This window comes from Vibrio salilacus (assembly GCF_002811245.1).
Taxonomy (GTDB): domain Bacteria; phylum Pseudomonadota; class Gammaproteobacteria; order Enterobacterales; family Vibrionaceae; genus Vibrio; species Vibrio salilacus.
Genome location: NZ_NIVQ01000013.1, coordinates 1 through 57,671 on the forward strand (window position 1 = coordinate 1; position 57,671 = coordinate 57,671).

56 protein-coding genes and 1 pseudogene (1 of these 57 running past the window's edge) are annotated in these 57,671 nt (G+C 46.6%); 31 read left to right on the plus strand and 26 right to left on the minus strand.

All coding sequences use genetic code 11. From position 1 onward, the window contains the following. On the minus strand, positions 1-1,878 hold a 1,878-nt coding region (locus CDZ87_RS10400; RefSeq protein WP_100753484.1), incomplete at its 3' end, for a putative ATP-dependent zinc protease. A gap of 247 nt (positions 1,879-2,125) precedes the next feature. Between CDZ87_RS10400 and CDZ87_RS10405 the strand changes: the two genes are divergently transcribed. Further along, entirely contained in the window at positions 2,126-4,444 is a 2,319-nt protein-coding gene (locus CDZ87_RS10405; protein ID WP_100753485.1) for a Tex family protein, read from the plus strand. Positions 4,445-4,550: 106 nt separating this feature from the next. On the opposite strand, the gene CDZ87_RS10410 is transcribed toward CDZ87_RS10405, so the two are convergent. Further along, positions 4,551-5,021, minus strand: a complete 471-nt coding sequence (locus CDZ87_RS10410) for an ATP-dependent Lon protease (protein ID WP_100753486.1) — start codon at positions 5,019-5,021, stop codon at positions 4,551-4,553. 106 nt (positions 5,022-5,127) lie between these two features. Then, positions 5,128-5,946: a pimeloyl-ACP methyl ester esterase BioH gene (bioH, locus tag CDZ87_RS10415; RefSeq protein ID WP_100753487.1), complete on the minus strand. Its 819-nt coding sequence runs from the start codon at positions 5,944-5,946 to the stop codon at positions 5,128-5,130. 57 nt (positions 5,947-6,003) lie between these two features. Here bioH and CDZ87_RS10420 point away from each other — a divergent pair, with 57 nt between their 5' ends. The 4 genes from CDZ87_RS10420 (at position 6,004) to cysQ (ending at position 8,928) form a co-directional block, all read left to right on the plus strand. Continuing rightward, positions 6,004-6,705, plus strand: a complete 702-nt coding sequence (locus tag CDZ87_RS10420; protein WP_100753488.1) for a ComF family protein — start codon at positions 6,004-6,006, stop codon at positions 6,703-6,705. 87 nt (positions 6,706-6,792) lie between these two features. Beyond that, entirely contained in the window at positions 6,793-7,386 is a 594-nt protein-coding gene (gene nfuA / locus CDZ87_RS10425; RefSeq protein WP_100753489.1) for a Fe-S biogenesis protein NfuA, read from the plus strand. 121 nt (positions 7,387-7,507) lie between these two features. After that, positions 7,508-8,056, plus strand: a complete 549-nt coding sequence (nudE, locus tag CDZ87_RS10430) for an ADP compounds hydrolase NudE (protein ID WP_100753490.1) — start codon at positions 7,508-7,510, stop codon at positions 8,054-8,056. Between the two features lie 44 nt (positions 8,057-8,100). Beyond that, entirely contained in the window at positions 8,101-8,928 is an 828-nt protein-coding gene (gene cysQ, locus CDZ87_RS10435; RefSeq protein WP_100753491.1) for a 3'(2'),5'-bisphosphate nucleotidase CysQ, read from the plus strand. A 116-nt stretch (positions 8,929-9,044) separates the two neighbouring features. Here the strand turns inward: cysQ and recG are convergent, their stop codons facing one another. From recG to gmk, 5 genes are all read right to left on the minus strand, one after another. Continuing rightward, on the minus strand, positions 9,045-11,123 hold the full coding sequence (recG, locus tag CDZ87_RS10440; protein ID WP_100753492.1) for an ATP-dependent DNA helicase RecG: 2,079 nt from the start codon (positions 11,121-11,123) through the stop codon (positions 9,045-9,047). 76 nt (positions 11,124-11,199) lie between these two features. Next, positions 11,200-11,883: a tRNA (guanosine(18)-2'-O)-methyltransferase TrmH gene (gene trmH, locus CDZ87_RS10445; RefSeq protein ID WP_100753493.1), complete on the minus strand. Its 684-nt coding sequence runs from the start codon at positions 11,881-11,883 to the stop codon at positions 11,200-11,202. Between the two features lie 115 nt (positions 11,884-11,998). Continuing rightward, entirely contained in the window at positions 11,999-14,125 is a 2,127-nt protein-coding gene (spoT, locus tag CDZ87_RS10450) for a bifunctional GTP diphosphokinase/guanosine-3',5'-bis pyrophosphate 3'-pyrophosphohydrolase (RefSeq protein WP_100753494.1), read from the minus strand. Between the two features lie 40 nt (positions 14,126-14,165). Further along, complete coding sequence (rpoZ, locus tag CDZ87_RS10455) at positions 14,166-14,438, minus strand: DNA-directed RNA polymerase subunit omega (protein WP_038175418.1); 273 nt, start codon at positions 14,436-14,438, stop codon at positions 14,166-14,168. Between the two features lie 95 nt (positions 14,439-14,533). Beyond that, positions 14,534-15,157 carry a guanylate kinase gene (gene gmk, locus CDZ87_RS10460; protein ID WP_100753495.1) on the minus strand — a complete coding sequence of 208 codons (624 nt, stop codon included), beginning with the start codon at positions 15,155-15,157 and terminating at the stop codon, positions 14,534-14,536. 461 nt (positions 15,158-15,618) lie between these two features. Here gmk and CDZ87_RS10465 point away from each other — a divergent pair, with 461 nt between their 5' ends. The 14 genes and pseudogenes from CDZ87_RS10465 to CDZ87_RS17350 all read left to right on the plus strand — a co-directional run bounded on the left by CDZ87_RS10465 (position 15,619) and on the right by CDZ87_RS17350 (position 31,445). Further along, positions 15,619-16,137, plus strand: a complete 519-nt coding sequence (locus CDZ87_RS10465) for a sigma-70 family RNA polymerase sigma factor (protein WP_100753496.1) — start codon at positions 15,619-15,621, stop codon at positions 16,135-16,137. A 2-nt stretch (positions 16,138-16,139) separates the two neighbouring features. Then, on the plus strand, positions 16,140-17,081 hold the full coding sequence (locus CDZ87_RS10470; RefSeq protein WP_100753497.1) for a FecR domain-containing protein: 942 nt from the start codon (positions 16,140-16,142) through the stop codon (positions 17,079-17,081). A 110-nt stretch (positions 17,082-17,191) separates the two neighbouring features. Further along, the gene (locus CDZ87_RS10475) at positions 17,192-20,290 is read left to right on the plus strand and encodes a TonB-dependent receptor (RefSeq protein ID WP_100753498.1); all 3,099 of its coding nucleotides are present in this window, start codon (positions 17,192-17,194) and stop codon (positions 20,288-20,290) included. 154 nt (positions 20,291-20,444) lie between these two features. Then, positions 20,445-21,146, plus strand: a complete 702-nt coding sequence (locus CDZ87_RS10480; RefSeq protein WP_100753499.1) for a Slam-dependent surface lipoprotein — start codon at positions 20,445-20,447, stop codon at positions 21,144-21,146. Positions 21,147-21,218: 72 nt separating this feature from the next. Next, positions 21,219-22,697, plus strand: coding sequence for a surface lipoprotein assembly modifier (locus tag CDZ87_RS10485; RefSeq protein ID WP_100753500.1), 1,479 nt, complete (start codon positions 21,219-21,221; stop codon positions 22,695-22,697). A 302-nt stretch (positions 22,698-22,999) separates the two neighbouring features. Next, on the plus strand, positions 23,000-23,725 hold the full coding sequence (gene exbB, locus CDZ87_RS10490; RefSeq protein ID WP_100753561.1) for a tonB-system energizer ExbB: 726 nt from the start codon (positions 23,000-23,002) through the stop codon (positions 23,723-23,725). 13 nt (positions 23,726-23,738) lie between these two features. Continuing rightward, positions 23,739-24,170: a biopolymer transporter ExbD gene (locus CDZ87_RS10495; RefSeq protein WP_100753501.1), complete on the plus strand. Its 432-nt coding sequence runs from the start codon at positions 23,739-23,741 to the stop codon at positions 24,168-24,170. Next, positions 24,167-25,084, plus strand: coding sequence for an energy transducer TonB (locus CDZ87_RS10500; RefSeq protein ID WP_100753502.1), 918 nt, complete (start codon positions 24,167-24,169; stop codon positions 25,082-25,084). The genes CDZ87_RS10495 and CDZ87_RS10500 overlap by 4 nt, the downstream gene beginning before the upstream one ends. 125 nt (positions 25,085-25,209) lie before the next feature. Then, positions 25,210-25,353, plus strand: a pseudogene (locus CDZ87_RS10505) (type II toxin-antitoxin system HipA family toxin); the annotation flags it as partial. A gap of 18 nt (positions 25,354-25,371) precedes the next feature. Further along, positions 25,372-26,376: a YecA family protein gene (locus CDZ87_RS10510; protein ID WP_100753503.1), complete on the plus strand. Its 1,005-nt coding sequence runs from the start codon at positions 25,372-25,374 to the stop codon at positions 26,374-26,376. 10 nt (positions 26,377-26,386) lie between these two features. Beyond that, on the plus strand, positions 26,387-27,508 hold the full coding sequence (locus tag CDZ87_RS10515) for a hypothetical protein (RefSeq protein ID WP_100753504.1): 1,122 nt from the start codon (positions 26,387-26,389) through the stop codon (positions 27,506-27,508). Between the two features lie 51 nt (positions 27,509-27,559). After that, complete coding sequence (locus CDZ87_RS10520) at positions 27,560-27,751, plus strand: HVO_A0114 family putative DNA-binding protein (protein WP_245834691.1); 192 nt, start codon at positions 27,560-27,562, stop codon at positions 27,749-27,751. A gap of 10 nt (positions 27,752-27,761) precedes the next feature. Continuing rightward, positions 27,762-30,902 carry a DEAD/DEAH box helicase gene (locus CDZ87_RS10525; RefSeq protein WP_100753506.1) on the plus strand — a complete coding sequence of 1,047 codons (3,141 nt, stop codon included), beginning with the start codon at positions 27,762-27,764 and terminating at the stop codon, positions 30,900-30,902. 381 nt (positions 30,903-31,283) lie between these two features. Continuing rightward, positions 31,284-31,445 carry a helix-turn-helix domain-containing protein gene (locus CDZ87_RS17350; RefSeq protein WP_245834692.1) on the plus strand — a complete coding sequence of 54 codons (162 nt, stop codon included), beginning with the start codon at positions 31,284-31,286 and terminating at the stop codon, positions 31,443-31,445. Between the two features lie 97 nt (positions 31,446-31,542). Here the strand turns inward: CDZ87_RS17350 and CDZ87_RS10535 are convergent, their stop codons facing one another. Beyond that, entirely contained in the window at positions 31,543-32,409 is an 867-nt protein-coding gene (locus CDZ87_RS10535) for a YicC/YloC family endoribonuclease (RefSeq protein ID WP_100753507.1), read from the minus strand. Between the two features lie 141 nt (positions 32,410-32,550). Between CDZ87_RS10535 and rph the strand changes: the two genes are divergently transcribed. Next, a complete protein-coding gene (gene rph / locus CDZ87_RS10540) occupies positions 32,551-33,267 on the plus strand; it encodes a ribonuclease PH (RefSeq protein WP_100753508.1) in 717 nt (238 codons plus the stop codon). 107 nt (positions 33,268-33,374) lie between these two features. After that, on the plus strand, positions 33,375-34,016 hold the full coding sequence (gene pyrE, locus CDZ87_RS10545; RefSeq protein ID WP_100753509.1) for an orotate phosphoribosyltransferase: 642 nt from the start codon (positions 33,375-33,377) through the stop codon (positions 34,014-34,016). A 144-nt stretch (positions 34,017-34,160) separates the two neighbouring features. Here pyrE and lpxL read toward each other — a convergent pair whose 3' ends face one another. From lpxL to coaBC, 3 genes are all read right to left on the minus strand, one after another. After that, on the minus strand, positions 34,161-35,114 hold the full coding sequence (gene lpxL, locus CDZ87_RS10550) for an LpxL/LpxP family Kdo(2)-lipid IV(A) lauroyl/palmitoleoyl acyltransferase (protein ID WP_100753510.1): 954 nt from the start codon (positions 35,112-35,114) through the stop codon (positions 34,161-34,163). Between the two features lie 5 nt (positions 35,115-35,119). After that, positions 35,120-35,710: a nucleoid occlusion factor SlmA gene (gene slmA, locus CDZ87_RS10555; protein WP_038175409.1), complete on the minus strand. Its 591-nt coding sequence runs from the start codon at positions 35,708-35,710 to the stop codon at positions 35,120-35,122. Positions 35,711-35,880: 170 nt separating this feature from the next. Further along, entirely contained in the window at positions 35,881-37,086 is a 1,206-nt protein-coding gene (gene coaBC / locus CDZ87_RS10560) for a bifunctional phosphopantothenoylcysteine decarboxylase/phosphopantothenate--cysteine ligase CoaBC (protein WP_100753511.1), read from the minus strand. Positions 37,087-37,297: 211 nt separating this feature from the next. Between coaBC and radC the strand changes: the two genes are divergently transcribed. The 6 genes from radC (at position 37,298) to CDZ87_RS10590 (ending at position 41,197) form a co-directional block, all read left to right on the plus strand. Further along, entirely contained in the window at positions 37,298-37,963 is a 666-nt protein-coding gene (gene radC, locus CDZ87_RS10565; protein ID WP_100753512.1) for a RadC family protein, read from the plus strand. 276 nt (positions 37,964-38,239) lie between these two features. Further along, complete coding sequence (gene rpmB, locus CDZ87_RS10570; RefSeq protein ID WP_004743834.1) at positions 38,240-38,476, plus strand: 50S ribosomal protein L28; 237 nt, start codon at positions 38,240-38,242, stop codon at positions 38,474-38,476. Positions 38,477-38,489: 13 nt separating this feature from the next. Beyond that, on the plus strand, positions 38,490-38,660 hold the full coding sequence (rpmG, locus tag CDZ87_RS10575; RefSeq protein WP_004410866.1) for a 50S ribosomal protein L33: 171 nt from the start codon (positions 38,490-38,492) through the stop codon (positions 38,658-38,660). A gap of 120 nt (positions 38,661-38,780) precedes the next feature. After that, positions 38,781-39,266, plus strand: coding sequence for a hypothetical protein (locus CDZ87_RS10580; RefSeq protein ID WP_100753513.1), 486 nt, complete (start codon positions 38,781-38,783; stop codon positions 39,264-39,266). Positions 39,267-39,294: 28 nt separating this feature from the next. Further along, positions 39,295-40,101 carry a bifunctional DNA-formamidopyrimidine glycosylase/DNA-(apurinic or apyrimidinic site) lyase gene (mutM, locus tag CDZ87_RS10585; RefSeq protein ID WP_100753514.1) on the plus strand — a complete coding sequence of 269 codons (807 nt, stop codon included), beginning with the start codon at positions 39,295-39,297 and terminating at the stop codon, positions 40,099-40,101. A 91-nt stretch (positions 40,102-40,192) separates the two neighbouring features. Further along, positions 40,193-41,197 carry an NAD-dependent epimerase gene (locus CDZ87_RS10590; protein WP_100753515.1) on the plus strand — a complete coding sequence of 335 codons (1,005 nt, stop codon included), beginning with the start codon at positions 40,193-40,195 and terminating at the stop codon, positions 41,195-41,197. Between the two features lie 150 nt (positions 41,198-41,347). Here CDZ87_RS10590 and coaD read toward each other — a convergent pair whose 3' ends face one another. From coaD to CDZ87_RS10610, 4 genes are read right to left on the minus strand one after another with little or no spacing between them, the layout of a single operon-like run. Further along, positions 41,348-41,830 carry a pantetheine-phosphate adenylyltransferase gene (gene coaD, locus CDZ87_RS10595; protein WP_100753516.1) on the minus strand — a complete coding sequence of 161 codons (483 nt, stop codon included), beginning with the start codon at positions 41,828-41,830 and terminating at the stop codon, positions 41,348-41,350. 14 nt (positions 41,831-41,844) lie between these two features. Then, the gene (locus tag CDZ87_RS10600) at positions 41,845-42,888 is read right to left on the minus strand and encodes a glycosyltransferase family 4 protein (RefSeq protein WP_100753517.1); all 1,044 of its coding nucleotides are present in this window, start codon (positions 42,886-42,888) and stop codon (positions 41,845-41,847) included. Positions 42,889-42,897: 9 nt separating this feature from the next. Further along, positions 42,898-43,680: a glycosyltransferase family 2 protein gene (locus tag CDZ87_RS10605; protein WP_100753518.1), complete on the minus strand. Its 783-nt coding sequence runs from the start codon at positions 43,678-43,680 to the stop codon at positions 42,898-42,900. Beyond that, entirely contained in the window at positions 43,677-44,723 is a 1,047-nt protein-coding gene (locus CDZ87_RS10610) for a glycosyltransferase family 9 protein (protein ID WP_100753519.1), read from the minus strand. Before CDZ87_RS10610 ends, CDZ87_RS10605 begins: the two co-directional genes overlap by 4 nt. Positions 44,724-44,828: 105 nt before the next feature. Between CDZ87_RS10610 and CDZ87_RS10615 the strand changes: the two genes are divergently transcribed. Next, a complete protein-coding gene (locus tag CDZ87_RS10615) occupies positions 44,829-45,539 on the plus strand; it encodes a 3-deoxy-D-manno-octulosonic acid kinase (RefSeq protein WP_100753520.1) in 711 nt (236 codons plus the stop codon). A 40-nt stretch (positions 45,540-45,579) separates the two neighbouring features. Beyond that, positions 45,580-46,068 (plus strand): serine O-acetyltransferase, encoded by a 489-nt coding sequence (locus tag CDZ87_RS10620; protein WP_157806460.1) that lies wholly within the window; start codon positions 45,580-45,582, stop codon positions 46,066-46,068. A 44-nt stretch (positions 46,069-46,112) separates the two neighbouring features. Here CDZ87_RS10620 and CDZ87_RS10625 read toward each other — a convergent pair whose 3' ends face one another. From CDZ87_RS10625 to CDZ87_RS10650, 6 genes are all read right to left on the minus strand, one after another. Continuing rightward, on the minus strand, positions 46,113-46,859 hold the full coding sequence (locus tag CDZ87_RS10625; protein ID WP_100753522.1) for a glycosyltransferase family 25 protein: 747 nt from the start codon (positions 46,857-46,859) through the stop codon (positions 46,113-46,115). Between the two features lie 181 nt (positions 46,860-47,040). Then, on the minus strand, positions 47,041-48,300 hold the full coding sequence (waaA, locus tag CDZ87_RS10630) for a lipid IV(A) 3-deoxy-D-manno-octulosonic acid transferase (RefSeq protein WP_100753523.1): 1,260 nt from the start codon (positions 48,298-48,300) through the stop codon (positions 47,041-47,043). A gap of 1 nt (position 48,301) precedes the next feature. Beyond that, positions 48,302-49,336 carry a lipopolysaccharide heptosyltransferase II gene (gene waaF, locus CDZ87_RS10635; protein ID WP_100753524.1) on the minus strand — a complete coding sequence of 345 codons (1,035 nt, stop codon included), beginning with the start codon at positions 49,334-49,336 and terminating at the stop codon, positions 48,302-48,304. Positions 49,337-49,342: 6 nt separating this feature from the next. After that, positions 49,343-50,080 (minus strand): glycosyltransferase family 2 protein, encoded by a 738-nt coding sequence (locus CDZ87_RS10640; protein WP_100753525.1) that lies wholly within the window; start codon positions 50,078-50,080, stop codon positions 49,343-49,345. Continuing rightward, positions 50,077-51,654 carry a phosphotransferase gene (locus CDZ87_RS10645; RefSeq protein ID WP_172953578.1) on the minus strand — a complete coding sequence of 526 codons (1,578 nt, stop codon included), beginning with the start codon at positions 51,652-51,654 and terminating at the stop codon, positions 50,077-50,079. Before CDZ87_RS10645 ends, CDZ87_RS10640 begins: the two co-directional genes overlap by 4 nt. Positions 51,655-51,656: 2 nt before the next feature. Continuing rightward, positions 51,657-52,028 (minus strand): HAD hydrolase family protein, encoded by a 372-nt coding sequence (locus tag CDZ87_RS10650; RefSeq protein ID WP_100753526.1) that lies wholly within the window; start codon positions 52,026-52,028, stop codon positions 51,657-51,659. A gap of 77 nt (positions 52,029-52,105) precedes the next feature. Between CDZ87_RS10650 and CDZ87_RS10655 the strand changes: the two genes are divergently transcribed. Beyond that, positions 52,106-53,236: a glycosyltransferase gene (locus CDZ87_RS10655; RefSeq protein ID WP_100753527.1), complete on the plus strand. Its 1,131-nt coding sequence runs from the start codon at positions 52,106-52,108 to the stop codon at positions 53,234-53,236. After that, on the plus strand, positions 53,229-54,224 hold the full coding sequence (locus CDZ87_RS10660) for a WavE lipopolysaccharide synthesis family protein (RefSeq protein ID WP_245834689.1): 996 nt from the start codon (positions 53,229-53,231) through the stop codon (positions 54,222-54,224). Before CDZ87_RS10655 ends, CDZ87_RS10660 begins: the two co-directional genes overlap by 8 nt. Before the next feature lie 17 nt (positions 54,225-54,241). Here CDZ87_RS10660 and CDZ87_RS10665 read toward each other — a convergent pair whose 3' ends face one another. The 4 genes in view from CDZ87_RS10665 to CDZ87_RS10680 are tightly spaced (at most 48 nt apart) and all read right to left on the minus strand, a layout consistent with a single transcriptional unit that may run on beyond the window. Further along, positions 54,242-55,333 (minus strand): glycosyltransferase family 4 protein, encoded by a 1,092-nt coding sequence (locus CDZ87_RS10665; RefSeq protein WP_100753528.1) that lies wholly within the window; start codon positions 55,331-55,333, stop codon positions 54,242-54,244. Next, positions 55,330-56,511, minus strand: a complete 1,182-nt coding sequence (locus CDZ87_RS10670; RefSeq protein ID WP_100753529.1) for an O-antigen ligase family protein — start codon at positions 56,509-56,511, stop codon at positions 55,330-55,332. Before CDZ87_RS10670 ends, CDZ87_RS10665 begins: the two co-directional genes overlap by 4 nt. Positions 56,512-56,518: 7 nt before the next feature. Further along, entirely contained in the window at positions 56,519-57,478 is a 960-nt protein-coding gene (gene lpxM, locus CDZ87_RS10675; RefSeq protein WP_100753530.1) for a lauroyl-Kdo(2)-lipid IV(A) myristoyltransferase, read from the minus strand. Between the two features lie 48 nt (positions 57,479-57,526). Then, positions 57,527-57,671, minus strand: partial view of a nucleotide sugar dehydrogenase gene (locus tag CDZ87_RS10680; RefSeq protein ID WP_100753531.1) — the end only. The gene runs 1,022 nt beyond the window's last position; 145 of the gene's 1,167 nt are visible here — the last part of the coding sequence; the start codon falls outside the window, past its right edge; it ends in the stop codon at positions 57,527-57,529.

Consider the following 57,671-nt stretch of genomic DNA (forward strand, 5'->3'; position numbering starts at 1 on the left):
TTGGGTCAGAATATAGTCTTCATCACTGGATACCACCGCGCCATATTTCAAGAAGTTCTTACCTAAAATCATGCTGTAATGGAATCGGCTGCGATCTTGTAAGTTGACCCGAACCTTTTTCTCTAGTGTGCCGAGTTTAACGAACATTTCCACTACGGGTCTTACGGTGGCTTTCTCACCAGCTTTGGCGGTCACTGTCATGGTATCCACCACAGGTAAAGTGAAGCTCTGATCCATACCCAAGTCATTTTGATAATCAAAGCTGACCATTTGCTGGCCCGCTTGTTTGAAGCGTCGAATATTTTGCGCATTGATAGAGCTAATGTCAGCGCCGGTATCGAGTTTGACTGGGAAGCTAAGCTGATCGATTTGCGCCACTTCAATATGACCGGTTTTAAATAGAGGATAGCCCTCGAGTAAGTTGTCGCTGCGAGTGTTAATCAATACCCTTTGATTCGACATCTTCCGACCAATGATGAAGTATTCATTGTCCTCATCCTCATCAAGCACATCAATCGCGTAGGCAAGTTCGACCTCTTGACCGTGAAGAATAAAGGTGCCAAAAACCACAGGGCGGATAGAGTCACCCACTTTGAGCTTTTTGTTGATCGGCTTGGAGAACTTTTTGGCATCGCCATTAGTGGTAGATAGGTAGTAGGTGACCCAGTCTTTACCGCGATCTTGGTAGATTTCAAAACTCGGTACTTTTAATAGCGGTGTTTTCACCACTAGTGATGGTTCGGCGTTGAGCGTGATGCCATCTAAGCGAAGAGTTTCTTGCCCTGAGACTTGCAGTGCTTTTGATTTTGAGTCAAAGGTTTCCTCTGAGGTAGAGAGTAAATTCGTGGCGCTAGGATCGATCATAAAGTGTTGGTTGAGCGTCTCTTGGCCAAGGCGAATTTGGCTATGAAACTGACTACGATCGCTCAAATATACTAGCCAGTAGTGGTGTTTTTGGTTGTACATGGTGATCGGGACATACACCATTGGGCGCTGCTGATCAGCGACTTTAATCATTCTTTCTAGTGGCCGAGTCAATGCAGTAGTATTGCCGTTAGAGTCGCTGATCTCAAAACTGACTTGCTGTGTTTTGCTATCGACCTTGATATTGGTTGCGTGCAGCGACGTGTAGTTATTGCTCATAGAATAGGAGATATTTTGGTTGATGCCGCCAATGTTGACCTGCTCTTTTCTGCCGATTAATTGGGCTTGTTTTTGTTGTTGTAGATAGTCGTAGCCAGCAAAAACCCAAGCCTTGTTTTTTAAGAAGGTTTTGCCAATTAACACCGGGGCAGAAAACTGACTACGATCGGTTAAGTTCACCTCTGTCATCACCGTGGTGTCGGCAATGGTCATTGGCAACGTCACTGTTGGGCGTACGATGGGCTTTTTACTGGTGCGGTTGCGGATCACCCCGACGCGCGTTAAAGGTAAACTAACGCTAACCAGCTCATTATTGTAGGGATGTTCCAGATCAAAACTGACGGTGACTTGATAAGGAGCAAACAGCTCAGCATCACGGTCATGATAGGCGACATCATCAATCTCTGGGGTATTGATCAAGGCTTGCATTAATGCATTATCTTGCAAGTCCTTAAATTTTGGATGGCGACTGGTGACATGAATATTGCTGGCATGAATTGACGTTGTGTCGGCACCCGTATCAATTTTTCCTGCAAAGGGAATGTGCTGCAGTGGTTCGATGCTATTGAGGTAAACATTTTCCACTCGGCCCAGAACGGGTTTGTCGTCGAGTGTGTAAATGGGCGCATATGTTGTTGCATTAATAGTCGTGTTTTGTAAATTGCTGTCGGCGAATGCCAAGCTAGAGAGGACAGAACAAGACAACAAAGAGAGAGCCAGTAACAGTTTTTTCATAGCGGTTCCATAGACGCATCAGCGAGTGAAGTAGTTATACTACATTAGTGACTTGCTTCGATTTTAGGTTCTTGTCTCTCTCTAGTTTTGACACAATAATCACACAATTGCCAATCTATGGGCCAAACAGTGGTGCAAGTGGAGCAAGTTGGCTAGTGAGGGCGAAAAATGTTGGCTTTTTGTCTCAAGACCCCAATATAACCAATAGCCGCAATTAAATGTTTAATTCAAAAAAGAGATTCAACGGATGAGCCAAGCTATCTGTAAATTGATTGCTCAGGAACTCAATGTTCGCCCTGAGCAAGTCACCGCCGCAGTCAACCTGATTGATGATGGTAATACCGTTCCGTTTATCGCCCGTTACCGTAAAGAAGTGACAGGAGGCCTAGACGATACACAACTGCGTAATTTAGATAGCCGCTTATCTTACTTGCGAGAGCTTGATGATCGCCGCCAAACCATCCTTAAATCGATTCGAGACCAAGGTAAATTTAGCTCGGAGCTTGAAGCTGAAATCCATCAAGCTGACAGTAAAACCCGACTTGAAGATCTGTATTTACCCTACAAACCTAAGCGCCGAACGAAAGGCCAGATCGCCATTGAAGCTGGTCTGGAGCCTTTGGCGGATACCTTGTGGAATCACCCTCAGACTGACCCAGAAAGCGAAGCGAAGCAGTATATTAATAGCGACAAGGGCATTGCAGACAGTAAGGCCGCCTTAGATGGTGCGCGAGCCATTCTCATGGAGCGCATTGCTGAAGATGCTAACTTGCTAGAAAAGATTCGCTCCTTTCTCAATCGTCACGCTGAGCTTGTATCGCGAGTGGTGGCAGGGAAGGAACAACAAGGTGAGAAATTCAAAGATTATTTCGAGCATAACGAAGCACTAAGCAAAGTACCATCGCACCGTGCTTTAGCCATGCTGCGAGGCCGCAATGAAGGTTACTTAACCTTAGCCATGAATGCGGACCCAAGCCAAGAAGAAGGTGTACGTCAGTCACATTGCGAAAGTATCATTAGCGATCACTACGGCGTCTCTTTGAGCAGTGCCCCCGCTGATGGTTGGCGCAAGCAAGTGATCAGTTGGGCGTGGCGCATCAAGGTGTCGATGCACATGGAAACCGAACTGATGGCGGCGATGAAAGAGCGCGCTGAAATTGAAGCGATCGACGTGTTTGCCACTAACCTAAAAGATTTGCTGATGGCCGCGCCTGCTGGTCCGCGTGCAACGCTGGGTCTTGATCCTGGGTTGCGTACCGGTTCAAAAATTGCGGTGGTTGACTCAACGGGTAAGGTGCTGGCGACCGAAACGATTTATCCTCACCCACCGCAAAAGCAGTACGATAAATCAGCGCAAGTGGTCGATGCACTAGTGCGTCAGCACAATGTTGACTTGATTGCGATTGGTAATGGTACCGCTTCACGCGAAACCGATAGTTTTGTCGCGGATGTTATTCAGCGTGGCAACCTAAAAGTGCAAAAAATCATGGTGAGCGAGGCTGGGGCGTCGGTCTATTCAGCGTCTGAACTGGCGGCCAACGAGTTTCCGAATCTTGATGTCTCTTTACGCGGTGCCGTGTCGATTGCACGCCGACTGCAAGACCCTTTGGCTGAGCTGGTGAAAATCGACCCTAAGTCGATTGGTGTCGGCCAATATCAGCACGATGTGAGCCAGTCAATGCTCGCCAAACGTCTCGATGCGGTGGTTGAAGATTGTGTTAACGCGGTCGGTGTCGATGTCAACACCGCCTCACCCGCCTTGCTGATGCGTGTGGCTGGCTTATCGGGCACGATTGCGCAGAATGTCGTTGACTATCGTGATGCCCATGGCCGTTTTGAAAGCCGTACCACATTGAAGAAAGTCGCGCGGCTTGGGCCAAAAGCGTTTGAACAGTGTGCTGGATTCTTGCGCATTATGGACGGTAAAAACCCGCTTGATGCCTCTTCCGTGCACCCAGAAGCCTACCCAGTGGTAAAGGCGATCGCTGCCAAGAATCAAAAACCGATTCAAGCCTTGATTGGTGATACCACTTTCCTGCGTGGTTTGCATGCTAGCGATTACACCGATGAGAACTTCGGTGTGCCGACGGTGAGCGATATTATTAAAGAGTTGGATAAACCAGGCCGTGACCCACGTCCTGAGTTTAAGACCGCCACGTTCGCAGATGGTATCAACTCGGTCTCAGATCTAGAGCCAGGGATGATTCTTGAAGGTGTGGTGTCGAATGTGGCGAACTTTGGCGCCTTTGTTGACATTGGCGTGCACCAAGATGGCTTAGTGCATATCTCTGCGCTCACTGATCGTTATGTCTCTGATCCACGCGAAGTGGTCAAGGCGGGTGATATTGTTACAGTCAAAGTGATGGAAATTGATGTCCAACGTAAGCGCATTGGTTTGTCGATGCGTCTGAATGATGAACCCGGACAAGATAACCGAGCTCAGCGTTCGAGTGCGCCGCGCAGTCAGCCGCGTCAAACACAAGGCGGACAACGCCGCCGCGAAGAGCCGCAAGACAGTGCGATGGGCGGTGCCTTCGCACAAGCGTTTGCAAAGGCCAAGCGTTAAGGCAGATAAGCGTTAAACAGATCAAAGCAAAAGTAAATCCCCGTGAGTAGTGATACTAACGGGGATTTTTTGGGCATTACCTCATCAGTGATAAGCTCGATGAGGACTACAACACCGCAATGACATCAGAAGGAGTGTTGGGTGCAACGGCATCACCGTAATGAAATTTAATCACAGTGCGTCTTTTCTCCATGGTTCCTTCTGTTATCGCCGCATCGATTATGCGTCTCGGCAAGCGAAAGCGCATGGCGTAGCCTTTACCTTGATGTTCGCTATAACTATCGAGTGCCAACAATTGAAATAACCTATCGAGTGTCTCTTGAGGCTCTTCCTGAGAAACGGAGATCGCTTCACCACTTTGATCGGTCTCATAGCTTGGATGCTCTGAGGGATCCCATGATGATTGTTTACGCCGTTTTTCATCTGCAGTCACTTTCCGTTCTGCGTTACTCTTGGTCAATGCAAGCGTTGGGGCAATTGGCTCACGGACTTTATTGTCCCTGGCGGCTTGCTCCGTTTGCACATTAACCGATGGGGCGATGAGTGGAACACTTACGTTCGTAGGTGATACGAGCATCGTTTAGTCTCCTCACGCCCAACCGGCAGAGTGGTCACTCTTTCGGTTAGTTTATTTATCGACCAACCATCTGAAACATTTAGCACATTTTACAGTTTGTTACTCATTACCGTTGATTGCACAATGGCAACGAGTTATCGATAAATCGCTTCACTTGTTCACAGAACGAATCAAATTCGGTCATGAAGGGGGCGTGAGATGACGCCGAAAACACAACACTTTCACTATCTGGAGTTAGAGAATCAACATCACTGGCGACTTTGACGGGTACTAAGCCATCAAGGCGACCGTATAAACGCAGCATCGGCATGGTTAACTGTATAAGCTGGTGGCGATAATCGCTCTCTGCTAACAGATTCAATCCGGCCAGCAGCGACGTTGGATTGGGCGCTGGTCTGGAAAGCACCGCCTGTTTGAGCTGCTTTACATCTTTACGCGCCGAAGGGCTGCCCATGGCTTGCAGCGCCATAAAGCGCTCGATGGTTAATTGGAAATCATCGACTAGCTGCTCGGTAAAAGCACTCAAGATTTGCGGCTGGATGCCTCGCCATGGTTTTTGCGCGGCAAACTTCGGCGAGCTAGCCACGGTGACAAGCTTGCTGACTCGCAGTGGATGGTGAAGGGCAATGTGAGTGGCGAGCAGTCCCCCAAGTGACCAACCGAGCCAAATGGCGCACTCTGGCGCATGCTTAAGCACTTGCTCGGCGAGATCGTCCATACGTTCAAAGCTGGCCTGGTGGCTGTGACCAAAACCAGGCAAATCGACCACGTGAACACAGTAGTGTTGGCTGAGCGCTTCTACCGTGTTACGCCATACCGCGCCATTCATTCCCCAACCGTGAACCAGCACCAAGTGTTGGCCGCGACCGCAGGTTTGCCAATAAAGTGGTGGTGAGTTGCTCTCAATTTGCTGCACTTTTTTCATCCTTCATCATGCTATTTTGACACCATAATTGTTGTTCCAACTGACCAAAGTGAAACTATGTTAGCGCAAACAATCAACAAATACATCGCGGACCTGCTGCCGATGCAGTGTGAGGTGTGTCAATTACTCTTGGCGGCCGACGAACAGCAACTCGGGGTTTGCGCTACGTGCCAACACTATTTCTCACCAATGCCTCGTTGCCAGCGTTGTGGTTTAATGACGGTGGCTGAGCAAGTCGAGTGTGGGCAGTGTTTAAAGCAGCCACCATACTGGCATAAGTTATATTGTGTTGGTGACTACCAAGCGCCACTCTCTTCTTACGTGCATTTACTCAAGTACGAGCGGCAATTCTGGCATGCCCGAAAGCTTGCGATGTTATTAGCACCACGAATCGACCAACCTGCTGATTTGATCACCTTTGTGCCCTTGCATTGGCGGCGTTACTTACAGCGTGGATTTAATCAAAGTGAGTTACTTGCGCAGTCATTAGCCAAACAGCTTGCGGTGCCCCAGCAAGGCGTGTTTCGTCGCATTCGTGCAACCGCTCAGCAGCAAGGGTTAGACAAACACCAGCGGATGAACAACATCCACAATGCCTTCGCATTGACATCATTGCCAAAGGTGCAGCGGGTCGCGATTGTTGATGATGTTTTAACCACAGGAAGTACCGTGCAATATTTGTGCAAATTACTGCTTGATGCCGGCGTAAAAAGCGTTGATATTTATTGCATTTGTCGTACTCCTGAACCTGCGAGTTAGCCGAATTTGATCAATAGGGCTAGATCTCTCAATTTTCAGGAGTAGAATGGACAACTAATAGCCTACAAAATTACTCAGGTATTCGTCGTGTCAAATACAAATACAATTATTATTACTGAAACTGCCCAAAAACATTTTGCTAACCTACTGAGTCAGCAGCCAGAAGGCACTAATATTCGTGTGTTCGTTGTAAATCCAGGCACTCAAAACGCAGAGTGTGGTGTGTCTTACTGCCCACCTGAAGCCGTTGAAGCTACGGATACCGAGCTTAGTTTCGATCACCTTACTGCTTATGTTGATGAACTCAGCTTACCTTTCTTAGAAGACGCTGAAATTGACTTTGTCACTGACAAAATGGGCTCTCAGCTCACACTGAAAGCCCCCAATGCCAAAATGCGTAAAGTGTCTGACGATGCGTCACTGGTTGAACGTGTTGAATACGCGATTCAAACTCAAGTAAACCCTCAGCTTGCTGGTCACGGTGGTCACGTGAGTTTGGTTGAGATCACCGATGATGGCATCGCGATCGTCGCATTTGGTGGTGGTTGTAATGGTTGTTCAATGGTTGATGTCACACTCAAAGAAGGCATCGAAAAAGAGCTACTGCAGCAATTTGAAGGTGAGTTGTCGGCGGTACGTGATGCGACCGAGCATGATCGCGGTGAGCATTCATACTACTAAATTCGTATTAACCGAATGAAATACATAGGGTTGGCCATAAGGCGAACCCTTTTTTTTGATTTCAAACCCGGCTATTTTCTCCTATATTAATAGCATTCTCTTCGTGTAAAGGATCAAGCTTGTGGCCAAAAGGACTCCACCAGAGATTATGGCGAAACAAACCGTCGCCCAATCTCGATTATTCGCAATTGAAGCGCTCGATTTACGCTTTAGTAATGGTGAGCGGCGTACTTATGAGCGAATGAAACCGAGTGGTCGTAATGCGGTCATGATGGTGCCAATCACAGCGCAAGGCGATCTCTTGCTAGTGAGGGAATACGCGGCGGGTACGGAGCGTTATGAGCTGGGCTTTCCCAAGGGGTTGATTGACCCTGGCGAAAATGCTGAGCAAGCCGCAGTACGCGAGCTGAAAGAAGAAATAGGCTATGGCGCGAATAAGCTGACACCATTAAAGCAAGTGGTACTGGCACCGTCATATTTCTCAAGCCAAATGACCCTATTTATTGCACAAGATCTATACTCAGAGCAATTAGAAGGGGATGAACCTGAGCCTTTGGATGTGGTGCGCTGGCCATTGGCTCAGGCAGAAGAGTTACTGACGCACCTCGATTTTTGTGAAGCGCGGTCGATTACGGCGCTGCTACTTGCCTTACGCACCTTACAAGCCTAATTATGACGACAGGGGTCATCGCCGCAGAGCATTAAGGATTATCTATGCCAATAACAAAAGATCTCTCTCATCACTTACCTGCCGTGATTGAAATTGCCCGCTCGGCAGGGCAGTTAATTCTCGAAATTTACGAGAAAAAAGAGTACCAAGCGTACACCAAAAGTGATGAAACACCCGTGACGAGCGCCGATATTGCCGCGCATAAATTGATTGTTGAAAAACTCTCAGAATTAACGCCAGACATTCCAGTGTTATCTGAAGAAGCGGCGGATATCAGCCTGACTCAGCGAGCGCGCTGGGATCGCTACTGGTTAGTTGACCCACTGGATGGCACCCAGGAATTTATTGCTCGTAGTGGTGATTTTGCCACGGTTATTGCACTGATCGAAAACAACCAGCCAGTCATGGGCGTTGTCTATGGCCCCATTTCAGGCGTAACGTATTACGCTTATCATGGTAAAGGTGCATGGAAGATTCCAGACCTAGACCAAAACGTGCGGATTAAAACTCATCAACATACAGGGCAATCAAGCCCCATCGCGATCGCCATCAGTCGTCGCCAAGACATTAACCGTATCACTCGCCGTATGAGCAGTGAATGGAACTACGATTTAGTGCCGCTCGGTTCTGCCGCATTAAAAGCGTGTTTGGTCGCCGAAGGTGCTGTCGACTGCTACCTTCGCCTAGGTCCAACGGGCGAGTGGGATACCGCTGCGACACAATGCATTGTCGAAGAGGCAGGAGGACGCATCCTAAGTACTCATCTTGATCCTTTGTCCTATAACGAACGCGATACGCTAGAAAATCCTAATTTTATTGTTTTGGGTGACGAAAACTTACCTTGGGATGAGATTCTAAAAGTGAAGGATTAATGTTTATCCACTTTAGATTCCGGATATTTCGTTGCTCGATTCCGGAATAACAGTGCCGCCACTGTCGTCATTATGAACCGCGAACAACGAGCGTGATTCAGAATCTGATTGACGACTTACGCTTTCGAATAAACATCCCTATCGCCAAGCCATCTATCAATAATCGCGACAGCATTATCTGGATAGTTGTCATGAATATGACGAGCGATACGCTGAACTTCCGGGATTAAACGTTGATCGCGAACTAAGTCAGCAATCTTAAAGTCCGCCATGCCGGTTTGTTTCGTCCCGAGTAGTTCACCCGGGCCGCGAATCTCTAGGTCGCGCTGAGCAATCACGAAACCATCATTACTTTCACGGAGCACGCCAAGCCGTTTTTGCGCTGTCTTTGACAAAGGAGAGTGGTACAGCAGCACACAATGACTGGCCACACTGCCTCGCCCGACTCGGCCCCGTAATTGGTGCAATTGAGCCAACCCCAAGCGTTCAGGGTTTTCGATGATCATTAGGCTCGAGTTAGGCACATCGACGCCCACTTCAATCACCGTAGTGGCAACCAGCAAGTGCAGTTTGTTGTCTTTGAAGTCTTGCATCACGGCTTGTTTTTCTGCGGGCTTCATCCGACCGTGGACGAGGCCGATGTTAACATCCGGTAGCGTGCGTTGTAGCGCTTCGGCGGTATCCGCAGCCGCTTGTGCTTCAAGGACTTCAGACTCATCAATCAAAGTGCACACCCAGTAAGCTTGCTTGCCTTCGGTTAAACACGCATGGCGCACCCTTTCGACAATATCATCGCGCTTGGTATCGGGAATGGCGACCGTTTGAATCGGTGTCCGGCCCGGAGGTAGTTCATCAATGACTGACGTTTCAAGATCGGCATAAGCCGTCATCGCCAGCGTGCGTGGGATCGGCGTGGCCGTCATGATTAATTGGTGTGGATATGCGCCTTGCTTTTGGCCTTTCTCACGTAGCTCAAGACGTTGATGAACACCAAAGCGGTGTTGCTCATCAATGATGACTAAGGCGAGGTGATGGAACGCAACGTGATCTTGGAACAATGCATGGGTGCCGACCACCATTTTCGCTTCACCACTCGCGATGTCTGCTAACTGCGCCTCTTTGGCCTTACCTTTTAGTTTTCCGGCAAGCCAGCCTACCTTGATGCCCATCGGTTCAAGCCAGGCCGAAAAATTCACGGCATGCTGCTCTGCAAGCAGTTCGGTCGGAGCCATTAGGGCGACTTGATAGCCGTGCTCAAGCGCGCGCAGAGCGGCGAGCGCCGCGACTAAGGTTTTACCCGAGCCAACATCGCCTTGCACTAAACGCATCATCGGGTGCGGTTTGGCCAAGTCTTGTTCGATCTCTTGTACCACACGTGTCTGAGCATTGGTTGGCGAAAACGGCAAGCTGGCCAGCAGCTGCTGTTTTAGGGTATTACGCCCTGCCAGAGGTAATGCGGCATCGAGCTGGCCTTTACTGCGCACCGAGAGCATCGATAAGTTTTGCGCCAACAACTCTTCCATGATCAAGCGAATCTGCGCTGGGTGTTGGCCGTTGTCAAATTGATCTAAATCAAGACTTGGCGGTGGCCGATGAATGGTATACAGCGCGTTGGCGAGGGTGATTTGACTATCGTAAAGGCCACTGGGTAACAGCTCTTGTACGGCGGCTTTATCGAGTAACTCTAATGCTTGGTCGGTGAGGTTACGCAAGGTAATTTGACGCAAGCCCTCAGTGGTTGGATAGACAGGCGTCAAGGTTTGCTCGACATCCGGTTGTTGATGGGCAGTGTGGAACTTGTAGTCGGGATGGACAATTTCGAGTCCGTAGCCACCGCGTTTAATTTCGCCATAAGCATGGACGGTTTTACCCTCGACAAAGTTATTTTTTATCGCGGCAGTAAAATTGAAAAAACGTAAAGTAATGGTGCCGTTACCATCGCTGATTTTGACTGCGAGCATTTTGCGTTTGCCAAATACAGTATCGACGCTCATCACTTTGCCTTGCACCGCAGCCCATAAACCCGCATGTAATTTGACGATCGGATAGAGGCGAGTTCGGTCTTCGTAGCGCAGTGGCAGATGAAAAAGCAGGTCTTGAACCGAGTTTAAGCCGACTTTTGCAAGTTTCTCGGCGACTTTCGCACCTACCCCCGTAAGGGACGTGAGAGGAATTGCAGATAGCAGTTGCGACATAACAGGGCTCGGTAAGTCATTCAATCATTGACAATAGTTAACCACCGAGCTGTGTTTTTGTACAGGAAAAATGTCGTTACTTCTTCTGCATCTCGGCCCACCATTGATCGTCAGCGACAATTTGGCCCTGCTCATCTAACGTTGGGTACGGCAAACCTTTGCGCTTTGCCACTTTGGCCAATACCGGATGACCACGTTCAAACAGCAGGCGGTGAATAGTCTGTGGTGGCACCGAGCTAATGTCATTGTCGTACATACCCGCCGCTTCACGTTGACGCTGCGCTTCGTACAAAATAACGGCGCTGGCGACGGAGACATTGAGTGACTGAACCATGCCGAGCATAGGAATCATGATGTCTTGATCGGCAAGTTGTTTGGCTTTGGCTGACGCGCCCGCTTTTTCGTTACCGAGAATGATCGCTGTCGGTTTGGTGTAATCGACTTGGCGAAAATCGACCGCGCTATCAGACAGATTGGTTACCAGCACTTGCATGCCTTGCGCTTTAAGCTCGGCAATCGCGGTGTCGATATCGTCATGCGTTTCCACATCAACCCAGTTACGCGCCCCCGCAGAAGTATGGCTGAGGGTGCGCATTTCATTGGGCCACACAGCGTGAATCTTATGGATACCTGTGGCATCGGCAGAACGAATCACAGCAGAGACATTGTTGGGTTTATGCACGTCTTCAAGACACAGAGTGAGATCGGCTTGACGCGCCTTTAAGACTTGTTGGATTCGTTGGTAGCGTTCTAAGTTCATAGTGGTAGTGGTAGTGGTAGTGTGAGGTTCGTAGCGCCAGTGATTGAGGCATTAAGTCAAAAATGTCCTTGCAGCAGTGGCGGCAAGGACATTTTCTTACGGTTTGAACAACGAGTTAGTTCTTGCGGCGACGAACTTTTAACGTCTGTGGCATGGCTTTGATTTTACGCATGATGCCTGCAAGATGAACACGATTTTTGGTTGTCAGTAGCACAGTGACGGTATACAAACGGCCATCGCGCTCTTCGGTTGAAAGACCATGGATGTTAGAGCCTGTGTTGGAGATAACATTGGTCAGTTCAGCAAGCGCACCTTGACGGTTTTGCACATCAATAGTGACTTCAGTAATAAACTCTTTGTCGTAATCGTCTGACCATTCAACGGCCATGTATTTATCGGGTTCTTTTTGGTAACCGCGTACGTTTGGACACGTTTCGCGGTGAACCACCAGACCACGGCCTGGTGAAACGTGAGCGATAATGTGATCGTCAGGAATCGGATGGCAGCAGTTAGCAAAGGTAAGCAAAATGCCTTCTGCACCACGAATAGGCAGTTTTTTCTTCGGCGAACCGTCGGCATTGACACTGATCGATTCCGTGAGCTCATCAGCATTGCCCAGTAAGCGACGGGCGATGACGATACTCATTAATTCACCTAAGCCTATTGCCGCCAGCAAATCATCGACACTAGCGACTTTAAGATCGGCTAAGACATGGTTGACGTTCTCTTCACCGATATCTGACAGTGATAATTCGCCGAGTGCATGGTTGAGAAGACGGCGGCCAAGCGTAATTGACTCTTCGCGGCGCATCGTCTTAAGCACTTGGCGTATCTTAGTGCGCGCGCGTGAGGTTACCACGTAGTTGAGCCATGCCGCGTTTGGCCTTGCGCCTGGCGCACTGATTATCTCAATGGTTTGGCCATTCTTAAGGGACTTGCTCAACGGGTAGGGATTACGATCAACGCGAGCACCAACACACGTGTTGCCAACATCGGTATGCACCGCATAAGCAAAATCAACCGCGGTCGCGCCGACAGGGAGTTCAACAATGCGACCTTTGGGCGTGAAGACGTAAATCTCATCTGGGAACAGATCCGATTTTACGTTTTCAATAAATTCAAATGAGTTACCTGCGCTTTGTTGTAGCTCAAGCAGGCTTTGCATCCAACGCTGCGCTTTCACTTGCGCTGTCGTGCCTGTGCGATCCCCGTTACCTTTGTAAGACCAGTGAGCGGCGACCCCTTTGTCGGCCATCTGATCCATATCTTCAGTACGGATTTGCACTTCAACGGGTACGCCATGAGGGCCTATCATCGAAGTATGCAGCGATTGATAGCCATTGGCTTTCGGCACGGCGATGTAGTCTTTCATCCGTCCTGGGCGTGGTTTATACAAGCTGTGTACTTGGCCAAGAACGCGATAGCAGGTATCGGCATCTTGCACGATAACTCGGAACGCGTAGATATCCATTATGGTGTGGAACCGCTGCTCTTTGGTTTTCATCTTGTTGTAGATGGAGAACAGGTTTTTCTCACGACCGACCACACGCACCTTCAAACCGACCTCTTCGAGTCGACCTTCAATTTCAGCGTGGATACGCTGGATCATCTCTTTGCGATTGCCACGAGCGGATCGCACGACTTCTTTAAGTACTCGATAGCGATTCGGATAGAGCGCTTCAAAACCAAGCTCTTCCAGTTCGGTCTTGATGTTGTGGATACCGAGGCGGTGGGCAAGTGGCGAGTAAATCTCTAACGTTTCACGGGCAATGCGGCGTTTCTTATCTGGACGCAGTGCGCCAAGAGTGCGCATGTTGTGGGTGCGGTCAGCGAGTTTGATCAAGATAACGCGGATGTCTTGCACCATAGCAAGAACCATTTTGCGGAAGTTTTCTGCCTGAGCTTCTTTGCGATCGCGAAACTTAAGTTTATCAAGCTTAGACACGCCATCGACCAATTCAGCAACGGTATTGCCAAATTGCGCTTCTAACTCTTCCTTTGTGACGTCACAATCTTCGATAACATCGTGGAGTAGAGCCGCTTGCAAGGTCTCAATGTCTAGGCGCATTTCCGCCAAGATACGAGCGACAGCCACAGGGTGGATGATATAAGGTTCACCGCTAGAACGGGTCTGCCCTTCATGAGCATCTTTCGCTACCACATAAGATTGACGCAGAGCCTCAACTTGAGGCTCTGTTAGGTATTCTTGGGCAACGTCTTTGAGGCTATCGAATAGATACAAACTTTAGATCCGAAAGATAGTTGTGGACGTGAAGATCTGATTAACGGCTGTGAGCGATACTGCTTACGGCGGCTAATTCAGCGGCTTCTTGCTCTTGTTGCTCTTGACGCGCTCGTGCGTCAAGAATGTCTTTAGTGATAAGGCCTTCTTCGATCTCGCGTAGAGCGATGACCGTTTGCTTATCATTTTCTTCTGGCACTAGTGAATCTTTACCGCCGGTTTGCATTTGACGAGCGCGGCGTGCCGCAATGAGAACTAGGTCGAAACGGTTGCCAACTTTTTCAACAGCGTCTTGAACAGTTACGCGTGCCATAAGAACTCCAAATTAGTTTACTAAAATCTTGAATGACGAGAAATTATACAGGGTGTGAGTTCCTAGTGTCTAGGAACTCTTTCTCTTTAAGGGGATTATTCCGCTAAAAGCGCGTCTAGCATGCCTTTATATTTATCAGCTTGTTTGTCTTGCTTTAATCTTTCAGCGCGGATGATGGCTTTAAAGTCCATCAGTGCATTGTCGAAGTCATCATTAATGATGACGTAGTCGTACTCGTGATAATGTGAGATTTCGGCTTTTGCTTCGGCCATGCGCTTGGCAATAACGGCTTCACTGTCTTGGCCACGAGCGTTAAGACGGCGTTCTAACTCACCGTTTGATGGTGGCAGAATAAATAAGCTTTTGGCTTGCGGCATTTGCTGACGAATTTGACGAGCACCTTGCCAGTCAATATCCAGAAAGACATCAATGCCTTTTTCTAAGTTGCTTTCAATCCAAACGCGTGACGTGCCGTAGTAGTTGCCGAACACTTCGGCGTACTCAAGGAATTCGCCTTTTTCAATCAGCGCTTCAAAGCAATCTTTTTGTACAAAGTGGTAGTGAATGCCATCTTGCTCACCAGGACGCATGCCACGAGTGGTATGCGAAACCGATACTTTCATTGCATAGGTAGGGTTGGTTTCTAGCATGGCTGAAATCAGACTCGATTTTCCCGCACCGCTTGGTGCCGATACGATATACAGAGTGCCTTTACCCATAGGGACATTCTCACATTTGGTTTGGTGATGGCTAACAGAGATCTGCTGACCATTATAAAGATAGCACTGACCGAGATTTTTCACCGAGTTGGTCAAATTTAGGTCAGAAAAATGGACGCGAAGAGTAGCACGATCCTAACGATCTTCACAAGAGGTTGAGTCTTTGAATCTGGCTAATCATGATCGCTAGTTCAACCATTTTAACTCACATACTCGACTATGTGATTACCAGCTCGGTTAAGAGTTTCTTTCTCTCAAACATGCTTTTATGAGGTGTCGCTTGTGGCAACAATTAATTTTTTATAAAGATAGACATCAACTCACTGATTTAATTTAACTTTCTTTATAAAAGTCGATTTCCTTAACACATTTCTTATTAATAACCGTTGATTATGAATAAATTTTAATGATAATTATTTTCATTTATGGGGTTATGCAACAGAAATAAGGAGTGGCTAATTATGACGGCCATGAGTCCCGTTGATCTCAATGAAGTCGACAGCATGTATCGAGAACATCACGGCTGGCTTTCACTGTTTATTCAACGGAGATTGGGCTGCCCTCAAGTAAGTGCCGATTTGGTTCAAGATACTTACTTACGATTACTTGTGAGTGGCAAGCTACCAGAACGAAAGGACTCGCGACGTTATCTGACACATATTGCTAAAGGCTTAGTGATTGATCTCTACAGGCGTCGTCGTATTGAAGCTGCGTATCTCGACATCATCGAACACCAACCCGCAGAGATCGCGGCCTCCCCTGAAGCGCAAAGCATGATGGTTGAAGTCTTAGTTGAAATTGACGCTATGTTGCATAAGTTACCCTTCAAAGCTCGTCAGGCATTGATCCTAAGACAGATGGAAGGGCTAAGTTACAAAGAAATTGCTCAGCGCTTGGAGGTTTCTCTTTCTTCCGTTGAGAAATATGTTGCTAAAGCATTACAAGGCTGCATGTTGGTAGCAATGGAAGGGTACTACTAAATATGGAGCGTATATCACGTGAATCGATCGAACAGGCTTCTTTATGGATGGCAAGAATGTGGTCTGATGATGTTTCAGAGCAGGATAAACGCGCTTTTCATCTTTGGCGGACTCGACATCCTGATAATGATTACGCTTGGAAAAAAATGGAGGCTCTGCAGAGAAAATTTACCTCTATGCCAGATCCTCAATCAGGTAGCAAAATACTCGGGACTTATTGTCAGCCTGTATCACGCAGGCAGGTATTGATTTGGGGAGGGGTTTCATTAGCGACGATGAGCATGGTGCTCTCTAGCGATGCAGCGTTGCCGCAAGGTGAGACAGAGTATGCCTCTGCTATAGGTGAAGTGAAACCGATACCGTTGTCTGATGGCACTGTCGTCGTACTGAATACCGCAAGTAGGATACGCGTTGATTTCAATCAGCAGCACAGAATAATCCGATTGATGGAGGGGGAGGTGATGGTGACGACGGGTCATCATCGAACCCCATTCCGTGTTCTTACGCCCCATGGAAGTGTCATGCCGATAGGGACTCAATTTAGTGTCCGCCTAAATGAAAAACAAACTCAGGTTAGTGTGTTTGAAGGTGAGGTTATTGCCAAGTCTCGACAACATCAGGGACAGCATCTGTTCGCTGGGGAGAAAAGTGGTTTCAATGCCTATCAACACGAAGAAAAACATAGTTTGTTAGCAACAGATGCGCTATGGCTTGAGGAGAAAATTCTCGCGCAGGATACACCCTTACCCCTGTTTATATCTGAGTTGTCTCGCTACCGTCGTGGCGTGATAAACGTCGCCTCAGAATTATCTTCGATACGTATTTCAGGCGTGTATTCCATTCGCGATACAGACCAAACCTTAGATAACCTCACACAAATTTTACCCATTGAAGTGCATTCTCGAACTCGTTTCTGGGTCAGTATTTCTGGAAAAAAAGAATAAATGAAAAGAATAAATGACTGACAAGATAATAATTTTTCCACTTTGATTGAGGTTTTGGTCTATTCGCTCGGTGTAGTCACTAGTTCATTCAGCGAATAAGGATATCTGACGTGCTGTCACCCTTCACTTCAAATAAGCTTTCAATGACCATGCGTATTCAACTCAGTCGCACTGTTCTGGTGCTACCATTGGTCGCCTTTTCTCTTCAGGCTCGGCCCTTCAATGTTCCAGCAGGTGATCTAGATGCGGTACTTAATCAGTTTGCTTTGCAAGCAGGTATAGAGTACTCGCTCGATGCCAGTTTGACGCAGGGCCAGTATAGCCAAGGTTTGCTAGGGGATTACCAACCTGAAGAGGGATTGAGTGTTCTTCTTGCAGATGCGGGTTTAAGCGCTCAGAGGCAGGACGATGGTTCGTACCTAGTCGATATTAGTGACGAATGGGCTTTGGATGCGGTTCAAGTTGGCACACGGTTAGATGGAAGTGCAAACCGAGATGAAGTCGGTGAAGCCAATGTATACGACAAAGATTTTGCAACTGAGTATAGAGGAAAAGAAGAACTCGAACGTTTTAGAGGGGCGGATACCGCCGACATTTTTAAAGGGATGGCAAACGTTAACAGTGGCGATGCGCGCAATGGTGGTGGTATTGACCCTAACGTGCGTGGTATTCAAGGGCCAGGGCGAGTCCCTGTTATTATCGATGGTACTGAGCAGGAGATTACCATGGATAATGGTTATCGTGCCGCTTCTAACCGTAGTTTTCTAGACCCTAACCTCATTGGCGGCATGACGGTACATAAAGGCGCTCAAATTAACCCTGACGTAAACACATCGGTGGGTGGGGCGGTCGAAATTACTACTTTGTCAGCGAATGACATTGTTCTGCCAGGTGAAACATTTGGGATGGAGCTCATTGCTGAGAGTAGTAGCAATTCCACAGCGCCTCGAGAGCCAAGGTTATATACAGGGCAGGATATTAGTACGATACCTGAGTATGCAAACCTAAATAATCCAGCGGTTGATCTCTTGTATACTGACCCAGCTTTGGTCGTTGACCCCAATGAACGTCAAGATGACAACCCATTGAATGGCGAAGATATCGCTTATCGCTTAGCGATTGGTGGTGTTGGACCAAAGGCTGAATGGTTAGCCGCTTATGCTTACCGTCATCGTGGTAACTATTTCTCAGGCTCTCAAGATGCCAGCTTCTATCAACAGCCATTTAATGGTGATGAGTCCCAAGAAATTGAAAATCGTAGACTGTTTATTCAACCAGAGCATCTGGCTTTGGTCTACCACCCCGGTGAAGAGGTGACGAATACCTCTTCTGAAATGGAATCTTTTTTAGGTAAGTTTGCATTTCATCTTAGCCCTGCAACTAAGGTCGAGTTTGGTGCTCGCTACACGAAAAGTACCCACGGGGAAATATTGGCTGATCGAGCAGAAACGCGTTACATGTCTGGTCTTGCTCAGTGGCCGCTGAATCATACTGAATTGCAAGCTTATAACCTCAAGGTGCGCGCTAATCCTGCCAACCCTTACATCGACTTTAAATCTAATCTATGGGTGACGCTCTCCGACATTCGCTCGAATACAGGCCCCGGTTCGCCGAATAGTCTTACGGATGGATCGACTATCATTAAAAATACCGCTCTCATGCATTCAGAAGAAGACCGTTATGGGTATAGTTTTAGCAATAAAATGTTATTTGGTAGCGATTTTGACGTCACGCTGTCTGGAAACTATCAATACCATCAACTGGCACCGAAAGGAGATTTGAACGCTGCCATCGCTGAATTTGGTCAAGTACGAGCGGGGGAACGTACCGAGTATAATGGTAGCGCTAATGTAGAATGGCGAGCAAGCGACGCTGTCATATTCAATGCCGGTGTACGCTACGGCTACTACAAATCTGTTGATAACTATGTAAAAAATCGTCTTGCTGCGGGGGACCGTTCTTCTTTATCCCAATATGGTGGCGAAGGCTATCGACTTTCTTATCAAATGAATGTGCCAATTACAGATGCCAATCGTGCAATCTACCTAGCTGGCGTAGAGTCTAGAGCCCGCAGCGCAGATACTGGTTTGAATCAAGAGATCGCTGACTTACGCGGAGCACTTCTTAATGTCCCACCGTTTCTCGTCCCAGTTGTTCAAGCTCAGTTGGATGCTAAGATTGTGCAGCAGGATGCTTTGGTCGCTCAAGAAATTGCAGCGGCTAGTACGCATACTTCATATGTTGAAGATATTGAGTCTGAGTGGCGTCATAACGGAGAACAGAACTACCGTGCGGCAGACAATGCGTGTATCGCTGCAGTAAACAACCCTAACTATGTCGAGGGTAGCTGCAAAGCACAATCGATCAGTCGTTCATCAACCAGTACCTATACCAATTATGAATCGAGTGAGAGTGGTTGGATGCCATCGGCTTCAATTACTTGGTTGATGACAGAAGATAGCCGTAGTTATGTTCGTTATGCCGAATCATTGCGTTTTCCGAGTATGTTTGAAAGCACAGTGGGTTTTTCTGCCGTGCCATCAACGTCATCACCTTTGGCTCCCGAGCGTTCTAGATTATGGGAGTTAGGGTACGTTTACTACTTTGATCATAGCAATGTAAAACTGACCTATTTCGATCAAGTTATTGAAGACATCATGGATAGAAATACCTCATTGTCTACAACGAGCTTTACCAATTTGGACAAGATGAAGACAAGTGGAATAGAGCTGCAGTTGGATTACGACGATGGCGATTATTTTGGTGACTTGTCCTTCGTATACAATCTAGAAAATGAAGTGTGCGACGAAAACGCTGCCACACAACGTTTTATGGCTGATTTGAAAACCAATAACACGCCTGACTATCAGGAGTGCCGACGCGGTGGTTTTAGTACCACAAGCTATTTAGCCAATAAAGTACCGCCTGAAATGAGCGGAAGTCTGCACTTGGGAGCTCGCTTTTTGAATAAAAAGCTGATTGCCGGAGCTCGGACTTACTATGCAGGCGGAAGCCACTCAGAAGACTATGTTAAACGCGATGATGTGACAACGTTGGATGCTTACATCGGTTACGCCTATAACAAACATCTCCAGTTTGAGTTGCGTGGTAGTAATCTGACCGATGTCTATTACCTAGAACCAGGTGCCGTTACGGGTATGCCAGCGCCCGGTCGAACCATCAGCGTTAAGCTGACCAGCCGATTCTAACCTTAATCAAAAGCCGCCGTTCAGACCGCGGCTTTTTTACGCTTGTTTACGGGTTCCTTTGTTTCATCCGGTGTACTGAATGAAGCTGCTAAAGACAGCGGATAAAAACGTCTGGGCAGCAGATGACAACTTATAGCCTATTAAGGATTGAATAATGAAAATCGTACAACTTTCATGGATTTCAGCGGCCATGCTTGGCCTAAGCTCACTGGCACATGCCGGTTTTGATGGTGCCATCAGTGACGGTTCGCAGCGTCAGGTGGGTGAATCTGAAGTCTGGGTTCCGTTTATCCACTCTAAAGGTAACGCAGGCATTGGCAGTACAGGTGGCAAAAAGGTCGACTTTGATGGCCTGACGGTTTTTGCTAGCCAAAATGGTGATGTATACACGTCTGGTAGTGACCACAACAACTCTAAATATGTTTTCTCTCAGGTTGCAAGCCAAGATGTCTGGTTTGGTGAATGGTCGGCAGGGACTGAAAATGGCCAGGCTGTGGATCGCGCAGTTTACTACGTGGGCGATGACACAGGCACGACGGTACCTACATCTGGATCAGCGACCTACACAGTCGCTGGTATTAACAATGGCGCAACGCTAAGCGGTCAGTTCACGGCGGACTTTGGCGCTCAAACACTTAATGGTGCGCTTTCAAACAGCAATCTAGCGATCAATCTGTACAACAACGCTATCAATGCTTCTACTGCGGAATTCTCGGGCACAGCAGTGGCGAATGGCATGTCCTTTGGTCACTCTCAAGGCCACTTCTTTGGCGCCGATGCCGCTTTTCTCGCTGGCTTTGCTAAGTTTGCTGGCGACAGTACGCTAGATACTGCCTTTGGCGGCAGCAAAAACTAATTTTCGTTTTTGTCTTTCTCTTTTGGGGAGCAAGTGACTTGCTCCCATATTTTTTCCGATTGAAATACGTCAATGAAAATCGACCGTAACACTATTTTGGGCTCACTATTAATGGTGAGCGCGAGCTACGCCTCTCTCTCTTACGCGGATCAGGATACTGATTTGCGCATCCAGCAACGTGACGCGTTATCCTCTCGTCAGAACGAAAACGCGCTCATAGAAGAAGAGCTAGAAAAAGAACGCTTAGCGGATCAGTCGGCGTCAAGCACGGGTCCGACGGTAGCTGACCCCATCAATGAGCTTGGACCGGCATTGCATGTCGCAGTCAGACAGCGTCAGTGGGCACTGGCAGAGAGCCTGCTGGAAAGATACATGGCGCTGGCTAACTATGACCCTATGTTGGTGCACTACGCATCGGGAGCACTGGCGCGTCAAGCGCGTGATTATGATCAGGCAGAAACGCACTACTCGACATTACTTGACATGCAGGAAAAATTTTTGCCCGCAGAGCTGGAGTTAGCTCGCGTCTGGTTTGAAGACCGAGAAAACAGCACGTCTCTATCGTTGTTTAATGACATCCTCACCCGTTTACCTGCTGATAACCCGAGAGCGGCAGCAGTCAGAAATACGGTAGAAAGCTTTATTAGTGCTCTAGAATATCGAGATCAATGGCAAGGCGCATTTTCATTTGGGCCGACCTACAATGACAATCTTAATTTGTCATCAAAACACTATCAGTGCTTACTCTATTCTACCAATGGGCGCTGTTTTCTTGAACGCAGTGCGCCAAAGGTGAAATCCGCTTATGGGTTAGACTTTGATGCTAGCCTGCATCGACGTTTTTCATTAGCAGGTCACCACGGTGTTCAGTTGCGTACTTTTGCTTATGGCACCAATTATCAGAATCATAAAGAACACAATGAGCAAACGCTGAATATTGCATTGGGGTACAGCTACCAGACAGCAAAGAACCAACTGAGTATTGCTCCACAGTTTGAATATCGAGCCTTATCTAATCGCACCTTATTGACTTCTGGAGGGTTCAAAGCCGACTGGTTTTCGAATCTTACTCCAAGCTCGGCCATGAAGTTTGAGGTGAAAGGAGAGTACCTCGATTATCGTAGCCAAGCGTTACATTATCAATCGGATTGGCAGTGGTCAGTATTGGGGACTTATTGGCACCAATTGGCTGACAAATGGTTGGTTTTCGGTGGTCTCGACTGGACACTAAAGCAAAACCAACAGGCTGTTCATAGCTATCAACTATGGGGAGGCCGGCTAGGCGTGAATAAGACGTTTTCGTCACTCGATACTGACATCACCCTGTTTGCATCTCTGCGTGAGCGTCTTTACGGTGATTACAATACCGTTTTAGGTGAGCGACGTGGAGACACTGAACAGAGCTACACCTTGGTGTTGACTCTACCGGAAATCTTTGCCGGCATTAAGCCTTTGATCGAGCTGAAAGCCAATAAGACAGAGAGCAATGTAAATTGGGTATACAGTTATGAACAGCACCAATACAGTGTAAAGTTTGAAAAAACATTTTAATGATAATCAGTGAGTTAAATCGACCTTTTTAAATAACTAAAAATTAAATTACGGATATTTCTTTTTGGTTCGGTGTTATTAAGGCAGATGTGCGCGTTTGGCTAGGCGCAGTACAAACAGATAAACCGAATGTGAGTAAAACAATGCAATACTTATCCAAACCACTACTGATTATTTTCATTTTCTTGTCCCCTTCTATTGGTTGGGCTGAAACAACGTCAGAGACTGGGCTACAAGCTGTAACCCAAGAGGTTTCCCAACCAGTAGAGGCGGCCGACACTGCTCAACCTAAAAGCGAAGAGATGTTATCTCGCGAAGCTGTTGTTCTCTCTCCTCATCATGATCTTTCTCCTTACAGTATGTATCAGGCAGCAGATTGGGTAGTAAAAGCCGTCATGATCTTACTTCTGGCCGCTTCTGGCGTGACTTGGGCCATTGGTATAGCGAAACAAATGCAACTGCACCTCGCCTGTCGCCGTGCTCAACATATGCTTACTGAGCTACTTGAATCGGAAACGTTGGTTGAAGGGAAGCTACGTTGTGATAGTGCTAAGGGAGCAGGGCTTGCTTTACTTGAGGCAACCGAAAAAGAATTGGCTTTGTCAGCTCGAGCAGACAATGAGGATGGTATTAAAGAGCGCATTCAAATAAGGTTAGAGCGTGTTCAAGCCGGATTAAGTAGTGCAATGACTAGTGGTACTGGGGTTCTGGCGACAGTGGGTTCTGTTGGCCCTTTCATTGGCTTGTTCGGCACCGTCTGGGGAATAATGAATGCCTTTATTGGTATCGCTAAATCCCAAAATACCACCTTGGCCGTGGTTGCTCCTGGGATTGCTGAAGCGTTGTTGGCAACGGCGATTGGTTTGGTCGCGGCTATTCCTGCAGTCATTCTTTATAATCACTTCATTCGTCGAGTGGGTCAGTATCGCGCTCTAATGGCTGACCTCTCCGCAGCGTTAATGGTGCTCGTCAGCCGTGATTTAGACCGGGAGCCGCTTTGCATTGATGGCAAAAAGCTCGCAGCTTAGGTAAGGACAGTCTATGGGGTTTAATGTATCTTCGCAGCAAGATGAGCTAGCGATTAACCATGAAATCAACATTACTCCTTTTGTGGATGTGATGTTGGTTCTACTTATCATCGTGATGGTTGCTGCTCCGCTAGCGACGGTGAACGTGCCGGTGGATCTTCCGACTTCTTCTGCCACCGCTTCTCCTCAACCAAAAGAACCTTTTTATCTTACTGTGAGCTCTGATTTAGCGCTTACGCTAGGAGAAAGTACACAGGTTAATTTAGAACAGTTGCCACAGGCTTTAGATCAAATCTTAGCGGATAAAAAACAACGCATTTACCTACGAGCGGATAAGACTCTCGATTATCAAAGTTTGATGAAAGTAATGAACGTGCTAGTGGTCTCAGGCTATGGGCAGGTGGCTTTGGTCGGTTTGGAGTCTACAGAGAATAAAAAGACATGATGCATAATCAAGGTGTAAGAAAAGTACCGAGTGACGGTTTTATGCCTTGGCTTGTACCGGGTGTTGCAGTCAGTGTCGTTATTCATCTAGCCATCGCTTTTTATTACCTTTACCAGCCCCAACGAGCAGTTGTTCATCTGCCAGCAGCAATACCTGTCAGCGTAGCAATAGTTGCGCCAATAGCGGCTCCCGTGGTCGAAAAACAAGCGCTTAACGAAGGACCTAAGCAGGTAGAATCGATCGATTCTGTTGCCTCACTAGCCAATGAGGCTCGTGTAGAGAAAGGGGAAATACAACCAGAAAAAAAAGAAATTGAGTTTGCCTCACAACCCCCTCCTATCGTGGCTGAAGAGTCCCACATGGTTTCTGAATTGGCCAAGTCTCAGCACGTTGAACGGGATGAAATTCCCCCTAAATCTATAAAAAATCAATCAAAACCTATAAAAAATCAACCAAAACCTATACAAACGCAATCAAAAATTAAGCCAGCCATAGCTGCAGAACCGGCTGTTTCTCAACCGGCTTCCGTCGCGCAAGTAGAAAAAAGTACACCCAAGATTGACGTGGATAACAGGCAAGACAAAGTGCAAGGAGCCTCAGGGGCTTTCAAGCAACATTTAAGACAAATACGTTTAGATTGGAAACAAGAGCTCGTGATGCACCTTGAACAGCATAAGCAATATCCGAGGCGAGCCAAGAGAATGCGTAAGCAGGGGGTACCATTGATTACTTTTACAATGGATCGTGCTGGCCAGGTCTTAGCCGCAGAGCTGGTTCGTAGTAGTGGCACAGAATCTTTAGATAAAGAAGCGCTTGATTTAGTATTTCGTGCGGTGCCTTTGCCCTCACCACCAAAGGAAGTTAATGGTACAATTTTGACGTGGACGGTACCGGTTCGATTCTATGTTCAATAATGCTTTCACTTTTTGATGGAATGAGTACCATTGTTGTTGGTGGCTGCATTAGTCGCCGATGGTAGTTCGGGTGGAGCAAGGCTCAAGACGCAGAGTTATATGCTTGCTGGATGCAGGCTTTCGAACGCCAAGTCATTGAAGAAGTCGCAGAAGCCATCAGCCAATTTACTTACCTTGCGAAGCAACAAGGGATTGGTAAAACCACAGTATCTGCGATCACTAAAACACTGGAGCAGCGCAAACAAGAAAATGCAGCGCTTTTTCTATAACAATAAGAAGGGGCAGTAATGAAGCTCGGCCGAAACGATCCTTGCCATTGTGGCAGTGGTAAAAAATTTAAACGTTGTTGTATGAACAGCGTTTCCAAGCAACACGCCCAAGTTTTCGATGATGCTGAAGCCATGCTGGCCATGAACCCAAATTTGAGCCTTGATGAACTCAACGCAGCTTTGCAACACAAAGTTCAGGATCGCAATAATCAACCTCATCCCGATTTTTGTGGCGTAACGCCAACGCAAATGGCCAATTGGCTGTATGCGCCTTTTGCTGAATTACAGTGGGTGACAATCAGCACTCCCGACTCTCTTTCTGCCAGCCCAGTGATGCGCTATTTAGCCCTCATCCTTGATGAGGCCATGGCGCAAGAAGGCTCCTTCAAAGCCACCAGTAAAGGAAACTTGCCGGCTAAGTTGGTTAAACAGGCCAGTGCGTTATTACCTGAGTTTGCTGTTGCTCAGTTTCCTGTAAATATCAGTATCAGCGAGTTTGCAGGCAGTAATGAAGACAAATTCAATGCCTTGCACTACACCAGAGTGCTAGCCGAAATTAGTGGCATTATTTATCGGCGCAGCGGTCGCTACCATGTAAAAAAATCAGCGCAAAAGCAGTATCAAGCGCTAGGCATACAGGCCTTTTTCAAACCTATGTTAGAGGCCGCCATCAGCAAATATAACTGGAGCTATTTGGACGGTTTTGAATACGATGTCGACTTGCGCACTTTTTGGTTGTTTATGTTGTGGCGCATTCAGAGCCACAGCAGTGTCGATCAGCTGGTTGAAGAGGTGAAAGTGGCTTTCCCCGATTTACTGCTAACATTCCCTACGGATGATTACTTCTCGCCAGAAAGAAACTTAAGCATGCTCATCGAATCACGATTTATTGGGCGATTTTTGCAGTTTTGGGGATTTGTGACCATTGACCCAAGACGTTATATAAACACGGAACCCGTCGCTAGAGTGGTTCAGGTACAGCCGTTATTGAAACAAACTTTTCAATTCACAATAAATACATAGCAAGGTCATCGTGAGCGAATATCAATACTATAAATTTGAGCGTCTGGATGGGTATTTAGATGCTAAAGCACGTCAAGCCCTCAGAGACATTTCAAGCCGTGCCGAGATCAGCGCTACGTCCTTTCAGGTGTATTACACCTACAGTGATCTAAAGGCAGAGCCTTTTGAGCTGATGTTAAAATACTTTGATATCGGTTTTTACTATGCCGATTGGGGCTCAATCGATGCCTACATCAAGCTACCAGCAGGAACTCTCTCTGAAGCTTTACTTGGCTTTTCAAGTGATGGGCTTCATGTTCACGAAAACGATGAGTGGCAGTTGCTGATTTTTTCCCTTGAGGAGTATGACGAGTATTTTGACGATGAGCATGCTGACGACTTTTTCCAGCATCTAGCCGCTTTACGCAGCGGGTTAATGCAAGGGGATTGGCGCCTTGTGTACTTTATGTGGCTCAAAGCGTTTTATTTTAATGATGACGTTGAGCGAGTGCCGTTAATTCAATTCGATTTTGAGCACCTCAGTGAAGAGGCGCAGGCGTTTGCAGCGCTGTATGATATTCCCTTAGCATTGGTTAAGGCACTCGCCATGGTGCTGAAGGAGCAACCCAGTCACCAAGCCAAACAAACCCAGTTTCAGTTTGATACGTGGCTAAACAATCTCACGGAAGTTGAGAAAGAGACGCTATTACGCGCGCTGTTTGAGCAAGGCCAGTTAACCCGTCACCAAGCTTTAGCGCTGACGCGAAAAGAACCTGCCAACACAGACGAAATCTATCAGTATTGGTTAACCCCCGACCTGATTTCCCCTTTCATCGAGCAAGCGCAAAGTCAATTGCAGCAAGAGCAAGCCGAAGCACTCGAAAAAAAATTAGCCATCGAAAAGGCGGAAAAAGAAAAAGCGTTGACGGATATCTACAATCAGCGTGAGCACTACTGGCAGCAAGCACAAGAGCAAGCGGATCGAACTTGCGCCAGTGGTTATGATGCGGCATCACGCTATTTGCATCAGCTGTTTGAGGCCTATCAGTTCAAAGGGGACCTTGCTTTTGAACAGCGTTTTAAGCGCTTTGTTGTGGCGAATAATAGCCGGAAAGCGCTGTTAAATCGCTTGAGTGATTTGCTTAAACGATGAGGCTATAGGCTGGCCAATGTACTGTCGAAAGAAAACCAGCAGTTGTTAAAAGTGATTGCCGAGCAACAGCCGAAGTCGGTAACTGAGCTGGCCATGCTGACAGGCCGAGCGGTCAGCAATGTGTCGAGAACATTGAAAACATTGGGTAAGTACAACTTGGTTGAGATGCAAAAATCACAAAATGGATTGGCGGTAAAACTACGATATCAATCGATGTTGTTATTGATCCAGCTATTAGAATAAAAGGAATATCATGCAACAAGTCGGGATTTATGAGCAGCTTATAACACAGCTTATCGAGAGTCGCATTGACCGAGAGCGATTCTATGTCGGTGAACGTGAGCTTAATAGCAGTGAAGCATCAACATGGTTATCTCGTTTCTTATCACATATTCTTGAGTATGCGATTGAGTCCGTCCCCTCGAGTGATGATCGTCTGCAACAGCAAATTGCTTTATCCAATCAATTGTTACTCTGGCTAAAAACACAAATTCAAGATAACGATTTTATCGAAGACAATTTGCTTGCCAGTCAAGGTAAAATTCTGACCGCGCTCTATGAGCTCGAAAATCCTGTCTCAGCCGATTTAAAAAATTATATTAACGACATTTTTCCGTTAACAGGCTTAAGCCAAAGTGAGCTGTTTTGTGGCAGTAATGCGGGATTGTCGCTTGAATCTGAATTGAAGCGAGAGATTCTGTCTGCGGATAAGATTTACTGGTTAGTGTCATTTATTAAGTGGGCAGGGATAAGGATCTTTCGAAAAGAGTTAGAAGAATTTACTGCTAGCGGTCGCGAGCTAAAAATTATCACTACCTCATACATGGGGGCGACAGATGCTAAAGCGGTGGGATATCTGGCGAGCTTACCCAATACCGAAGTGAAGCTGAGTTACAACACTGAGCGTGAACGGTTACATGCAAAGAGCTACCTATTTTTACGCAACACGGGTTATCACACTGGTTATATCGGTTCTTCCAATCTTTCCCATTCAGCATTAACCAATGGCTTAGAGTGGAATTTAAAAATTACTTCGCAAGAAATCCCACACATTATCAATAAATCATTGAGCACCTTTGAAACCTATTGGGCTTCTCATGATTTTGAACACTTTAGTGGTGATGCAACAAGCAGTGAAAAACTCAAAAAAGCCTTGAGCCAGCAGCGCGGAGATTTTGAGGCCAGCCCAACTCACTTCTTTGATATCTCGCCGTTTCCTCATCAAAGTGACATTTTGGAACAACTGGCCGTTGAGCGTAGTGTTCACCAGCGCTTTCGTAATTTAGTCGTTGCGGCTACCGGTACGGGGAAAACCCTGATCTCAGCCTTTGATTTTGCGCGCTTTATCAAAGAGAAACCGACAGCTAAGTTCTTGTTTGTTGCACACAGAGAAGAAATTTTAAAGCAAGCTAGGGCGGCATATCGTGGCGTATTGCGTAATGGTGCTTTTGGAGAGCTTTGGGTTGGTGGTCATACGCCGGAGCATTATCGGCAGTTGTTTGTTTCAATCCAAACACTGAACAATCAGCTGGATCATCTTAACCTAACTGCTGACTATTATGACTACATTGTTATTGATGAGGTGCATCATATTGCAGCTTCAAGTTATCGTGCGCTGTTAGAGTATTTTTCCCCTGCTATATTACTCGGCCTTACTGCCACGCCTGAGCGCCATGATGGCGGTGATATTCTGGCGGATTTTGGTGGTGTGATTGCGGCAGAGATCCGTTTGCCGGAAGCGATTAATCGTCGCCATCTTTGTCCATTTCAGTATTTTGGTATCGATGATGATACCGACCTTCGCAGCATTGCGTGGAACCGGGGGCGCTATGATATTGCGCAATTAACCAACCTTTATACTCACAACCAAGTTCGTTTTAATAAAATTTTACTGAGTATGCGGGAAATCCTGACAGATATTAGCAAAATGAAAGCGCTCGCTTTTTGTGTGAGTAAAGATCATGCCCAGTACATGACACAGCAATTCTTGTTAAAAGGCATCAAGGCGGATGTGCTAACTAGCGATAACAGCCACGAGCGGCAACAAAAGCAGCAGGCCATTCGTTCTGGCAGCATTAACGTGCTTTGTGTGGTCGATATCTTCAATGAAGGTGTCGATATTCCCGAAGTCGATACCTTATTGTTTTTGCGCCCGACAGAAAGCCTCACGATTTTCTTGCAACAACTTGGCCGAGGTTTGCGATTAGCGGACGGTAAAGAATGCTGTACCGTGTTGGATTTTGTGGGCAACTCACGTCCTGAATATGATTTTGCCAATAAATTTAGAGCCTTAGTCGGTAAAAGTCATCGAGCGATCAGCGAAGAAATAAAGCAAGGCTTCCCCCACGCGCCTCTTGGTTGTCGCATTGAGTTGAGTAAGCGCACGCAAGAAATGGTGCTCAGCAATATTCGTCAAGCTTCGTTAACGTTGAAACGCCTAGTTACGATGATCCGTCAGTATCCTCAGCATTCCACACTGCCGTTAACCTTGTCGAATTTCTTAACCCTCAATCCGCACATCGACTTGAATGAGCTTTATAAGCGAGGGAGTTGGTCGCAACTGGTTCAACAAGCTAAAGATGAAATTAACGAAAGTACGCCAGATGAAAATATCCTTAAAATGCTTAGAAAGGCCATTCATAACCGAATTTTGACTTGTGATGATCATGGCTATTTAAGTTTCTTAAAAAAGCTTTGCCAAACTAACTTCGCTATTGAAGATGGTGGTTATCGTTATGCCTTAATGTGTCATTACGATTTTTGGCAGAAAATAGGGCCTGAATGTGGATTCGACTCCATTGATCAGAGCTTCGCGAAACTGAATGCTTGCGAGTTAAAAGCAGAACTATTGGACGTTGTGAATTGGCAACTAGCACAAACCAAGCATGAGCAATCCGCAATCCATGCTTTGCCTGATGTGTCATTAAGGCTGCATGCACGTTATGCGCGTGAACAAATATTGGTTGGATTTGGTGCTACAACCTTTGATCGCCAGCCACCATCACGTGAAGGCTTATTCGTTATAAAAGACAAAAACATAGAGCTGTTATTTGTCACTTTAGACAAAAATGAAAAACAATTTTCGCCAACCACCATGTACCATGATTACGCGATTAATGAACATCTCTTTCATTGGCAGTCGCAAAATAGCGCAAGGCCAGACAAGGGTCGCGGTTTGGAATACATCCAACATCAAAAAATGGGTAAGCGCTTATTCTTGTTTGTACGTGAGCAAAGCAAAGATGAATACGGCCGCACTATGGGTTTTGTTAATTATGGTGAAGTGGAATACGTATCGCATACAGGCTCACAGCCGATGAGTATTACTTGGCAGTTGAGAGAGCCTATGCCGCATTTTATGTGGCAACAAGCGGCTAAGTTGGCAGTGGGATAATTATCATGACGCATTTAGCCATTGATAAGGTTTACCCTCTTTGGCGCGTTAGTTTGGTCGGAAAAAGCAACGACATTGGCTAAAAGCGCCCATTTAATAAAAGCAGACTCAGGCTCTGTTGATTTGTATTATTTATTTGAACTCGGCAAACCGATCTCGCTGCAGACGCCAGTGACCAACGTGCCACATAGCCCAATGAAAAACTCGATGAAACTCAAACCTTAACTCGCCTAGAGAGCGCCACTAAGTGTACCGAGGTTGAAAAAGTGTACGAAGAGGCAATGGTGTAAGTAAGGGGGGGGGCTATCAATTATGCAAAAGGTTAACAGAATTACTGCCCATTGTCCCATCAGCCCACGGTAAGTGAGCGCGCGTTCGGGGGTGCCGCAAAGTCATATTTCGAAAATCGAGTCTGGCGGCGTTGATTTAAGAATATCCAGTTTGATTGCACTTGCCCGTGTACTCCTTATCCTAGAAAGTTACTCACCATTTAAGGGCATGCTAGATCAATCCTACTCACCACTAAACTCACCAGTTGGTTGAAAATTCAGGCAAAGACCTGAAATCTCCTGAAAACAAAAAAGCCCCAATTTACAGGGGCTTGGTAAGATTCAGTAAGCTTAAAGAGACTCAAAAAACCTTATTCGATGTTTTGGATCTGCTCACGCATTTGTTCAATCAACACTTTAAGCTCTACACCGGATGCGGTGATGTCAGTGCTGATCGACTTTGAGGCTAATGTGTTCGATTCGCGGTTAAATTCTTGCATCATAAAGTCGAGACGACGGCCACATGCTCCCCCTTTTTTCAAGATGTTGTGCGCTTCTTTAACATGAGAGTCGAGGCGATCAAGCTCTTCAGCAACATCCGATTTTTGTGCCAGCAAAATCAGTTCTTGCTCGACACGAGATGAGTCGAGTTCAATTTTGGCGTCTTCAAATTTCGAAAATAGACGCTCTCGTTGCCACTCAATGATTTCTGGCATACGGGCGCGTACTTTTGTCACCTCGGCATCAATGGCCTCTAAACGTTGCTCAATTAAGGCCTTCATGTTGTCGCCTTCGCGGCCACGGGCTTCAATAAACTCACCAATTGCTTCATCAAACGCTGCAAGCAGATCTTTATTGACGCTATCCATATCTTGCTCTGGTGTTTCCATCACACCAGGCCATTGCATCACTTGAAAAGGGTTGATGCGACTACGTTCACCGGTCATGTGCATCACTTGCTCGCCCGCTTTAATGACTTGATTCGCGAGCGTTTCGTTGATGGTTAGCTCACCTTTAGCAGCAGGGTTGGCTTCAAAACGCAGTGCACATTCGACTTTGCCACGAGCGAGGCGTTGACGAAAGCGCTCACGTAACATCGGTTCTAGGCCGCGGAATTGTTCTGGCAGGCGAAAGTAGGTTTCAAGGTAGCGTTGGTTGACACTACGAATTTCCCATACAGCGCTGCCCCAGTCGCCTTTGACTTCTTTACGTGCATAGGCTGTCATACTATAGATCATCGAATTTTCCTGTTTAATTATCTTTGAAAATAACGCCTGCCAATAGTAGCACAAATCGCCAATCGATAGCTTTGCCGACTAAACTTCGCTATAATCTCGCCCCAATCAAAACGTCTCCCCCTGCAAATAAGGTAGATGCCCATGCGTCCAAATGACCGCGAGGCGGATCAGATTCGCCCAATTAAAATTACTCGTAACTACACTGCATATGCAGAAGGCTCTGTACTGGTGGAGTTCGGCAATACCAAAGTGCTTTGCAATGCGACCGTTGAAGAAAACGTACCACGTTGGTTAAAAGGCCAAGGCAAAGGCTGGGTGACCGCAGAATACGGCATGCTCCCGCGCTCTACTCATTCGCGTATGCGTCGTGAAGCAGCAAACGGTAAGCAGGGTGGCCGCACTATGGAAATCCAACGTCTTATCGCGCGTAGCCTGCGCGCCGTGGTTGATTTAGAGGCGCTTGGTGAGATTATGGTCACGGTAGACTGTGATGTTATTCAAGCCGATGGCGGTACGCGTACCGCGTCTATTTCGGGTGCGAGCGTTGCCATGGCAGATGCCTTCCAACACTTAGTCGAGAAAGGTAAGCTTAAAGCGAACCCTATGAAGGGCCACGTTGCGGCGGTTTCTGTGGGCCAGCTGGGCGAAGAGATTCTGTGTGACCTTGAATATGTGGAAGATTCAGCCGCTGACACAGACATGAACGTGGTGATGACTGAAGATGGTCGTATGATCGAAGTTCAAGGTACGGCGGAAGGTGAACCCTTCACTCACGAAGACCTGATGAAAATGCTGGCATCGGCGAAAGTTGGCATTAGCGCGATCGTCGCAGCGCAGAAGGCGGCGTTAGAAAATTAATCGGTATTAAATAGCTTCCATTTGGAGGCTATTTTTTTAAGTTCCTAGAAGTCATTTTCTAGAAACTAGGCCACAGCCTCTAGTCACTATTATTAAGAGAGAAAGCAATGAAAGCATACCAGCGTGAATTTATTGAGTTTGCCCTAGAAAAAGAAGTTTTGAAGTTTGGTGAGTTTACTTTGAAGTCTGGCCGTAAAAGCCCTTATTTCTTTAACGCTGGTCTTTTCAATACAGGCCGTGACCTGGCGCGTTTAGGTCGTTTTTATGCCGCCGCTCTGGCCGACTCTGCGATCGATTTTGATGTGTTATTTGGTCCTGCGTATAAGGGCATTCCGATTGCGACTACCACGGCAGTTGCGTTAGCGGATCACCACGACATTGATACGCCTTACTGTTTCAATCGCAAAGAAGCGAAAGATCACGGTGAAGGTGGTAACTTGGTTGGCAGTGTGCTGGAAGGCCGTATTATGCTTGTCGATGATGTGATCACTGCCGGCACAGCGATTCGTGAATCGATGGAAATCATCAAGGCGAATGGCGCTGATCTCGCGGGCGTTTTAGTCGCGATTGATCGTCAAGAGAAAGGTAAAGGTGAGCTGTCTGCAATCCAAGAGGTTGAACGTGATTTTGGCTGTGCGATTATCTCTATCGTTAGCCTGACCGACCTCGTCACTTTCCTTGAAGAAAAGGGCACCGCCCCTGAGCATCTTGAAGCCGTTAAAGCGTACCGCGCGCAATACGGGATCTAGCCGATCTGAGAATCGAGTACGGACTGCGTCTTTTACACGGTTCTCTCGGAGCCATGGTCGAAAATTGTTGATGGTTCTTGATAGATATTAAAAGAAAAGGGTTGACGCATATCCATCAACCCTTAAACGTTTTAACTCGTCACTCTATTTGTAGCGAACCCCTCTCTCGGCGTTCGGATCTTCCATGGTTTTATAGCGCTTATGTAACCACATCCATTGTTCTGGGGCGCGCAAAATTACCTCTTCTACATGTTTATTCATGTAGGCGGCGGCGGCTTTTTCGTCTTTTTGAGGGTACTCTTCTTCAACCGATTTGTTGGCAATAATCTCATATCGCCCTTCATCATTGCGAAAGCCCGATCCCATCACAATAGCCGCTTTACTGGTGTAGGCAAGGATACTGGTGCCTGTGGTAGTACAGGCATCTGGAACCGAAAAAAAGGGAACAAAGACTGACTTATTACGGCCATAGTCGTGGTCTGGTAGGTAAAATAAGCGCTCGCCGTCACGCATAACGCGAATCATCTGCTTAAGGTCTTTTCTGTCTATCAATACGTTGCCATCGTGTGTTCGGCCCCAATATTGGATCAAGTTATAGGCAGGGTTGTTGTGCGGGCGAAATGCGCCATAACCACCAAGACCGAGTACCGCAAACGCGCGCGCTGTGATCTCTAGATTCAGTGCATGTACGCAGCACAGCAGAACTCCTTTACCTTGCGCCTTGTATTGATGTAGTAAGTCAACGTCTTTAGCGACAATTCGGCGCTTAAAGCGCCAAGTTGGCCAAAACCAGGTGATGCCAGTTTCGATTAGCGCCATGCCGGTGTTTTTGAAGTTCTCTTCAACCATTCTCTCGCGTTCTAACGGAGCCATTTCAGGAAAGGCCAGTTCGAGGTTGCGTCGTGCCACTTTAACTCGGGACTTGCCGAACTTCATACCGAGCTTACCGAGACCTCGTCCAATTCGATACAAAATAGAATAGGGCAATAGGTTAACGATGAGCGCGAGCAGGCCGAAGCCTAACCATACCCCCCAATATTTAGGGTGTAATAACGCGAACGAAAATGTCGGGGCTTGGTTGTACTGTTCTTTACTCATAACGATTACTTAATTTGTGCGCTGAGCAGCGCCCAATACTCTTCAAAATTTGCAGTGGGTTGATATTTAAAGTCGCTACGGACGAAACGATTGAGGCTGCCCTCGACTTGACCAAGCAGTTGAGCGGCTAATATCGTTTCATTGACCGGAAAGGATTTCCCTTCACGCAGCATACGCTCGCGCAAGATCTGGCGCAGTGAGGTTTCAATGCGCTCGAACAGTTGGTTGATGCGCTCGCGCAGACGCTCATTTTCAAACATCAGTGCGTGGCCCGACAAAATCCGACTTAAACCAGGATTGCGTTCAGCAAACGCTAAAATCAATTGTAGCACCAAGCGAATGCGGGTCAGGGTGTCTTTTTCTTCATCTTGGATGCGATTAATGCGCGACATCAGTGACTCTTCGATAAATTCGATAAGCCCCTCAAACATGCGTGCTTTACTCGGAAAATGACGATAGAGCGCGGCTTCAGATACGCCAACTTGTTTCGCCAGTTTTGCTGTCGTAATACGCGAAGCGCCTTCATTAGACTCAAGCATCTCTGCTAAGGCTTGCAAAATTTCATCTCGGCGGTTGGTTTTTCTTGTTCCGGCCATGAACCTGTTCCTTTTGTTACCATTTCTGAATAAAAAGGTGTTGAGTCTAAGCAATTCAACACCAGACAACCGATGACCTGCCCTATTGATCGCGAAGTGTTGCTTTAGCTAGCAACTATAATCTTTGCGAGATCGCAACTATGATCTTTACGAGATAGCAACAATGAGCTTTACGCTTCTATTTGCTGCGCGATGGCCATCATGATTTGCGTTGCAATGTGTTGTTTTGATGCAAGGGTAAGTGATTGCTCACCCTCTTTCCAGTATAAGGTGATTGCGTTGTCGTTGCTATTGAAGCCTTGCCCGGCGATAGAGACATCGTTAGCACAAATCATATCTAGATTCTTTTTGAGAAGCTTAGTGCGAGCGTAGTGCTCTACATCTTGCGTTTCAGCGGCAAAACCAACGGTAAAAGGTCGAGATTGCACCAGAGCGGCGACCGACGCGACAATATCAGGGTTTTTAACCATGGTGATGGTCATCTCATCGTTATCATCGGCTTTTTTGATTTTCTGGGTGGCAACCGTGGCTGGTCGATAGTCGGCGATAGCCGCGCAGCCGATAAAAACATCGTGTTCAGGAGCCGTTTTCATCGCCGCGTCAAACATGCTTTGTGCGCTATCCACATCAATGCGGGTGACGCCTGCTGGTGTTGGTAGGGCAACAGGGCCTGAGAGCAGGGTTACCTTGGCGCCGAGTTGCTCGGCTGCGCTGGCAAGGGCAAAGCCCATTTTTCCTGAGCTGTGATTGGAAATATAACGCACCGGATCAATCGCTTCTCGCGTTGGGCCTGCGGTGATCACCACAGACTTCCCTTTCAGTGGCTTGTCGGAGAAAAACTGCTCGCAGAGATCAACTAACTGCATTGGCTCTAACATTCGCCCAGGGCCAACATCACCACAAGCTTGCTCACCCGCTGCCGGGCCCCAGATCTGCATACCGCGGCGCTCAAGCGTGGCGATATTTTCTTGTGTGGCCACATTGCGATACATTTGCTGATTCATGGCCGGAGAAACGGCGATGGGTGAGTCGCTAGCCAACACTAAGGTGGTAAGTAGGTCGTTACCCATTCCTGCCGATACACGTGCGATAAGATCCGCCGTTGCCGGAGCGAGCAGAACCAAATCAGCCCATTTGGCTAACTCGATGTGTCCCATGGACGCTTCGGCGGCTGGGTCAAGTAAGCTGTCAGATACGGGTCTGCCAGACACGGCCTGCATAGTAAGTGGTGTGATAAATTCTTTGGCGGCGGTGGTCATCACCACTTGTACATCAGCGCCGCGTTCTATTAGCCGGCGGGTGAGTTCAGCACATTTATAAGCAGCGATACCACCGCTAATACCTAAAAGGATCTTTTTGCCTGCGAGTGTTTGCATGATGATCTTCCTTACAATTTCTGCCCGTAAGATACCATGCTGCGTTTAGAGTGGCGAGTGACCCGTCTGTGGTTATCCATCGTTCGCTATTGAGTAACTATAAGGTTACACAATCAAGCGCCATGGTTCGCAAGCTAATAAACCCACCGTCACCTAGACGCTTTTTTTGGTTAGGCTCTAGCCACCTCCCCTACAGGGTTAGTGACAACAGATGGAATTACCGAAAGCCTCGATGCCGCGTGAGAAATTGCTTTCTCATGGGCCTCAGGCACTCACAGACGCAGAATTACTGGCTATTTTCCTGCGCACCGGAACACAAGGCATGAATGTGATTGCGTTGTCTGACTTTCTGATCGATGAATTTGGCTCTTTGCGGGCCCTCTTCTCTTCTGAGTTGGATCAGTTCTGCGCCTACAAAGGGCTTGGTGTGGCTAAGTACGTTCAGTTGCAAGCGGTATTAGAGATGACCCAGCGTTATTTGAGCGAAACCCTTAAGCGAGGTGACGCATTAACAAGCCCTGAACAGACCAAGCTTTATCTATCGGGTTTACTGCGTGATAAACACAGAGAAGAGTTTTATGTCTTGTTTTTAGACAACCAACACCGAGTGATCAGTGGCGAGGCATTATTCCAAGGCACCATTGATGCCGCTTCTGTTTATCCTCGTGAAGTGGTAAAACGTGCATTGGAGCACAATTCTGCGGCATTAATTTTGGCGCACAATCACCCGTCAGGAGTGGCAGAGCCAAGCCAAAGTGATCGCCGCATCACCCGTCGTATAACGGATGCACTGGCATTGGTTGATATTCGGGTCTTGGACCACTTTGTAGTAGGCGATGGTGAGATTGTCTCTTTCGCTGAGCGTGGTTGGATTTAAATCACATTTTTAGTTGTGAGTTCGCTGATTTCTGCTACAATCGCCCGACATTTTTTAGCACATAAATCAGCTCTGCCTAAAAAAGATCACGAAAACCTGTAAAAAGGATCTGTTCGGGTCTTGAGCAATGCTAATCAAGTTAGTATAATGCGCGACCTTTGATAGCCTTGTATGGGTTTCCATAGCGGTATAAGACCTCAAACTTCTAATTTAGAAACTGAGAGGTTCGGCCACCAAGGTTGATATCGAGCTGAAACGATTTTGGAGAAGACATTCATGTCACGAGTATGCCAAGTAACTGGTAAGCGTCCAGTAACGGGTAACAACCGTTCACACGCACGCAATGCTACTAAGCGTCGTTTTCTGCCGAACCTACAAACTCATCGTTTCTGGGTAGAGAGCGAAAAACGTTTTGTTAAACTACGTCTATCTGCTAAAGGTATGCGTATCATCGACAAGAAAGGCATCGATGCTGTTCTTGTTGATATCCGTGCAAACGGCGTAAACGTTTAAGAGGAAATAGACAATGGCAAAGAAAGGCGTACGTGAGAAAATTCGTCTAGTATCTTCTGCAGGTACTGGTCACTTCTACACGACTGATAAGAACAAACGTAACATGCCAGGCAAATTTGAGATCAAGAAATTTGATCCTGTCGTTCGCCAGCACGTTATGTACAAAGAAGCTAAAATCAAGTAATTGACTCTTCTTTGAACTTCCTTCGGGAAGCATGAATTGAAAACCCAACTATAGCGATATAGTTGGGTTTTTTATTATCTGCAATTTATACTCGTTATATCAAAGCTATAGGGAAGTGGTATGCGAGTCTCACCAAAACGTCGTCGGCGCTGGAACAACATTCTTATCTTGGGCGTGATTGCATTTATCGCAGTGCTCAACCTGCCGACACTGATCAAAACCTATCTCCTTGACGACACGCCTGTCGTGACAAGCACTTACCCCTTTTTGCTTAATCCATCGGCGCAATTACAAGCGTTGCACTTTAGCGATTGGTCTTTGGAAAAACTCGAAGGTGGCTGGCGTAGCTCTGTGACTAGTGCGATCCCAGCACAAGAGCTCGCACAACGTTGGCAAGATTTGGTTGGAACGGAAGTCCCGGCGAATGATTTTGCCAATTTGAAAGCGCAATTAACAGAGCCGCAAACGATCGAGGTTTGGTATCTCGATCAGGAAGAGCCGCAAAGAGTCACTTACTATCAAACCCCACAGTTTTGGCTACTAAAAAATTGGCAAGACAAGTGGATAGCCATTTCGGTTGAACCTCGCTATCTTATGCCAGAGTAATATTTGTAAGCCACACCTAGGAACAAGCATGCCAGAATTACCTGAAGTGGAAGTGAGCAAAATGGGGATCTCGCCTCACTTAGTCGGTCAAACCGTTGCTAAGCTGACCTTTCGTACTCCCAAGTTACGTTGGGATATTCCACAAGATTTAAAAAAAATGGAAGGGCAGGTGATTCGCAATATCAGTCGCCGAGCTAAGTACTTGCTGATTGAAACTGATGTAGGTAGTGCGATTGTTCATTTGGGGATGTCGGGTTCACTGCGCGTACTCGATGCAGAGATTGCGCCTGCCAAGCACGATCATGTCGATTTGAAACTGACCAATGGCAAAGTCTTGCGTTATAACGATCCAAGACGTTTCGGTGCCTGGCTATGGACTGAAGATGGCCATCACGCCGCTCTGGGTGCAATGGGCCCAGAGCCGCTGACCGAGGCGTTCAGTGCTGATTACATGGCAGCCAAGGCGCAGGGTAAGCGTGTGGCGGTGAAGCAATTTATTATGGACAACAAAGTGGTGGTCGGGGTGGGGAATATCTACGCCAACGAATCGCTATTTAGCGCCCGTATTCACCCAACTAGAGCGGCAGGAAGCCTCAAACGCCAAGAGTGGGTATTATTGGTAGATGAGATCAAGCAAGTGCTCGCCACCGCAATAAAACAAGGTGGCACCACTCTCAAAGACTTTGCTCAAGCGGATGGTAAGCCGGGTTACTTTGCGCAAGAACTACAAATGTACGGCAAAGCCGGGCAGCCTTGCCCAGATTGCGGTGAGCCTATCGAAGAACAAAAAATTGGCCAAAGGAACACGTTTTTTTGCGACCAGTGTCAGTTATAAAAAACTGAACCAGGGTTAATTTTTAATGACTAGCTGTTTAGGGGACTAGTCGTTACAATTTGTGTAATTATCTAGAGTCGAGAGTGACAAAATGAAGTATTTAGTATCGGGCGCAGCTGGTTTTATTGGCTCAGCGGTCACTGAGCGTTTGTGCGCCGCTGGGCACACAGTTGTGGGTATTGATAACCTCAATGATTACTATGATGTTTCGCTAAAAGAAGCGCGACTCAAGCGAATTGCACATGACAACTTTACCTTTATCAAGCTGGATTTGGCAGACAGAGAGGGCATCGCGTCACTGTTTGCTGAGCAAGGGTTTGACCGTGTAATTCACCTAGCGGCTCAAGCGGGCGTACGTTACTCAATTGATAACCCAATGGCGTATGCCGATAGCAACCTTGTTGGTCACTTAGCTATTCTTGAAGGCTGTCGCCATAATAAGGTTGAACACCTCGTTTATGCTTCATCGAGCTCCGTTTATGGCCTCAATCAGAAAATGCCATTCCATACGCAAGACAGTGTCGATCATCCCATCTCTCTGTATGCAGCGACGAAAAAGTCCAATGAGTTGATGGCACATACCTATTCGCACTTGTATGGTATTCCGACCACAGGCTTAAGATTCTTTACTGTGTATGGGCCGTGGAGCAGGCCGGATATGGCGATGTTCAAATTCGCAAACTTGATTGTTGCGGGTAAAGAGATCGACATTTACAACAATGGCGACATGATGCGCGACTTTACTTACATTGATGACATTGTTGAGGGGATTATCCGAGTTCAGGACACGATTCCTACTAAACAGCCTGAATGGACAGTAGAGAGTGGTTCACCAGCAACTAGCTCTGCACCATACCGTGTGTTTAACATTGGCCATGGCAGCCCAGTGAAGCTGATGGATTATGTTGAAGCGCTTGAAGAAGCACTTGGCATTGAGGCGAAGAAGAACTTTATGCCCATGCAGCCTGGTGATGTGTACGCTACCTATGCTGATACCGAAGACTTATTTGACGCGGTCGGCTACAAGCCGCAAGTGAAGATTGAGCAAGGTGCCAAGGCATTTGCTGATTGGTACAAGGAATACTTCGGTATTTAATCGGCTAGGGTACCGTCATCCTGAACAGCGAGGCACGAGCGTGATTCAGGATCTAATTGGTTAGTACGCCAGCCTCAGATTCCGTATAGCTCGTTCCTCACTTACGGAATGATGATTCAAAAACCTAGGAGCTCGCTTCTAGAAACTGACTCAAATCTTGGCCTTTGCCATCAGCGCTTTGGCCACCACCTCAGGCACAAAGCTCGTCACATCTCCACCATGAATTGCTACCTCACGCACGATAGTCGAAGAGAGAAACGCATACTCTTCAGCTGGTGTCAGAAACACGCTCTCTAGCCCTGGCATCAACCGACGATACATATTGGTGAGGCCAAACTCGTATTCAAAGTCGACCGTAGTGCGTAGTCCGCGAATTAACACATTGGCCTGCTCTTGCTTGGCGAAGTCGACCATTAAGCCTGCGAACCCTTTTGCCGTGACATTGGGTAAGGAGTGAGTAACATCAGCGACGAACTTCACCCGCTCATCAAGTGTAAACAGGGTATTTTTGCTCGGGCTAGCGGCAACCGCGATAATCACTTCATCAAACATATCGGCGGCACGCTTGATAATATCTAAGTGCCCATTGGTGATGGGGTCGAATGTGCCTGGGTAGATAACTTTCTTTTTCATAATCGGATTATTCTTTAGTTAATACCTTGTTTGCTGAGTAACAAGTAGAGCGATTGATAGCGCTGAGCTGTATGTTCAATACGGAACTCTTTCAGCTTTTCTTGTGCGCCAGCGAGAAGGGAAGCGTTCAGCTCATGGTTGTTTTTGATTTCCAACACAGCTTGAGCGAGTTGTTCTCCATTGCCTGGCTCGATTAACAAGCCAGAACACTGATGTTCGATAATATCTGGTATCCCTCCAGCGTTACTTGCTGTAACAGGCAAACCGGCATCTAGCGCTTCGAGAATCACTGACCCCAAGCCTTCTGAATAAGAGGGATGGACCAGCATATCCGCAGCGGCAAACCAATTGCCCATATCCGATTGCTTACCTACAAAGCTGACATTGCTCAGTCCTTTTGCTTGAGCTTCAAGTTCGGTTCGCGCTTTGCCGTCTCCAAGTAGAGCGAAGTGGATGTTACTGTCTTGCTTGTCTAAGCGTCTGGCTGCCTCTATGGTGACATCAAACCCCTTATGACCCAACATGTTGGCCGCATGGATCACTAAATAGTCGTGACCAAATCTTTCTTTAATCGCTTCAATGCATTCTTTCTGATTAGGGTAACGAACTGGGCTGCTCGGAATACAGTGAACCTCACGGCCCGGGAAAGCTTGCTGAATGCGAGACACAATTTCTCGACTGAGACCAACCAGCATGCTGGCTTTGCTGTATGCGAGGTTGGAGAGCCATTTTTTTTTCAAAGGATTATCAATACGACGGGTGACAATATAAGGCACGCCATAAAGTAGGTGCTGGATCAGCGCCCAGTAAATCGCTCTACCTTCATGTACATGTATCGCCTGACAACCTTGAGTAATCGACTTTTGGTGTTTGAGCAAAAAATGTTTGGTTGGGACATAGTGGCAGCCGAGAGCTTGAACAGCATCGGCAAAAGGGCTGCTAGGATTAGCGACCACAGTCAGGTCATAACCGAGCTCAACTTGCTGTTTGATCAGTTGGAGCGTTTGATTTTCACCGCCGTGATAGCCAGAGGCGAGGTTTACATGACATATCTTCATAGGGAGCGATTATTTCGAGCCTTGCTGGTTCTTCATATACTCTCTCAACCATAGATCGGCGTATCGAGTAAAGGTGGTATTGGCACTTAATAGCGCGAGCAATAGCCCATGCCGGCCATCCAAGAATCCGCGCTTGAGAATATACATCTTAACGAAGCGGAAAAAGCCGTGCGCAATTGCACCGCCGAGGGTGACTCGCTTTTTCCCTTCACGTTGGTCAGCCCATGCTTTCATATATTGCTGGGTTTTACTGACGTAATTGGGCATCGAATCGATAGTATAGTGGAACAGATCCCCTTCAAGCTGTCGTACCTTGAAACCTGCTGGAATCACCACGGACTCATGGACCAAGGCATCATTGTATTGCGTCGCAAGGCGAGGGTATAAACGAGTGACACGGTCAGGGTACCAACCAGAATGACGAATAAACTTACCGAAAGCTTCGGTTAAGCGATTGATTTGATATACGGATTTTCCATCATCGTGATTTACGGCATGGATAATCGCTTGTTTCAATTCTGCAGATACTTCTTCGTCAGAATCCAATGGTAATACCCAGTCGCTGGTCATGTAGCTTTGGGCTTTTTGACGTTGAGGGCCAAATCCCAGCCAATCTTGGTGGTATACCTTGTCGGTATATTTTTGGGCGATGGCTAAAGTGTTATCTGTACTTCCAGAGTCGAGTATGACGAGCTCATTCACCCAGCCAGAGACAGAAGACAATGTCTTCTCGAGATGTTGCTCTGCATTTTTGACGATCATTAGAACGCCAATGCTTCTTGAGGTAGTCATGTTAGCGGTTGCTCATGGTTTGAATTCAGAACCTTATCCAGTGATTTAATGACAGACTGAACCGTGATGTTTTCCATCAGTGTATCACCTTTCGCGCGAGCACCCCATGAGCCTGATTTATCTTGCTGTTGGATGCACGTGTCATAACAGCTCACTACATAGGCTTGACTATTGTATGGGCCAGTTCGCTTCGGGTTACTGTGTGCGTATAAACCGATCACAGGTGTACCTTGTGTAGTGGCAATGTGTGCAGGGCCTGAATCTGGCGCAATGACGACTTGGGCCTGGGCTAGAACAGCGGTCAACTGCTTGAGGCTGGTTTGGCCGATCAGGTTAGTGATTTTGGTTTTAGAGTGATGTTGTATAGTTTCGCCAAGCGTGCGCTCGCGTTGACTTGGCGAGCCGCATAACACAACGTCCATACCGAGGCTGGCCGCATAGTCTGCTACTTCAGCGTAGCGCTCGACGAGCCAGTTTCGCTCATCCTTGCTTGCCGCTGGGCATATCACCAAGGTGCGCTCACGGATTTTCCCGCTAGCGAAAGCTCTATCTTGCTCACTCAGAGGAATGTTCCAGCTTGGTTTGCCCATAGGGACTCCTAGATAGCGAGCAAACTCCGCGAAATTATCTAATACGTGAAATGCCTCAGTATCAGGCAAATGGCGATTGGTAAACAGGTATTGCCCTTCGCGGCTGCGATTGCGACTAAAGCCGACACGATAATGCGCTTTTATCCCCAAAGAGAGCATACTTGCTCTCAGTGCGGCTTGCATATGCAGTAGCACATCAAATCGAGTCTCGGCTAACTGCTTCCATACGTTACGCATCCCTTGCAAGCCCTGCTTCTTATCAAACACAATCACGTTAATGTTAGGTAAGTCATTGATCAGTTGCGCTTCGACCTTACCGACCACCCAAGTGATTTTTGTGCTTGGCCAGTGCTGCTGGATAGCTTGCACGACAGAGATAGCATGGCAAACATCACCGATTGCAGAGAGGCGCAGCACACACAAATTTTTTGGAGCAGCAGTAAATAGAGCCATAGAGGGTCCAAGTGTAGATTAACTAAGCTGAATTATGCAGATAGGGCGAATGAATGTAAAATATTGCCTCCACTCAATTCACCGCATTGAATAGGCCAAACAACAATGATCAAGCAGTACAAGCAAGGAAATCAGGTAATATGGTACGACGGCAGTTTAATTGACCAGCCGAGCGAATTGCTGTTTGACCCGAGTTATTGGCAACAGCAACAGCGGGTGTTGGGCAGTGCCCAAGGTCGCGGTACCACTTGGTTCGTTGATATGGGGCAATGTCATGCTGCATTGCGTCACTACCGGCGTGGAGGTTTGTTTGGCAAGCTGGTGGAAGATAAATATCTGTTTACTGGTTGGGATCAAACCCGAGCCTATCAAGAGTTGATGCTCCTTGACCAGTTAAAGCAAGCTGGCGTCAACGTGCCTAAACCGATTGCGGCAAAGGTTGAAAAGTCAGGGTTAACCTACACAGCGGATCTGTTGATTGAGAAGATTGCGGACGCGCAAGACTTGGTCGCCATTCTTAAACAAGGCAAGCTAAGTGAGCAGGCGTATTATCAAATCGGTGAGATGATAGGAAAGATGCACCAGCAGCAGGTCAATCATACTGACCTCAATATTCACAATATCTTGCTTGATAGTGACCAAGCGGTTTGGATTATCGATTTTGATAAATGTCGCAAAGAAGCGGGTGAGCATTGGAAGAAAAAAAACTTGGGGCGATTGAAGCGCTCTTTCGCCAAAGAGTGCCAGCGCTTTGCAATTCATTGGTCTGAGAATGATTGGTTACCATTGCAACAAGGTTATAGCGACCAATTCTAAGTATTTAAATAACGAATAGTATGAGTTCGAGGGATTCTGTGTGAAATCAATATTACAAATCATAAGGTTAAGTCTTTCAATGCTGTTTACGGGTGATCCTAGTAAGCTATTAGAAAAGCGAATTATTTTGATGAGACTGTATCGAAGCATTAACTTAGACTGGTTTGCAAGAAAGGTTCAGAGACAAATATATCGAAAGCACCACTGTGATATATCTAGAAAGGCTCAAATTGGGCATGGTTTTTCTGTCGGGCATGCTGTTAGCATCGTTATTGGTGGCGAAGCTGTGATTGGTGATAATGTTATAATATTTCAAAATGTGACCTTAGGCGGTCCTCACAAAGATAGAACAGGAATGCCAACCATTGGAAATAACGTAATTATCTATTCAGGTGCAGTTGCGGTGGGAGATATTACTATCGGCGACAACGTTATGATAGGTGCAAACGCAGTTGTGACCAAAGACGTACCTGCCGATACAGTCGTTGTTGGGCACAACCGGTTTGTTCAAAAGAGTAGCATGCGTTGAGAGCATAGGAAGTCGCTTAGTAATGAGGCGACTTGTTCAAGCTATTACTCAGTGTAATAAGGGACGTTCTTAAAGCAATTAATGTTTCGTTGTCTTAGATTGCATAAGATGTACTTTTTGTATCTATCTCTAAACCAAGCGCGTATGGCGGGTGTGTATCCTCGCTGTTTATTACTGATCCCACTACTAAATAATCCATTTTTACTTCCCTGCTTTACTAAAGTAGGGTGAGACCAAAACAAATTGAATTTTAAATCATGGCGATGTTCGTTGTACCAATGATCGGCGGTATAGATCTGAGGTGTGCTCTCAATGAACTTGACGGCTTTCTTGGCAAACTCTAAGTCGTAAATTAAGCCACCAGTGAGTTTGTTTTTATTACATAAATAGAGGTGCTTGCCTTTTTTTCTAACGGTTATTGGGACTTGGCTAGAAGCTTCTTCAATATTAACAACATAGTTACGCTCGTTTTCTAGCTCTGCTAGGATTGGCTGAAGATCGCGGGTAAATGAACTTGGTAGAATGACATCATCTTCTAGCACGAGCACCGAGGGAATTTGGCGCTGCACTACTTCTTTCATAACTAGATAATGTTTATAAAAGCATGACTTAGCTGGAAGAGATAAGCTTCCTGCGAAAAACTTATTTCTTATCTCTTCTGTCAGGTCATTTATATCACCGCGTAGCATGAACTCGTATTGATGCAAACCGACACTTGGTAAATGGTTGTCTATGTGCTGGCGTCGTTCTTCGTAGCCTTTACTTACATGAATAATAAACGTTTTCAACATACGGCAGTTCCTTGACAACTCATCGCTTTTTTATCTTTTTGATATTTTCCTCAAGCGTGAATATCTAATATATCGAACCAATTTTGCAAAAGTTTAGTGCAAAAACATGAACTAGCTAGGTTCTATAGGACTAGAAGGGCTACTTACGGAATGCTTTTAGTAAGGAGCTGTTTCGAGATGGCTACATCACCAACTCTATGGTCTTTGCTAATGCGCCTTGATTATCTTTAACTACGGAATGCGCACATTTCCCCATTTGTTGCGCTAGCTCTGGAGAGTCGAATAGTTTGACAAGTTGTTGATGGATTTCGGATGCGTCATCACAAAGTATAACAGCGTTATTCTTCAGTAGTGTTTGAGTTATCTCAGAAAAGTTATAGTAGCAGGGCCCGTTCAGCAGAGGCTTAGCAAGCGCGGCAGGTTCAAGTAGGTTATGTCCCCCCACTTTTTCTCCAACAAGACTACCTCCCATAAAACAGATATCTGCAGCACCAAGCATGACGAGCATTTCTCCCATCGTATCACCAATATAGACTTGGCTATGCTCGAATTCCTGCCTTTCTGACGTACGCCTGTGAGTCATAAACCCCTTGGCTGTACATAAACTGGCTACATCGTTGAACCGCTCAGGATGCCTTGGAACTAAAATAAGCAGCGAGTTTGGATAAGACTTAAGGAGAGACTGATGCGCCTCTAGAACAATCTCATCTTCACCTTGATGCGTACTTGCGGCAATCCAAACTGGACGGTTTTCACCGAGTTGGGCGCGCAGGAATTTACTGGCTTGAACTTGCTCTTCGGTGACTTGAATATCAAACTTCACCGATCCAGTCACATGCACTTTCTTTGGGTTCAGTCCTAAACGAATAAAACGCTCAGCATCGCTTTGGTATTGGCATAACACCTGAGTCAGATTCTGCGCTAGCAAGTTAAACACGGATTGAAATTTTTGATAGCGCCGACAGGATCGTTCAGATAATCGAGCATTAATCACAGTGATCGGAATGCCCGCTTTGGCTACAGTATGCAAGGTATTAGGCCACAGTTCGGTCTCGACGATTAGCATTTGTGATGGGTTTATCGTTTTTAAAAAGCCTCGCACGCACCAAGTAAAGTCGAGTGGCATATAACGATGGGTGACTAAATCGCCTAATTTGGCAATTTGCTCTGCACCAGTGCTGGTTGTGGTAGTAACGACAATCGGCAGATCAGGGTGGCGAGCTTTGAGCTCTCGAATAATCGGCGTGACCGCTATCGATTCACCGACAGATACCGAGTGAATCCAGAGCGGATTGGTAGCATCCACTTTTGGCGTTATACCCCAGTGCTCTCTCCAACGTTGTCCAAATGACGGTTTACCCGGTTTCTTTTGGTAGAGAGAGACAAGCAAAAATGGCGCGGCTAATGCAAGCAAAGCCGAATAAATCCAGCGAATCCACATCTTATTGTAGCTCCTGAATCGCTTGCAGTACCTGCTTTGGAGGCAGTTCTTTGAGGCACTTTAGGTGGTCATATGGGCATTCGCGTTTAAAGCAAGGCCGACACTCTATATCGGTATGCACGACTTTACTATTCTTTGCCAGTGGTGGCGTGTAGTGATCTGAAGTGGAACCATATACACCAACCACATTACAGCCAGCGGCACTCGCCACATGCATTAGGCCAGAATCATTGCTTACTACCGTTTGACAGCAAGCCAGCAAATCGACCGCTTCAATCAAACTGGTCTCTCCGGCTAAATCGACAACATGCTCTCGAAGTGGCTGTGGAATATGCTCAATGATCTGTTGCGTGGTGTCGCGGTCTTTAGCAGAACCGAACAACCAGACTTGTGCGCCTTGCTCGATTTGCGACTCTGCTACCTTTGCATAGTGCTCGGTTGGCCACTGCTTAGCAGGACCAAACTCTGCCCCCGGGCATAAGCCAACAATAGGCCTAAGGGTTGAAAGCTCAAACTTATCTAACGCCGCTTGCTGTGCTTGTGGCTCAATATGCAGCTTCGGTTTGGGTAGAGCCTGCAAACCACCAAGCACTGCTGAACCTGTCATCTCAGCCTTTGGGTGCGCTAATGCTACGTAGCGCTCAATCATAAATTGAAAGGCTTTTTTGTTGAGCCGGATGTCATTAAGCAGAGCGTAACGCATTTCCCCTTTCCAGCCGGTACGAACTGGAATATCGGCAAACCAAGGAATTAACGCTGACTTGGCTGAGTTGGGCAGGATAAAGGCTTGTTCATATTGGTCACGTAACGACTTCCCAAGTTTACGACGTGCCATGAACTGGAAGTCACCATGACCGAATGGAAGAGCCAGCGCCTGATTGACCTCTGGCATACGCTCAAGAATTGGCCGACACCATGCCGGTGCCATCACATCAATCAACGCATCAGGATGCTGCTGCTTAATGGTGGTGTATAAGGTTTGCGACATCACCATATCGCCGACCCAAGAGGGGCCTATGACTAAGATTCGCTTCATCCTGTGTTACTCGGCTAACGGTTTCTGCTCTAAGAATTGGTAGTACTCGTCTGGAACACCACAAAATATAACATCACTACGTTCAATCAAATGATAGTGAATGTTCTTACCTTGTTGAATTAGATAGTTGTACAGCGGGGCAACATAGAGCTCTCCCTTATCCCATTGCTCAGGAGGCAGCGATAGGTAGTGCAGGTAACTCTCTCGGTAGTCTTGTAGTGACGAAAAGTAATATAAACCAGTACAACAGAGATCGGAGATGCGTCTTTTCTCTGCGGTTTCTATGACTTGAGTGCTGTCGCTAGAGACGGGTTTGGCGTAGGACCAGTTATCTCCCTCGCCAGAGAACACCTCTAGATAGCCATCCCACTTTGCAAACGTCTCTGGAAAGGTGAAGTTTGGCCTAAAGGTATCGATATTAAAAATCGTCATCGGCTGAGATGCATCTTGATGATGTTGGCAGCCTAAATAAACAGTTTCAGCTTGACCGCGAGTTTCTTGGTTGAGTGTTTGGACCTCGAACGAAGCAATTCCCAATGTGCGGGCTTGCTGCTCAACAAATTGCGGTGTGTCTTGTATGTCTCTTACGATAAACAAAAAATGCTCAGAATCGAAATAGTGCTTAAAGCTATTTACAGCATGAGCAAATAGGGTCTCATTGTGCGCTTCGAGCATGTATTTAGGTTGGTTGAAGCCAGCTTTAAAGAAACGTGAGCTTAGCCCTGCCATTGGAATAACAATCATTGGTTGCTCTCTAACATCAAGTTGTTGAGTCTAAAGGCGTTAGCCATTAGCGCATCTTGTCGAAGTGTATCGTCACTGTGCAGCGGTAGCATAGACAAAAAAAGCTGGATTTGCATCGCGTATAACGTTTGTGTTGTTAATGGATACTGCTCTGTTAGGGCTTCGACAAACATCTTCTGCACAGAGTTCAAATGAGATGTGTCTGCAAGCTCAAAATGCACGGAGTAGTTTTGTGCAGTTACTCTGTAGTACCCCGCAATAATCCAGTCATACAGGCCCAGTACAGAGTGACAAATCTTGGCGATATCGTAATAGAGATGGCCATAGACGCTCTGAGTATTGTCTGAGGTGATTCCGCGTGGGTCGATCACTTTGATCCTATCTTTGCGAAAATCATAGAGAATATTGCTGAAGCAGAAGTCTCCGTGCATTAATGTTGCTTCGTAGCTATCCGGTAGATGCTTAAGGCTAGCTTCATGCAGTGCCTTAAGGCTCATAGAGGTTTGACCATTATACCGCCACGGCTGCTGCCAATCATAACCACGCTCTCGGCAAAATTCTTGAAGGCGTTGCTCCGTCTTACCAGCAAATAGAGCGTCGAACGAGTCAACCTTAGCCTCTTTGGGGGCCACTTCGGCTTGGCAAGCGGACAAGAAGGACAACATCTGTTTGAGTATTTGTCGCCAGGTCATTTCTGGTAAATGAGCGAACACAAATAGCTCGTTAAGTGCCATGTTGTAAAGGTATTCTAGGCGATAGCTTGTTCGCCCTTCAAAGCAGGTTTCTCCGAGAAACTGCGGTGTAAAGTGCTTTACAGAGTTTGGAATGGCTTGAAACCAACGCGATTCCGCTGTGATCTTAACATCTTTGATGCTGCTCTTTTCTATCCAATCAGGGGTAATCGAGAGTGAGTTAAAAGCGCGTTGGGTCGTATAGCGAGCCTTAGAGCGATAGTAAGTATTTACATGGCCAAAATCGAGCCAATCATCGCACAGGCAAGTCTTTATGCCATTGATGTCATGGTAGGCACTGAGGGCTTGAAGAAAGTCCCAATGGGTTTGGCTCAAACAGCGAATCAAGGTTCTTGGGTTAGAAAAGTTAAAGTAGCCACTAACGACTTGGCTCTGGCTATCGATGTTCTCATCGTCGACTTTTAACCATTCTGGCTTGTTTTCATCAACCGTTGCCCAGTTATAGGTGCTGTCGGCATGGGATATTGAGACCACATCGAGATCGGTGGGTAGTGTGATGAGCGTATCACCATACAAGATACTCAAGTCGGTATCGAATGGGCGCTCTATTAGTGCCAAAGCGGCCATCAATGATTCGCCCAGCGAAAGATTATCCGGCAATGGCAGCAGCGTGACACTGTGCTCTTGCAACCATAAGCGGTCGAACTCTTGAACTTGATATGAGCGAGGCACTGAAAGATAAATACTCTTACCTGATGCTACTTTGGCGACTTGATGTTGAAACAGCCGCTTATTGCCCAGCGGTAAAAAAGTCGGGGGAATAGCGCCAAACTCAGCGCGTAGATCCTGTCCGACATAGGCGGCAGACATAATCAAGAACATGGTTAGCGTTCCTTATCAAGCAGAGTGTGGATTTCTTCTAATGTCATACTTTTAAATTCTGATGGTCGAACCGCTTTATCATCAATGTAGAACCCTTCGTGACCGCACCAAGGTTTGCCGACCAACACTTCATCATAAGGAACATCATGTTTGTCTAACCATTCAGTGATGATGGGCAGGGTGTGAATGTTGATCTTGCCAACATTGCCTTCATAAGTGCGCATATTTCTAGCGGTAGAAATGGTAATGCTGAAGCCTTTGGCTTGGTATTCCCTCAAGCATTTTATCACCTCGAGGTCTGGTGACACATTGTGATAGTCAGAAGTGTCGGCAGTGGTGATGGTGCCATCTAGATCTACGATCAGTCTTTTCATAGGGTGATGAATACTATTTTTTAATGAAGTTTATGTTAACATTTGAGCGGTTATATTGATACCTTTAGAGCGGATAGATGAGACAGAAGAAGCTAGCCTTTGTTGTGAGTGGCGGCTACCACACAAGCTTGTATTTGGTCACTCGCGATGTTGTAAACGAGTTGCGCTCGAAGGGATGGGAGATCGATTACATTTTTGTTGATCCACCAAAGGGTGGACTGAAAGATAACGATAAATACCTAAAAATAAAGGGCCTAAGTGAAGAGACTGTCTACAGTTTTACCGGTTATCGCTTCCGATTTTTCAAAAATATTTTTGGCAAACACCTCTATCAGTTTCTTTTTAGACGCTATTTCTGCCGGCAGTTAGATGAACATTTCAAAGAGTATGATGGGGCTATTGTCCATGGCTCTATTTTTGTCGGATTAAGCGCGCTAAAAACGCCTCATTATGGTGTGTTACATAGTTGCAAATACGATAACTTTCTTGGTCGGCGTCGTGGTATTTTCAAGCTAGTCTACCAGCGTGTTTATCAAAAAGTGTATGGTGGGAAGCGTTTGCTCTCAGTGTCTAACTCGGCACGCGATGACATGATTCAAAAGATGAAGGCTAAACCGAGAAGCCTAGAAACCATTTACAATGGCTTCAACTTTGACTCGTTGGTTGCTCGAGCCGAAAAGGGCACAACAAAAGACGTACCTGAGAAATACATTATGGCCGCAGGGAGGCCTGATCGTACCAAGCGCTTTGATATTCTAATTAAAGCTTATGCGAAGACAAAGCGAACCCACAAACTGGTGATTTTTGGTGAAGGCCGCAAATTGAAAGAGCTTAAAGAGCTTTCTATAAACTTGGGGGTTGCCGATGATGTGATCTTTTGGGGCTTTTGCAACAATCTTCTTCCGTATTTTAAGCAAGCCAGTGCTTATATATTGAGCTCAGATATCGAGGGTTTACCGACTGTGGTGATAGAAAGTATCGCTATAGGTACGCCAGTTGTGGCCACAGAGGTTGGTGGAGTGAACGAGCTACTCTCTGGACGCTTGAACGAATGGGTTGTGCCAAAGGGTGATGTTGATGCACTAGCAGCAAAAATCGACCAAGTCTTGGAAGCCCCACCCCAAGTAGGGCCGGAAGATCTCGCCTTTTTAGATTATCGACGAGTCAGTGAGCACTACATAGCATTAAGTGAGAAGCTTTGTGATTAATGGTAAAGATATTACTGTGGTTGTTCAGGGACCTGTACAAACGTTTAATGACCGACCTCAAGAGCCGAACATTACCACTAAATGTTTGAACTCTATACGCGAGCATTTACCTGGGGCAACCATTATCTTGTCAACTTGGCCTAATCAAAATTTGAGTGGGTTGGATTACGATGAATTGGTCATTTCACCGGATCCCGGCGCTAACAGTCGTAATCTCAAGCTCGATGGTACACCACAGTGGTACAACAACAATCGACAAATCGTTTCCTCAGTTGAGGGGTTAAAGCGAGTAACCACCAAATATGCGGTTAAGCTTCGTAGTGATAACTTTCTTACCTCAAATAGCTTTGTCGCTTTACAGCAACAGTATTCAAAGCGCTGTGAACAAGATTGTTTCTTGACGGAGCGAGTGGTTGTTAGTGATGTGTTTACTCGCAAGTATGCTAAAGGCTTCTCAGTCGCTTATCATGTGAGTGACTTTTTCTATTTTGGTTTAACTGAAGATGTACTTGCACTATGGGACTTCCCATTATTTCAGGACTTTGTCCCCTCAGCAGAAGAGCCCGTTAGTAAAGGTTTCCCTAACTTTAATATCGACTGTACTCAAGCGCTGTTTATTGCCGCGCTGCAACAGTTTGATTCGAGCATCAAGCTTACACATTTGTTAGATAACGATGGAAAGATCATTGAACGTTCAAACCGAATTATTGCCAACAACCTGATCGTAGCGCCACTGGATAAACTCGGTTTAGGTTTGTGTCAAAAGTTTCTCGGTACGGCGAGAGTATCGAGAACATCAGGTAGAGTGGCACACTTGCAGTTTTTTGAGTGGCAGCAGTTATATAAAGAGATGTGCGATTCGTGCTTTAAAACAGAAGCTTCTGTGGTTGAGTCGATGATGTTATTTTTGCAGCGCTGCTTATATGTCTTTCCTACTCGCCCACAAACCTTATTCAAAGTTTGGAAGCGAAATAAAAACCGCCAATAGCAATATTGGCGGGGCAATTATTGGTTGAGTAAAGACTGAAAAAACGCGATGTGTTGCTTGGCAGTGGCTTGGGTAGAAAACTCATCGCGAATTCTGCTTTGAGCCCTTTTACCCATAACGATGCGTTTATTTTTATCTTGGCTCAGTAAACGAATTTTATCGGCGATGGCTTGGCTATCTTTCACGGGTACCACATAGCCAGATTCTCCCTCAATAATCAACTCTTTACCACCGCCTGTGGTTGTCACTATAGAAGGAATGCCCATCGCCATGGCTTCGATAATGGTTTTAGGTAACCCTTCACCGCTGACCGACGGTTGAATTTGCATATCACAGCTAGCAAGCAGGTTGGGCACATCTTTGCGATACCCCAAGAAGTGGATTCGCTCTTTCATGCCGCTATTAGAGGCTAGTTTAAGGTTTTGCTCGGTATCCATATCCCGCCCAACTAACAAGATATGCAGGTTGTCGATATCTGCTAGCTGAGCCGCACTCTCAAGCAATATATGCACACCTTTGCTTGGTCGTGCGTTGGCAATACATATTGCACAAACCGCATCTTCAGCAATACCTAGTTCAGCTCTATCGATAGGCTCGGCTTGATACCAGCTCATGTCATGGCCTTTGTAGATGGTTTTGACCTTGTCTGTGATTGCCCACACCTTTTGTTTAACATCATCGGTCACGGCTTGTGCCACACAACTTATTCCGTCAACACGCGGGTGTAAATGGGTTAGGTAAGCAGATGGGTCGTGGCGATATAGGCCACCCACAGTGCCTCGGTAAGTGACGAGCTTGGTACGGTTAAAACCGATACAAGCAAAGGCCGCGTTGGGGATGGTTTTAGAGTTCATCGCATACACGATGTCGTAGTGCTGTCGCTTGAGCTCTTGGCGCAGTGTTTTGATTGCATTCAAGCAGATTTTTTTACTGGGGTAGCAATCAATTACCTTTATGCCGCACTTTTTGAAACGTGCCACGTACTCGGCGTTACCTTGGGTTACGATAGTTATATTATGCCCCAGCTTTGCCATCTCAATAAACATTTCTGCTTCAGGGCGTACGCTGTTCCAGGCATCTTTGTAAGAACTAAAGATCAAAATGTTCATAGTGATGCTTCTTCTGATTTCTTTTTGAAAGAGAGTTGGTCGCTACACAAAGGAATAATCAACATTAGATACATCAAGGTTGTTTCGGCGTACCAAAGCGGCGAATCGGTTAAACAGGCAACGAAGTAAAATGCCGAGAGTGCGAGTATCAAGCTACTTTTTTCGCTTGGTCGACTAATCGCGTAATAAGCGGGCGCCAGAAATAGCAGTAGAGTCAGGAGTAAGCCAATAATGCCCATTTTAGCGAAGTTCTCAAAGAACTGATTATGATATTGATCAGGGTGAAACTTTGCTAAGTGTTCCTCAATTTTGCCTTCTTCAACTAAATCTAGAAACACTTGCTTGTGATCGGATCCAGCGCCAACCCAAAAATGACGCTTGCCTATTTCAGTGGCCGCTTGCCACATTGTTAATCTTAAGCCGATAGACGTGCCGTAGTTACCTTTTTGCACTGCAGTAAACTCAACTTGTGTTTGTTCGTAGCGCTTAATCAAGGTGTCTTTGAAAGCAAAAGTGAGTGTAAAAAGCGCAATTACAATAGCGCCCAAAATCCGCCAGCGTTGCTTCTGCGTGCGAAGGTAGAAAAACAATAAGATAGCAAAGGCGCAAACTAGCGCTAACCAAATGCCTCTGGTTTGCGAAAGCAACACACTAGTAACAGCTAACAACGTAGTGACAATCGGAATCAGCTTCTTCGTGGTAAGAAACTGATACAAACCGACGACCGCCAGTGCACCGCAGATAGTCGCGTAAGGGATGGCATTCATTTGGCCAGTGTATCGCGCTTTACCTTCAATAAAGAAATAGTAGCCGCTGTTTAAGGCAACGACTGCTGCACCAATAAACGTTAACCACATTAATACTCTTTGACTGAGTAGCTTAACGGGAAAGCAGATCATAAGGAGAGAAACTGCCAAGGTAGCCCTTAGCATACTAGGGCTAGCTGTTTGAAATAGGTATTTAAACAGCACAAAACCAGTAAACAAGATAACAACCCAAAGCACATAATTAGATAGATTATTTTTGATGGTGTCAGTACGTCCTAGCAGTAAACTAGCAGCGATAGCGATGAGTGCACCGACCACCATTTTCTTTTCTCCATCGGGGAGAATAGCAATAAAAGTAAACAGGTAGAAAAAGGGCAACAAGATAAGTGCTTTTTGCAGGTTGTCTTTCATGGAGTTATTATTTTCCGTAAGGATTAACATCAGTATCCGGGCGCGTTTTCAACAAACGCAGAATCCACATATATTGCTCGGGTCTTTGCGACACGTAGTCTTCAATGCATTGATTCATCATGCGCGCATCTTGGTGCTCGTCGCCGGTCGGGAAAGGTAGTGCGGGGTAAAAGTCGAGCTCGTATTGGCCAGTTTGGCTGTTATACATCGCAAACAGCGGCACAATTTTCGATTTACTCAACTTTGATAAGCGACCTAAGCCAGAAATGGTGGCTTTGGTGGTATCAAAAAAATCAACAAACACACTGTGCTCGCGACCTAAATCTTCATCAGGCAGGTAATAGCCTAGGTAGCCATCACTGCGCACCGACTTAATAAAAGGTTTGATGCCACCGCTTCTATCATAGACACGGCCGCCGTACTGTACTCGCTGCTTATGCATTAACCAGTCTGATACTTGATTTTTTTGCGCTTTGGCCATCGCCGAAACGGGCAAGCCGCGTGATGCGAGTAACACTGCCGGTATATCAATCGCCCAGGTATGAGGCACCAATAGAATCACATTCTCACCGCTATCAGTAACATTGGTGAGGTGCTCAAAACCGCGAATGGTGGTGTTATTCTCAAGCCATTGCTTGCTTCTTAAGGTGAGTGAGGCAAAGCCAATGGTGAACGAGATAGAGGTGACATAGGCCTGATACAAGATCTGCTCACGCTCGGTATCACTTTTGGACGAGAAACACATTGCAAGGTTAACTCGAGCGCGGCGATTGGCTTTGTTATTGAGCTTAACCGCCACCTTGGCCAACTGGCGCGCGATGAATAACTGCACCGCGTTAGGCAACAAGCTCAACAACGCCCCGATCAGTACCGCCAACCAGGTTCCCCAATATTTAGGTGCAAGAAAACCCCACTCAAAAGTCGGGTTATACGCTTTAGCATCAAAATCGTCGCGAACAGAACTCATAAATACTCGATTTAGTTTACTTTCTAGTGCCTAGAGGGGGGCTGTACTCTAATCACTACCAAATAGGTCGCGAGTATACACTTTATCCGCCACATCCGACAGGCTCTCTGTCATCCGGTTAGAGACAATCACATCTGAGCGCGACTTAAATTCATCGAGATCGGTGATGACTTCAGAGTGGAAAAAGTGCGAC

Bases quoted from the DNA above. Each gene is read 5' to 3' on its own strand.
- CDZ87_RS10405 (WP_100753485.1), top strand. From the start codon at position 2,126: ATGAGCCAAGCTATCTGTAAATTGATTGCTCAGGAACTCAATGTTCGC.
- CDZ87_RS10410 (WP_100753486.1), bottom strand. From the start codon at position 5,021: ATGCTCGTATCACCTACGAACGTAAGTGTTCCACTCATCGCCCCATCG.
- bioH (WP_100753487.1), bottom strand. From the start codon at position 5,946: ATGAAAAAAGTGCAGCAAATTGAGAGCAACTCACCACCACTTTATTGG.
- CDZ87_RS10420 (WP_100753488.1), top strand. From the start codon at position 6,004: ATGTTAGCGCAAACAATCAACAAATACATCGCGGACCTGCTGCCGATG.
- cysQ (WP_100753491.1), top strand. From the start codon at position 8,101: ATGCCAATAACAAAAGATCTCTCTCATCACTTACCTGCCGTGATTGAA.
- recG (WP_100753492.1), bottom strand. From the start codon at position 11,123: ATGTCGCAACTGCTATCTGCAATTCCTCTCACGTCCCTTACGGGGGTA.
- trmH (WP_100753493.1), bottom strand. From the start codon at position 11,883: ATGAACTTAGAACGCTACCAACGAATCCAACAAGTCTTAAAGGCGCGT.
- rpoZ (WP_038175418.1), bottom strand. From the start codon at position 14,438: ATGGCACGCGTAACTGTTCAAGACGCTGTTGAAAAAGTTGGCAACCGT.
- gmk (WP_100753495.1), bottom strand. From the start codon at position 15,157: ATGGGTAAAGGCACTCTGTATATCGTATCGGCACCAAGCGGTGCGGGA.
- CDZ87_RS10465 (WP_100753496.1), top strand. From the start codon at position 15,619: ATGACGGCCATGAGTCCCGTTGATCTCAATGAAGTCGACAGCATGTAT.
- CDZ87_RS10470 (WP_100753497.1), top strand. From the start codon at position 16,140: ATGGAGCGTATATCACGTGAATCGATCGAACAGGCTTCTTTATGGATG.
- CDZ87_RS10480 (WP_100753499.1), top strand. From the start codon at position 20,445: ATGAAAATCGTACAACTTTCATGGATTTCAGCGGCCATGCTTGGCCTA.
- CDZ87_RS10485 (WP_100753500.1), top strand. From the start codon at position 21,219: ATGAAAATCGACCGTAACACTATTTTGGGCTCACTATTAATGGTGAGC.
- exbB (WP_100753561.1), top strand. From the start codon at position 23,000: ATGTTATCTCGCGAAGCTGTTGTTCTCTCTCCTCATCATGATCTTTCT.
- CDZ87_RS10495 (WP_100753501.1), top strand. From the start codon at position 23,739: ATGGGGTTTAATGTATCTTCGCAGCAAGATGAGCTAGCGATTAACCAT.
- CDZ87_RS10500 (WP_100753502.1), top strand. From the start codon at position 24,167: ATGATGCATAATCAAGGTGTAAGAAAAGTACCGAGTGACGGTTTTATG.
- CDZ87_RS10510 (WP_100753503.1), top strand. From the start codon at position 25,372: ATGAAGCTCGGCCGAAACGATCCTTGCCATTGTGGCAGTGGTAAAAAA.
- CDZ87_RS10525 (WP_100753506.1), top strand. From the start codon at position 27,762: ATGCAACAAGTCGGGATTTATGAGCAGCTTATAACACAGCTTATCGAG.
- CDZ87_RS10535 (WP_100753507.1), bottom strand. From the start codon at position 32,409: ATGATCTATAGTATGACAGCCTATGCACGTAAAGAAGTCAAAGGCGAC.
- rph (WP_100753508.1), top strand. From the start codon at position 32,551: ATGCGTCCAAATGACCGCGAGGCGGATCAGATTCGCCCAATTAAAATT.
- pyrE (WP_100753509.1), top strand. From the start codon at position 33,375: ATGAAAGCATACCAGCGTGAATTTATTGAGTTTGCCCTAGAAAAAGAA.
- lpxL (WP_100753510.1), bottom strand. From the start codon at position 35,114: ATGAGTAAAGAACAGTACAACCAAGCCCCGACATTTTCGTTCGCGTTA.
- slmA (WP_038175409.1), bottom strand. From the start codon at position 35,710: ATGGCCGGAACAAGAAAAACCAACCGCCGAGATGAAATTTTGCAAGCC.
- coaBC (WP_100753511.1), bottom strand. From the start codon at position 37,086: ATGCAAACACTCGCAGGCAAAAAGATCCTTTTAGGTATTAGCGGTGGT.
- radC (WP_100753512.1), top strand. From the start codon at position 37,298: ATGGAATTACCGAAAGCCTCGATGCCGCGTGAGAAATTGCTTTCTCAT.
- rpmB (WP_004743834.1), top strand. From the start codon at position 38,240: ATGTCACGAGTATGCCAAGTAACTGGTAAGCGTCCAGTAACGGGTAAC.
- rpmG (WP_004410866.1), top strand. From the start codon at position 38,490: ATGGCAAAGAAAGGCGTACGTGAGAAAATTCGTCTAGTATCTTCTGCA.
- CDZ87_RS10580 (WP_100753513.1), top strand. From the start codon at position 38,781: ATGCGAGTCTCACCAAAACGTCGTCGGCGCTGGAACAACATTCTTATC.
- mutM (WP_100753514.1), top strand. From the start codon at position 39,295: ATGCCAGAATTACCTGAAGTGGAAGTGAGCAAAATGGGGATCTCGCCT.
- CDZ87_RS10590 (WP_100753515.1), top strand. From the start codon at position 40,193: ATGAAGTATTTAGTATCGGGCGCAGCTGGTTTTATTGGCTCAGCGGTC.
- coaD (WP_100753516.1), bottom strand. From the start codon at position 41,830: ATGAAAAAGAAAGTTATCTACCCAGGCACATTCGACCCCATCACCAAT.
- CDZ87_RS10600 (WP_100753517.1), bottom strand. From the start codon at position 42,888: ATGAAGATATGTCATGTAAACCTCGCCTCTGGCTATCACGGCGGTGAA.
- CDZ87_RS10605 (WP_100753518.1), bottom strand. From the start codon at position 43,680: ATGACTACCTCAAGAAGCATTGGCGTTCTAATGATCGTCAAAAATGCA.
- CDZ87_RS10610 (WP_100753519.1), bottom strand. From the start codon at position 44,723: ATGGCTCTATTTACTGCTGCTCCAAAAAATTTGTGTGTGCTGCGCCTC.
- CDZ87_RS10615 (WP_100753520.1), top strand. From the start codon at position 44,829: ATGATCAAGCAGTACAAGCAAGGAAATCAGGTAATATGGTACGACGGC.
- CDZ87_RS10625 (WP_100753522.1), bottom strand. From the start codon at position 46,859: ATGTTGAAAACGTTTATTATTCATGTAAGTAAAGGCTACGAAGAACGA.
- waaA (WP_100753523.1), bottom strand. From the start codon at position 48,300: ATGTGGATTCGCTGGATTTATTCGGCTTTGCTTGCATTAGCCGCGCCA.
- waaF (WP_100753524.1), bottom strand. From the start codon at position 49,336: ATGAAGCGAATCTTAGTCATAGGCCCCTCTTGGGTCGGCGATATGGTG.
- CDZ87_RS10640 (WP_100753525.1), bottom strand. From the start codon at position 50,080: ATGATTGTTATTCCAATGGCAGGGCTAAGCTCACGTTTCTTTAAAGCT.
- CDZ87_RS10645 (WP_172953578.1), bottom strand. From the start codon at position 51,654: ATGTTCTTGATTATGTCTGCCGCCTATGTCGGACAGGATCTACGCGCT.
- CDZ87_RS10650 (WP_100753526.1), bottom strand. From the start codon at position 52,028: ATGAAAAGACTGATCGTAGATCTAGATGGCACCATCACCACTGCCGAC.
- CDZ87_RS10655 (WP_100753527.1), top strand. From the start codon at position 52,106: ATGAGACAGAAGAAGCTAGCCTTTGTTGTGAGTGGCGGCTACCACACA.
- CDZ87_RS10665 (WP_100753528.1), bottom strand. From the start codon at position 55,333: ATGAACATTTTGATCTTTAGTTCTTACAAAGATGCCTGGAACAGCGTA.
- CDZ87_RS10670 (WP_100753529.1), bottom strand. From the start codon at position 56,511: ATGAAAGACAACCTGCAAAAAGCACTTATCTTGTTGCCCTTTTTCTAC.
- lpxM (WP_100753530.1), bottom strand. From the start codon at position 57,478: ATGAGTTCTGTTCGCGACGATTTTGATGCTAAAGCGTATAACCCGACT.